This is a genomic window from Pseudomonas sp. GW822-FHT06B12 (assembly GCF_058799675.1).
In genome coordinates this window covers 1-51,690 of sequence record NZ_JBXALR010000020.1, presented here as the reverse complement: position 1 = coordinate 51,690, position 51,690 = coordinate 1, and the positions used below count along the sequence as shown (strand labels likewise).

48 protein-coding genes and 1 pseudogene are annotated in these 51,690 nt (G+C 58.9%); 33 read left to right on the top strand and 16 right to left on the bottom strand.

The window, feature by feature from the left end; genetic code table 11:
* From AC1RKH_RS27895 to AC1RKH_RS27885, 3 genes are all read left to right on the top strand, one after another.
* A partial coding sequence (locus tag AC1RKH_RS27895; protein WP_493184056.1) for a DUF6124 family protein occupies positions 1-165 on the top strand: 165 nt, incomplete at its 5' end.
* Positions 166-370: 205 nt separating this feature from the next.
* Positions 371-1,843, top strand: coding sequence for a nucleobase:cation symporter-2 family protein (locus tag AC1RKH_RS27890; protein WP_493064546.1), 1,473 nt, complete (start codon positions 371-373; stop codon positions 1,841-1,843).
* Between the two features lie 58 nt (positions 1,844-1,901).
* Positions 1,902-2,375, top strand: a complete 474-nt coding sequence (locus AC1RKH_RS27885) for an LEA/WHy family protein (protein WP_493064547.1) — start codon at positions 1,902-1,904, stop codon at positions 2,373-2,375.
* A 22-nt stretch (positions 2,376-2,397) separates the two neighbouring features.
* On the opposite strand, the gene AC1RKH_RS27880 is transcribed toward AC1RKH_RS27885, so the two are convergent.
* Positions 2,398-3,318 (bottom strand): carbon-nitrogen hydrolase family protein, encoded by a 921-nt coding sequence (locus AC1RKH_RS27880; RefSeq protein WP_493064548.1) that lies wholly within the window; start codon positions 3,316-3,318, stop codon positions 2,398-2,400.
* Positions 3,319-3,403: 85 nt separating this feature from the next.
* Between AC1RKH_RS27880 and AC1RKH_RS27875 the strand changes: the two genes are divergently transcribed.
* Positions 3,404-4,333 (top strand): LysR family transcriptional regulator, encoded by a 930-nt coding sequence (locus AC1RKH_RS27875; RefSeq protein WP_493064549.1) that lies wholly within the window; start codon positions 3,404-3,406, stop codon positions 4,331-4,333.
* 54 nt (positions 4,334-4,387) lie between these two features.
* Here AC1RKH_RS27875 and AC1RKH_RS27870 read toward each other — a convergent pair whose 3' ends face one another.
* Entirely contained in the window at positions 4,388-4,639 is a 252-nt protein-coding gene (locus tag AC1RKH_RS27870) for a hypothetical protein (protein WP_019690567.1), read from the bottom strand.
* 166 nt (positions 4,640-4,805) lie between these two features.
* Between AC1RKH_RS27870 and AC1RKH_RS27865 the strand changes: the two genes are divergently transcribed.
* Positions 4,806-5,123 carry an ElaB/YgaM/YqjD family protein gene (locus tag AC1RKH_RS27865; RefSeq protein WP_493064550.1) on the top strand — a complete coding sequence of 106 codons (318 nt, stop codon included), beginning with the start codon at positions 4,806-4,808 and terminating at the stop codon, positions 5,121-5,123.
* Positions 5,124-5,340: 217 nt separating this feature from the next.
* Here the strand turns inward: AC1RKH_RS27865 and AC1RKH_RS27860 are convergent, their stop codons facing one another.
* On the bottom strand, positions 5,341-6,381 hold the full coding sequence (locus AC1RKH_RS27860; protein ID WP_493064551.1) for an Ldh family oxidoreductase: 1,041 nt from the start codon (positions 6,379-6,381) through the stop codon (positions 5,341-5,343).
* Between the two features lie 223 nt (positions 6,382-6,604).
* Here AC1RKH_RS27860 and AC1RKH_RS27855 point away from each other — a divergent pair, with 223 nt between their 5' ends.
* Both AC1RKH_RS27855 and AC1RKH_RS27850 read left to right on the top strand, forming a co-directional pair.
* Positions 6,605-11,470, top strand: coding sequence for a dermonecrotic toxin domain-containing protein (locus AC1RKH_RS27855; RefSeq protein ID WP_493064552.1), 4,866 nt, complete (start codon positions 6,605-6,607; stop codon positions 11,468-11,470).
* 230 nt (positions 11,471-11,700) lie between these two features.
* The gene (locus AC1RKH_RS27850; RefSeq protein WP_493064553.1) at positions 11,701-12,078 is read left to right on the top strand and encodes a fe2+ zn2+ uptake regulation protein; all 378 of its coding nucleotides are present in this window, start codon (positions 11,701-11,703) and stop codon (positions 12,076-12,078) included.
* A 16-nt stretch (positions 12,079-12,094) separates the two neighbouring features.
* Here AC1RKH_RS27850 and AC1RKH_RS27845 read toward each other — a convergent pair whose 3' ends face one another.
* Positions 12,095-12,283 (bottom strand): hypothetical protein, encoded by a 189-nt coding sequence (locus AC1RKH_RS27845; protein ID WP_123424768.1) that lies wholly within the window; start codon positions 12,281-12,283, stop codon positions 12,095-12,097.
* A 157-nt stretch (positions 12,284-12,440) separates the two neighbouring features.
* Here AC1RKH_RS27845 and AC1RKH_RS27840 point away from each other — a divergent pair, with 157 nt between their 5' ends.
* The 6 genes from AC1RKH_RS27840 (at position 12,441) to AC1RKH_RS27815 (ending at position 19,999) form a co-directional block, all read left to right on the top strand.
* The gene (locus tag AC1RKH_RS27840) at positions 12,441-12,569 is read left to right on the top strand and encodes a hypothetical protein (RefSeq protein ID WP_493064554.1); all 129 of its coding nucleotides are present in this window, start codon (positions 12,441-12,443) and stop codon (positions 12,567-12,569) included.
* A 308-nt stretch (positions 12,570-12,877) separates the two neighbouring features.
* Positions 12,878-14,119: an MFS transporter gene (locus AC1RKH_RS27835; RefSeq protein ID WP_493064555.1), complete on the top strand. Its 1,242-nt coding sequence runs from the start codon at positions 12,878-12,880 to the stop codon at positions 14,117-14,119.
* A gap of 26 nt (positions 14,120-14,145) precedes the next feature.
* On the top strand, positions 14,146-15,273 hold the full coding sequence (locus AC1RKH_RS27830) for a LuxE/PaaK family acyltransferase (RefSeq protein ID WP_493064556.1): 1,128 nt from the start codon (positions 14,146-14,148) through the stop codon (positions 15,271-15,273).
* 1 nt (position 15,274) lies between these two features.
* Positions 15,275-17,695: an acyl-CoA reductase gene (locus AC1RKH_RS27825; RefSeq protein ID WP_493064557.1), complete on the top strand. Its 2,421-nt coding sequence runs from the start codon at positions 15,275-15,277 to the stop codon at positions 17,693-17,695.
* A gap of 46 nt (positions 17,696-17,741) precedes the next feature.
* On the top strand, positions 17,742-19,034 hold the full coding sequence (locus AC1RKH_RS27820) for an AMP-binding protein (RefSeq protein ID WP_493064558.1): 1,293 nt from the start codon (positions 17,742-17,744) through the stop codon (positions 19,032-19,034).
* Positions 19,031-19,999, top strand: a complete 969-nt coding sequence (locus AC1RKH_RS27815) for a GNAT family N-acetyltransferase (protein ID WP_493064559.1) — start codon at positions 19,031-19,033, stop codon at positions 19,997-19,999. The genes AC1RKH_RS27820 and AC1RKH_RS27815 overlap by 4 nt, the downstream gene beginning before the upstream one ends.
* Here the strand turns inward: AC1RKH_RS27815 and AC1RKH_RS27810 are convergent.
* Complete coding sequence (locus AC1RKH_RS27810) at positions 19,988-20,914, bottom strand: LysR family transcriptional regulator (RefSeq protein WP_493064560.1); 927 nt, start codon at positions 20,912-20,914, stop codon at positions 19,988-19,990. The genes AC1RKH_RS27815 and AC1RKH_RS27810 overlap by 12 nt on opposite strands.
* A gap of 117 nt (positions 20,915-21,031) precedes the next feature.
* Here AC1RKH_RS27810 and AC1RKH_RS27805 point away from each other — a divergent pair, with 117 nt between their 5' ends.
* Positions 21,032-22,027 (top strand): aldo/keto reductase, encoded by a 996-nt coding sequence (locus tag AC1RKH_RS27805; protein ID WP_493064561.1) that lies wholly within the window; start codon positions 21,032-21,034, stop codon positions 22,025-22,027.
* Between the two features lie 57 nt (positions 22,028-22,084).
* On the opposite strand, the gene AC1RKH_RS27800 is transcribed toward AC1RKH_RS27805, so the two are convergent.
* Positions 22,085-22,621 (bottom strand): hypothetical protein, encoded by a 537-nt coding sequence (locus AC1RKH_RS27800; RefSeq protein WP_493064562.1) that lies wholly within the window; start codon positions 22,619-22,621, stop codon positions 22,085-22,087.
* A gap of 414 nt (positions 22,622-23,035) precedes the next feature.
* Here AC1RKH_RS27800 and AC1RKH_RS27795 point away from each other — a divergent pair, with 414 nt between their 5' ends.
* Positions 23,036-25,030 carry a methyl-accepting chemotaxis protein gene (locus tag AC1RKH_RS27795; protein WP_493064563.1) on the top strand — a complete coding sequence of 665 codons (1,995 nt, stop codon included), beginning with the start codon at positions 23,036-23,038 and terminating at the stop codon, positions 25,028-25,030.
* Between the two features lie 68 nt (positions 25,031-25,098).
* Here the strand turns inward: AC1RKH_RS27795 and AC1RKH_RS27790 are convergent, their stop codons facing one another.
* On the bottom strand, positions 25,099-25,788 hold the full coding sequence (locus tag AC1RKH_RS27790) for a flavodoxin family protein (protein ID WP_493064564.1): 690 nt from the start codon (positions 25,786-25,788) through the stop codon (positions 25,099-25,101).
* Between the two features lie 197 nt (positions 25,789-25,985).
* Between AC1RKH_RS27790 and AC1RKH_RS27785 the strand changes: the two are divergent.
* From AC1RKH_RS27785 to AC1RKH_RS27765, 5 genes and pseudogenes are all read left to right on the top strand, one after another.
* A pseudogene (locus AC1RKH_RS27785) lies at positions 25,986-26,057 on the top strand (recombinase family protein); the annotation flags it as partial.
* A gap of 112 nt (positions 26,058-26,169) precedes the next feature.
* Positions 26,170-26,613 (top strand): DUF411 domain-containing protein, encoded by a 444-nt coding sequence (locus AC1RKH_RS27780; RefSeq protein ID WP_123424779.1) that lies wholly within the window; start codon positions 26,170-26,172, stop codon positions 26,611-26,613.
* The gene (locus AC1RKH_RS27775) at positions 26,613-27,047 is read left to right on the top strand and encodes a YqaA family protein (RefSeq protein WP_493064565.1); all 435 of its coding nucleotides are present in this window, start codon (positions 26,613-26,615) and stop codon (positions 27,045-27,047) included. The genes AC1RKH_RS27780 and AC1RKH_RS27775 overlap by 1 nt, the downstream gene beginning before the upstream one ends.
* A gap of 78 nt (positions 27,048-27,125) precedes the next feature.
* Positions 27,126-28,151 (top strand): alpha/beta fold hydrolase, encoded by a 1,026-nt coding sequence (locus tag AC1RKH_RS27770; RefSeq protein ID WP_493064566.1) that lies wholly within the window; start codon positions 27,126-27,128, stop codon positions 28,149-28,151.
* A 14-nt stretch (positions 28,152-28,165) separates the two neighbouring features.
* Positions 28,166-29,119: a D-2-hydroxyacid dehydrogenase family protein gene (locus AC1RKH_RS27765; protein ID WP_493064567.1), complete on the top strand. Its 954-nt coding sequence runs from the start codon at positions 28,166-28,168 to the stop codon at positions 29,117-29,119.
* 7 nt (positions 29,120-29,126) lie between these two features.
* Here AC1RKH_RS27765 and bkdR read toward each other — a convergent pair whose 3' ends face one another.
* A complete protein-coding gene (gene bkdR / locus AC1RKH_RS27760; protein ID WP_071555481.1) occupies positions 29,127-29,615 on the bottom strand; it encodes a Bkd operon transcriptional regulator BkdR in 489 nt (162 codons plus the stop codon).
* A 185-nt stretch (positions 29,616-29,800) separates the two neighbouring features.
* Here bkdR and AC1RKH_RS27755 point away from each other — a divergent pair, with 185 nt between their 5' ends.
* The 5 genes from AC1RKH_RS27755 (at position 29,801) to AC1RKH_RS27735 (ending at position 35,977) form a co-directional block, all read left to right on the top strand.
* Positions 29,801-31,036, top strand: coding sequence for a 3-methyl-2-oxobutanoate dehydrogenase (2-methylpropanoyl-transferring) subunit alpha (locus AC1RKH_RS27755; protein ID WP_123424782.1), 1,236 nt, complete (start codon positions 29,801-29,803; stop codon positions 31,034-31,036).
* Between the two features lies 1 nt (position 31,037).
* A complete protein-coding gene (locus AC1RKH_RS27750) occupies positions 31,038-32,096 on the top strand; it encodes an alpha-ketoacid dehydrogenase subunit beta (RefSeq protein ID WP_123424783.1) in 1,059 nt (352 codons plus the stop codon).
* Entirely contained in the window at positions 32,097-33,374 is a 1,278-nt protein-coding gene (locus AC1RKH_RS27745; protein WP_493064568.1) for a dihydrolipoamide acetyltransferase family protein, read from the top strand.
* A gap of 18 nt (positions 33,375-33,392) precedes the next feature.
* Positions 33,393-34,778, top strand: a complete 1,386-nt coding sequence (lpdA, locus tag AC1RKH_RS27740) for a dihydrolipoyl dehydrogenase (RefSeq protein WP_493064569.1) — start codon at positions 33,393-33,395, stop codon at positions 34,776-34,778.
* Positions 34,779-34,957: 179 nt separating this feature from the next.
* Positions 34,958-35,977: a branched-chain amino acid aminotransferase gene (locus AC1RKH_RS27735; protein ID WP_123424786.1), complete on the top strand. Its 1,020-nt coding sequence runs from the start codon at positions 34,958-34,960 to the stop codon at positions 35,975-35,977.
* 168 nt (positions 35,978-36,145) lie between these two features.
* On the opposite strand, the gene AC1RKH_RS27730 is transcribed toward AC1RKH_RS27735, so the two are convergent.
* Complete coding sequence (locus tag AC1RKH_RS27730; protein ID WP_493064570.1) at positions 36,146-37,060, bottom strand: LysR substrate-binding domain-containing protein; 915 nt, start codon at positions 37,058-37,060, stop codon at positions 36,146-36,148.
* Positions 37,061-37,165: 105 nt separating this feature from the next.
* On the opposite strand from AC1RKH_RS27730, the gene AC1RKH_RS27725 reads away from it, so the two are divergent.
* Positions 37,166-37,774: a LysE family translocator gene (locus AC1RKH_RS27725; RefSeq protein WP_123424788.1), complete on the top strand. Its 609-nt coding sequence runs from the start codon at positions 37,166-37,168 to the stop codon at positions 37,772-37,774.
* Here the strand turns inward: AC1RKH_RS27725 and AC1RKH_RS27720 are convergent.
* Positions 37,771-38,541 (bottom strand): ArsR/SmtB family transcription factor, encoded by a 771-nt coding sequence (locus AC1RKH_RS27720; RefSeq protein ID WP_493064571.1) that lies wholly within the window; start codon positions 38,539-38,541, stop codon positions 37,771-37,773. The genes AC1RKH_RS27725 and AC1RKH_RS27720 overlap by 4 nt on opposite strands.
* A gap of 81 nt (positions 38,542-38,622) precedes the next feature.
* Between AC1RKH_RS27720 and AC1RKH_RS27715 the strand changes: the two genes are divergently transcribed.
* Positions 38,623-39,756, top strand: coding sequence for a cytochrome P450 (locus AC1RKH_RS27715; RefSeq protein ID WP_493064572.1), 1,134 nt, complete (start codon positions 38,623-38,625; stop codon positions 39,754-39,756).
* A 14-nt stretch (positions 39,757-39,770) separates the two neighbouring features.
* Here AC1RKH_RS27715 and dmeF read toward each other — a convergent pair whose 3' ends face one another.
* Both dmeF and AC1RKH_RS27705 read right to left on the bottom strand, forming a co-directional pair.
* Positions 39,771-40,697 (bottom strand): CDF family Co(II)/Ni(II) efflux transporter DmeF, encoded by a 927-nt coding sequence (dmeF, locus tag AC1RKH_RS27710; protein ID WP_493064573.1) that lies wholly within the window; start codon positions 40,695-40,697, stop codon positions 39,771-39,773.
* A gap of 14 nt (positions 40,698-40,711) precedes the next feature.
* Positions 40,712-40,987: a metal/formaldehyde-sensitive transcriptional repressor gene (locus tag AC1RKH_RS27705; RefSeq protein WP_493064574.1), complete on the bottom strand. Its 276-nt coding sequence runs from the start codon at positions 40,985-40,987 to the stop codon at positions 40,712-40,714.
* Positions 40,988-41,155: 168 nt separating this feature from the next.
* Here AC1RKH_RS27705 and AC1RKH_RS27700 point away from each other — a divergent pair, with 168 nt between their 5' ends.
* Positions 41,156-42,496, top strand: a complete 1,341-nt coding sequence (locus AC1RKH_RS27700; protein WP_493064575.1) for an MFS transporter — start codon at positions 41,156-41,158, stop codon at positions 42,494-42,496.
* A 49-nt stretch (positions 42,497-42,545) separates the two neighbouring features.
* Here the strand turns inward: AC1RKH_RS27700 and AC1RKH_RS27695 are convergent, their stop codons facing one another.
* Positions 42,546-43,769, bottom strand: coding sequence for an SGNH/GDSL hydrolase family protein (locus tag AC1RKH_RS27695; protein ID WP_493064576.1), 1,224 nt, complete (start codon positions 43,767-43,769; stop codon positions 42,546-42,548).
* A gap of 105 nt (positions 43,770-43,874) precedes the next feature.
* Between AC1RKH_RS27695 and AC1RKH_RS27690 the strand changes: the two genes are divergently transcribed.
* Positions 43,875-44,780, top strand: coding sequence for a LysR family transcriptional regulator (locus AC1RKH_RS27690; protein ID WP_493064577.1), 906 nt, complete (start codon positions 43,875-43,877; stop codon positions 44,778-44,780).
* Positions 44,781-44,786: 6 nt separating this feature from the next.
* On the opposite strand, the gene AC1RKH_RS27685 is transcribed toward AC1RKH_RS27690, so the two are convergent.
* Positions 44,787-45,125, bottom strand: a complete 339-nt coding sequence (locus AC1RKH_RS27685) for an FKBP-type peptidyl-prolyl cis-trans isomerase (protein ID WP_493064578.1) — start codon at positions 45,123-45,125, stop codon at positions 44,787-44,789.
* 100 nt (positions 45,126-45,225) lie between these two features.
* Positions 45,226-45,534 carry an RcnB family protein gene (locus AC1RKH_RS27680; RefSeq protein ID WP_123424794.1) on the bottom strand — a complete coding sequence of 103 codons (309 nt, stop codon included), beginning with the start codon at positions 45,532-45,534 and terminating at the stop codon, positions 45,226-45,228.
* A gap of 188 nt (positions 45,535-45,722) precedes the next feature.
* Between AC1RKH_RS27680 and AC1RKH_RS27675 the strand changes: the two genes are divergently transcribed.
* The 3 genes from AC1RKH_RS27675 to AC1RKH_RS27665 all read left to right on the top strand — a co-directional run bounded on the left by AC1RKH_RS27675 (position 45,723) and on the right by AC1RKH_RS27665 (position 48,640).
* On the top strand, positions 45,723-46,340 hold the full coding sequence (locus AC1RKH_RS27675; protein ID WP_123424795.1) for a DJ-1/PfpI family protein: 618 nt from the start codon (positions 45,723-45,725) through the stop codon (positions 46,338-46,340).
* A 193-nt stretch (positions 46,341-46,533) separates the two neighbouring features.
* Positions 46,534-47,838 (top strand): MFS transporter, encoded by a 1,305-nt coding sequence (locus AC1RKH_RS27670; protein ID WP_493064579.1) that lies wholly within the window; start codon positions 46,534-46,536, stop codon positions 47,836-47,838.
* A 25-nt stretch (positions 47,839-47,863) separates the two neighbouring features.
* Positions 47,864-48,640 carry a substrate-binding domain-containing protein gene (locus tag AC1RKH_RS27665; protein WP_493064580.1) on the top strand — a complete coding sequence of 259 codons (777 nt, stop codon included), beginning with the start codon at positions 47,864-47,866 and terminating at the stop codon, positions 48,638-48,640.
* A 23-nt stretch (positions 48,641-48,663) separates the two neighbouring features.
* Here AC1RKH_RS27665 and AC1RKH_RS27660 read toward each other — a convergent pair whose 3' ends face one another.
* Entirely contained in the window at positions 48,664-49,584 is a 921-nt protein-coding gene (locus tag AC1RKH_RS27660; protein ID WP_493064581.1) for a LysR family transcriptional regulator, read from the bottom strand.
* A gap of 201 nt (positions 49,585-49,785) precedes the next feature.
* Between AC1RKH_RS27660 and AC1RKH_RS27655 the strand changes: the two genes are divergently transcribed.
* Positions 49,786-51,594 carry a monovalent cation:proton antiporter-2 (CPA2) family protein gene (locus tag AC1RKH_RS27655; protein WP_493064582.1) on the top strand — a complete coding sequence of 603 codons (1,809 nt, stop codon included), beginning with the start codon at positions 49,786-49,788 and terminating at the stop codon, positions 51,592-51,594.
* Positions 51,595-51,690: the final 96 nt, after the last annotated feature.

Sequence of the window (51,690 nt, the reverse complement as noted above, 5' to 3'; positions counted from 1 at the left end):
TGCGAAACCCTCGCCTCGGCCAATGTCATGGCCAGCGATCTGGCGTTCGACCTCGAAGGCCCCAAACGCAATACCGCGCTGGGGATTCAGCAGATGATCTCGCTGGCCGAACTCGCCGTGAATCGCGCCCTCGACCACCTCGACCCACCGGATTCACCGGAGTAACGGACCAGAGCGCTGATCGTTCCCACGCTCCGCGTGGTAATGCCTCTAGGGACGCTCCGCGTCCAGTGACGCGGAGCGTCACGGGCTGCATTCCCACGCAGAGCGTGGGAACGATCAATTTTGAAAAACCTCGCGTTGCCCTCGATGCCCGTCACTGGCATCCTGCGCCTCCATTTTCTGACCTGGCCTTATTGGCACCCTCCCCGTGACCTCATCTGACCACTCGAAAACTGCGCTTCGTTCCGACCTGATCTACGGCCTCTATGACCGGCCGCACTTCACTGCAACTGTCTTCGCCGCGCTGCAACATGTGCTGGCGAGCTTCGTCGGGATCATCACGCCCACCCTGATTATGGGCAGCGCCCTGGGCCTGCAAAGCGAAATCCCCTACCTGATCAGCATGGCGCTGTTCGTTTCCGGCTTGGGCACCTTCGTTCAGGCACGACGTTTTGGCCCGATCGGCTCTGGCCTGCTGTGCCTGCAAGGCACCAGTTTCTCGTTTATCAGCGTGATTCTCAGCGCCGGGTTCATGGTCAAGGCGCGTGGTGGCGGCACCGATGAAATCCTCTCGACGATTTTCGGCGTGTGCTTTTTCGCCGCGTTCATCGAAGTGGTGCTGAGCCAGTTCATTGGCAAGTTGCGGATGCTGATCACCCCGGTGGTGACCGGCACCATCATCACCCTGATGGGCTTGTCGTTGGTCAAGGTCGCCATGACCGACATCGCCGGCGGTTTTGGCGCTGCGGATCTGGGCGCAGCAAGTCACTTGGCCCTGGCTGCACTGGTGCTGGGTACCATCGTGGTGCTCAACCGGGTCGACGTACCCTTCTTGCGCCTCGGCGCCATCGTCATTGGCCTGACCCTCGGTTACGTGGTCGCGTGGCTGATGGGTGACGTCGATTTCGCCAACATGGCCGCCGTGCCGCTGATGAGCGTGCCGGTGCCGTTCAAGTACGGCTTCAACTTCGACTGGGTGGCGTTCGTTCCGGTGGCGGTGATTTTCCTGGTCTCGCCGCTCGAAGCGGCCGGTGACCTGACCGCCAACTCGATGATTTCCCAGCAACCGGTCAAAGGCCCGATTTACCTTCGGCGGATCAAGTCCGGTTTGCTCGCCGACGGCCTCAACTCGGCGATGGCGGCGGTGTTCAACAGCATGCCGATGGTCACCTTCGCGCAGAACAACGGGGTGATCCAGCTGACCGGAGTGGCCAGCCGCTACGTCGCGTTCTTCATCGCCGGGTTGCTGGTAGTGCTCGGGCTGTTCCCGATGATTGGCGCTGTGCTGCAACTGATGCCCAAACCGGTGCTGGGTGGCGCTGAGCTGGTGATGTTCGGCACCGTGGCAGTGGCCGGGATCAAGATCCTCGCCGAGGCCGGTCTGCATCGGCGCAACATGCTGATTGTGGCGATTTCGCTGGGCATGGGGCTGGGCGTCGCCGCCGTACCGGAAGTGCTACGCGAATTGCCCAAGGCATTGCACAACATCTTCGAGTCGCCGATCACCGTCGGCGCGTTGTGCGCTATCGTGCTGAATATCTTCCTGCCCGAAGAGTTCATCGAGCTGGAAGAGGACGATTTCGATCCGGAAGCTTCGATCCTCACGGTCATGGAGAACCCGGATGTCACGCCACACGGCGAACCACTCAAGCCTTCCGTGGTCGCACAGGTGAACCGCTAACGCTGCTCGAGGGTCGAGCCGCCAGCGCTTCGACCCTTATTTTATCGAGAGCTCGTTCATGCGCAGATTCCTCGCTTTAAGCCTTTCCCTGCTGTTGCTCAGCTTGAGCGCCTGCGCCCTGTTTCCCAATCGCGATCCGCTGAACGTCAACGTGGTCGGCATCGAACCGCTGCAAAACCAGGACCTGGAAGTGCGCTTTGCGGTGAAACTGCGCCTGCAAAACCCCAACGAAACGCCCATCGACTACAACGGCGTGGCCCTGAGTCTGGAGGTCAATGGCCAACCCCTGGCCTCTGGCGTGAGCAATCAAACGGGGTCGATCCCGCGTTACTCCGAAGCGATTATCACTGTACCGATGAGTATTTCTGCGTTCTCCGTTCTGCGCCAAACCCTTGGCCTGAGCCAGACTCAATCCCTCAACAACCTGCCTTACGTGTTACGCGGCAAGCTGTCTGGCGGCGCGTTAGGCACCCTGCGCTTTGTCGATAAAGGCACACTCAACCTCCCGGGCTCGACAGCAGGCATCTGGTAAATCAGCCGAAGAGCACGGCGCCTCAGATAAACCGCACTCCGGGTTTGGCCCGTTCATCCACGGTCAGCTCGAACACATCCGGGCGCGCGTAGTGCCCGACCACGTCGTAGTCATAGCGCGCACGCACCAGTTCGTCGGTGTCGATCTCGGCCGTCAGCAACCCCGCGCCGCCCAACAGCGGACCGGCCAATACATCACCCATCGGGCCGATGATCACACTGCCTCCGGCAATCAATGGGCGCTCGGCCGGCCAGTTGGCAATCGCAAGACCCAAGGCTTGCGGTGATGGCTGGACCTGACAGGCGCTGACCACGAAGCAACGTCCTTCGTGGGCTATGTGGCGCATGCTGACCTGCCACATTTCGCGCTCGTCGACCGTTGGCGCGCACCAGACTTCCACGCCCTTGGCGTACATCGCCGTGCGCAGCAACGGCATCATGTTTTCCCAGCACACGGCGGCACCAATGCGCCCGACCTGGCTGTCGATCACGGGCAGCGTCGAGCCGTCGCCCTTGCCCCAGATCAACCGTTCGGTGCCGGTGGGCATCAGTTTGCGGTGCTTGGCCACCAAGCCGGTTTGCGGTTCGAAGTACAACGCGGTGCAGTACAAGGTGCTGCCTGAACGCTCGATCACACCCAGCACCAGATTCGCCCCGGTTCGCGCAGATAACCCGGCCAAAGCTTCGGTTTCGACGCCCGGCACCTCGATGGCATTGGCAAAATAGCGTGCAAACGCCTCACGACCTTCCGGCAATCGGTAGCCCAACTGCGTGCCGAAACCTTCGCCTTTGGGGTAACCGCCGAGCAACGCCTCGGGCATGACCACCAGCCCGGCACCGGACTCGATGATCGCCTGTTCATAAGAAAGTATCTGTTCCAAGGTCTCGCCCTTACCGCCTGGCAGCGAACCGATTTGCAGTGCAGCAACGATGGACTTGGGCATCGCGGTAACTCCCTGAGCATTGAGGTATTGCTCATTCTCCGGCCACCGCCGATCATGAATAAAGCCCCATTCACTGCTGAAAGATATGAGCCAAATGAATATCGCCGACATTGACCTCAACTTGCTCAAAGTCTTCGAAGCGCTGCACGACGAGTCCAGCGCCAGCCGCGCCGCGCTGCGTTTGGGCGTCACGCAGTCTGCGGTGAGTGCAGCATTGCGCCGATTACGCGATGTGTACGCCGATCAGCTGTTCGTGCGCACCGGCCGTGGTTTGGCGCCGACATTGCGCGCTAATCAATTGAAACCGGTAGTCAGCGACGCGCTGAACAAATGCCGACAAAGCCTGGCGATGGTCGATCCGGCAGCCAACCAGTACGAAGGGCGTTCAGTGATTGTCGGTTTATCGGATGATTTCGAGATTGCCTATGGCCGGCGATTGATCGAGGAAATCGCCCGACGTGCGCCGAAGCTGCGGCTGATCTTTCGTCAGACCCACAGCCAGATTGTGGCTCAGGCCTTGATGGAGCGCAGCATTGACCTGGCGATCACCGCCGGCGGTTTTGCCGAGCGCTTGCTCAGCCGTCAGGTGTTGGGTGAAGGCGGCTATCAGTGCCTGGTCGACCCCGACAGCCTGGCTGACGGGCAACAGGAAATAGGCCTCGACGAGTTTGTCGCTCGCGAGCACATCCTGGTGTCGTCTGGAGGGTTTATCGGCATTACCGACGAGGGTTTGGCGGGGCTGGGATTGAGTCGGCGAGTGTGCGCGTCAACCACGCACTTTGCCGCGCTGCCGTTCTTGCTCAAGGGCAGCCAGGCCGTGGCAACCATCCCGGCCCATGCGGCGCAGAGCATCGCCGCACTCAGCGGGCTGACAGTGCTGCCCTGCCCGTTGGCGTTGCCACGTTACCCGATCGAGTTGGGTTGGCGCACCAACAACCAACTTGATCCGCTGCTGTTGAAGGTCCGTGAAGCGATTGTGGCGAGCTTTTTACAAGCATCGCCCGCGATCTTTTGATCTTGATTTTGTCGATGCCTCATCCGCCACAAAGATCGCAGGCTGCGCCAGCTCCTACTTGGCAGCCATCAAGCGATTGACTTCGCTGCGGACCATGTTGGCGTATTCTGGCGGTGACATGGCGTCCAGCTCGGAACGCACCCATTCGGCCCATTTGCCTTTGCGCTTGGAGCGCTCGCCGAACAAGCGTGCCGCTTCGCCTTTGGATTTGCCCAGGTTGCTCTGCCAGAGGTCGAACAGACGGGACTTTTCATCTTCAAGCGCAGCGCGCTCGGCAAGGGGCTTGTCGGCCAGATTGAAGCTCATGGGAGTTACCTGCTGCATAAAATAGGCGCCATCTTACACTGTAGGCAGAAATTTCCGGGGGCGGATTTTCCATTTGCGTTGAGTTTCAGGGCAAAAAAACTGCAACTTTTCCGCCGCGCCTACACTCCATTGATCACTGTCCCTTTTACCCGCAAGGAGTCACCTGATGGCCCGAAAAACCCCGGTGCAAGCAAACGACGAGCAAATCAAGGATCAGGTCTTCAGCGAGCTGCACGCGCTGATCGAAGAGTCGGAGAAACTGCTCAAAAGCAGTGCCTCACTGGTCGGTGAGGAAGCTGAAAACCTGCGCGAACAAGTCGCGCTGAAACTGCGGCAGGCACGCGATTCTGTCTCCAGTGTGCGTGAGCGGACCCAACCCGTGATCGAGGCGACCGAAACCTACATCGGTGGTCATCCTTGGCAAACCGTAGCGATCTCGGCCGGTTTTGGCCTGGTGGTGGGGTTGCTGCTGGGGCGTCGTTGAAGAATCAAAAGCGAGCCCATGGGCTTAACGTTCTGTATAGCGAAGCAAGTCCAGTGTGGGAGCGAGCTTGCTCGCGATGACGGTTTTACATTCGACATCAATGTTTATTGTCACATCGCAATCGCGAGCAAGCTCGCTCCCACATTCGATCGTTGCTGTTTCGGAGCTTGTATTCGCTTAACTAAACCGGCATTACGTCATGGCTCGCCTTTTTACATCAATTACCCGCCAGTTCGCGCAATTGCGCCAGGGTCTGCGCATCGAGCGTAATACCCCCGGCCAACGATTTGGCCCGCTCGCGATGACGTCGGTCACCCGGCAAACGCCGCAGCCCCACAGCATGCATCTGCCTGACCAGTTCCTGACTGCGTTCGGCGAAACTCTGCCCGGCGGCTTTGCTCGGATCGATCACGATCAGTAACTGGCCGGTCCACGGGGTTTTCGCTCCGGGATGATTGGACCAGTCGAACTCGAACGAAAAGTTGCCACCGGTCAATGCCGCCGCCAGCAGTTCGACCATCATCGACAACGCCGACCCCTTGTGCCCGCCGAATGGCAGCAATGCACCGCCCTCGAGAATCGCTTTCGGGTCCTGCGTAGGCTGGCCCAGGCTGTCCACGCCCATACCGGGCGGCAGACGCTCACCCTTGCGCGCAGCGATCTGCACGTCGCCATGGGCGATGGCGCTGGTGGCCAAGTCAAACACTATCGGGTCGGCCCCCGCGCATGGCGCCGCGAACGCGATCGGGTTCGTGCCAAACAACGGGCGATCGGCGCCGTGTGGCACCACGCAGGTCATGCTGTTGACCATACTCAGCGCCACCAGGCCCTCGTAGGCGAAAGGCTCGACGTCCGGCCAAAGTGCAGCAAAATGGTGGGAATTACGGATCGCCATGACCGCGATCCCGGCGCTGCGGGCTTTCTCGACCAACAATGCGCGACCTGCGGCCAACGCCGGCTGGGCGAAGCCGTTGTCGGCGTCCACCCGGAGAAAACCCGAGGCCACGTCCTCGACCACCGGAACCGCCTTGCCATTGACCCAGCCGCTGTTCAGCGTCGAGACATAGCCCGGGATCCGGAACACCCCGTGACTATGGGCACCATCGCGCTCGGCGCCGGCACAGTTTTCGGCCAGTACCCGGGCGACTTCCGTACGGGTGCCATGCCTCAGAAATATCGATTCCAGAAGGCCAACCAATTCTTCGTACGACAAATGTTGCGAGTCTGCATTGACGGCATGATCGTGTGGCACAGGCATCTGAAGCTCCACTTTTATTATTGAATACGGGCAACAGCGTGAAATCGGGTTGCACAGCAACCGAAAAAACTTGCCGATTAAGTGCTGTTTTGCAGGTGATCTGTCAAGACTCAGGAGCGCACAAACACCTCAAGCGATATGTACCGCACCTCAACACTTCGCCGACCGTAATGTTTTTCCTCACCCAATTACCCTGCCGATTGCAGCAGGGCGAGGAATCACTATGACTGCCCCCACTCTTCCGTACTTTTTTGACGAAGCCGATATCGCCTCCTTTACGAGGGAGCCCGGCGCTCGGGAAAAAACGCTGGGATTTACCACCGCAGACCTGAAATGGTTGAAACGGGTGTATCTGCCCACCCACGCAACCCGTATCGACGATGCCCATCCCATGCAAGTCGACCGGTTGACCCTGACGCCCCCAGGCAAGATGGCAATCCCCTTGGCCGGGGCCTTCATGATGAGCAAACCTGCGGGTGGAGAAGTAACGCTCTACACGCCCTATAACGGTCTTACCAAACATGCGGATCTGGAGGACCTCAACAGTAAACTCACGCAATGGTTGGGCAACGCCTTCAGTAAGGACGAACTGCTGCGCTATCTCTCCATCGAACAACGTCATGTTTTACAGGAGCGCAGCGAACCGATCATTTCGACAGAGCTCGTCGAAGGATCAGTGTTTCAGGACCAGGAAACCATCATTGCGCTGAATCAATCACGCAACATCAGAACGATGTTGGCCGAGCTCATCAAGACGCCGACGCTACAGTCTATGCTCGATGAGACACTGACTATCGCCCTGAACAAACGCTTCCCGGCACTGAACCAGCGTCACACCCGGATGGACAGCCTCGTCAGCACTGCCGTGCCTGTCACCGTGGACGGTAGCGGCGTCAATCGGCGCACGATGTCTTCCCTGTCGCTCAGTGACGCGGTCCTGCATTTTTACCTGACCAACGCCTGGCCGGAAGGTGAGTTCCGGAGCTTTTCCAATCCTGCACATGGTGTCAGCAGCAATGACGACAATCAGGCTTGGGAAACCACCTTGAAGGAGGTCGCACAAAGCCTGACGCCGCGTCTGCAAAGCTTGCTCGATACCTTCTGGAACAGCCCGATGAGCACCGGAGATTCACGCGCGGATTTTTTCGCCCAAAGCCTGCGTGATTCGTACTGCGTGGACCTCTTGCTCAAGCATCAACAGCGGATATTTACCACTGAAGAACACCAGCAGTTGATGGCTGTTTGCCGCGTCGACACTACCGTTCCATTGGCGGCGAGCCCTTCTATTCGGGTCGAAAAATTACGCGTCACTGCCCCCTACAAACATTACGTGACGCTTGCCTCCACCCTGATGATCAGCGTCCCCGACGTGCCACAGAGAAATGCCTTCCTGTACAGCCCGTCTCGAGGTATTGAGACCAGCACCGACCTGTCGCAGATCCAGAACGTCGTGTTGACGATGATGAAAACCGAAGGGCATGAAGACAATCTGCTCAACTTCCTGGCGTTGGAAGAGCGCGCTACCTTCCTCTCACTGGACCCAAAAGAACGAAAGATTGTCGGCGTACCGATATCAGGCCCGGTGTTTCAGGACTTGATGACCGAGATCCTTGCCAAGCAGGCGCAAAATCTGCAGTTCGCCTTGAGCCGCTACCGTGAAGCGCAAGGCACCGTTGCTCTGGATGCCCTGCTGGATAACGCTCTGGATGTACGGACGTTGATCGACCAGCGTCTTTTGCGCGCCAACGCCGACGGCCGTTGGAGTACGCGTGCAGATCAGCGATGGAATAGCCAACCGGCCACCGTGCGAGCAGAGTCGGCGAAACAATTGTTGGCGCAACTCTCCAGCATCGACGCATCGCTTGATCTTGAGTTCGAAAAAAACTTCGTCCTGCCACAAAAACCAACACGCTTCGAGGACGTGCAAACCGTCGTCGCGCCGTTTCTGAGCCTATTGACACCGAAACTGGCTCATACCCTGTCTGTCGCCTTGCGCAGCGAAGTCAAGTTGCGGACCTTGAGCCGCACGCTGTCGGCTGTGGACCAGGCCATTATCACCACCGTACTCGACAGCCCTGTGCGCTTGCAGCGCGGGGCACTGAACGGTTTTCTGCCCGATGTCTTTTCACTGGCAGTCAAGGCCGGCGCCGCCTCGACCTTACTGCACCTGGCCAATTGTTTCATGCTCACGGAGCGCGGCGGTCTGGACCCACATCATTCAGGACGAGCCATTTTGTGGACCCCGGCCTTTGGGTTTGAAGCATTCGGCTCATTGGCACCGCTGAAGGCTGAACTCCAGCGACGCCTGCTCGATCCGGATGAACGCAGAGGACTTCTGGAAAACCTCGGACGTTACGATCAAACGACTGACCAGGCGTTCACACTGGCGCCCTTACAGCTGATTCACGAAAACTTCCTCGACCACCTGCAAAAACCCTATGCCCAATTGGACCGCGCATCGATCGAGCGGGCGCTTGCTTCAAAGCTCCCCGAAAACACCCAGAAAAATCTGCTGCGATTGATTGCACCGGGCGTACCGATCACCGGACTGAGTCGAGGGATGAGCATTGCCCAGTCCTTGATCACCCAGCAAAAAATACCGGCATGGTTGGCGAAAGCATCCATCGGCGATCAAGTACTGCATGCCGAACTGCTTCAGCAGTATCTGGCCAATGCCAATGACGACAAGGACTACCTGTGCGGCCTGACCTCTCTGACGCGCACTGCTCACGCTGAACTCCAGAAGCAACTCAAGACAGCCTTCAAACAGCATGACGTTGATCCAGACAACGTCGAGTTGCAGTTCAACTCGCGCCTGACCGCCGCCGGTCTGACCCAGACGCTGACAACGTTTGCGCTGACTCATTTTGATGAGCTGGATGCCTTCCCGATCAAGAAAATCACCTCACTCACCGAAGCCGCACTGCCCCCGGGGATGAACGCAGACTATGTGAGAAAACTGGTCCGCAATCTCAAACTTGGAGAGCTCCAGCAATCGATCCTTGAAACGGCGTTCGCATCGAGCAATGCCAGCGCCGTGTCGTACCGTACCCTGTTCGCCAAACAGTTGCCCTGGCAACTGCTGCATTACGCTCATTCGGAGAAACTCCAGGAGCGCCTCAGCGAGACCGGGTTCAACCTGGTTGCGCAGGTTATGAACATGCCGGACGCCATCGCCCGCGCGGCGCTCACAGGCGCGAATGCAGTGATCCGCCCGCTTGAGCTGGTCGCCACACACGGCGCGCAAGTGGCCAAGGCGCTCGGGGTTTACCTGATCGGACCTGGCCCGGGAAAAGACGGTCCGCATGTTCTCCTGGCGCCCTACAGCACCACCCACGCTATCAAGGAGTACGAAAGTGAAAGCAGCCTGTTGGCCGAACTCAATACCACAGGGGCGCTGCAGGACTGGGTGCTCAAGTGCCTGTCGACGCCCGTCCGTGCGACCTATAAGAACCTCTGGGCCTCAACGCTCAACGCGTCCAGCGATATCAAGCTGGCGTCCAATCCGATCACCGGAAATCTGCTCGGCCAGTTGTTTGACGACAATACGAACGTCCTGGCGCGATTGCTCGGCACTCAGTCAGACAGCGATGCCAAGAGTGAATGGCAAACCATAAAACGCGTCTTCGGCGAAGGCCTGGAACAGGCATTCACCTTCCTCAGCGGGAAGCTCGCCTACCTGATCACCGTCTGGAATAGCTATCGCGCTATCAAAACGTCTGCCGAGGACCTTCAAGAACACAAATGGGGTAGCGCCCTCAAGGCGTTCATCAGTGGCATCGCGCAACTGGCGATGTTGCGCCAATCGATGGAAGCACCACCGACTACGGCAGTGGCCGAACCCGAACCTTCGCTGGAAATACCCACCACGAAACGTCAGTGGCAGGACATCGATATAACAGCTCCCGAACGAACCCGCCTGCAGCGTCATGAAAGTATCGACATCAATCTGCAGTCACTCACGCCGGCCTCGGCGTCAGGGCTCTACCTTCACCCAACCACCAAAAAGTACTACGCGCCGGTCGAAGGCAAAGTGTATCGCGTTGAAAAGCGTGGTACTCCCTGGCGCATTGTCAGTGATCGCGGCGAGGGGCCCCAGCTGCTGCAGAACAGCTCAAAACAGTGGGTTCTCGACCCATCGGCACACGCCCCGCGCTACGGAATGCTCAACCGACTCGAGACACGTACCGCCCGTCAGGCGGGCATGAACGTAGAAGCCACCGGCATGCGCGCCATTCGCGAGCTTTATCCGGTCAGGGCCCGGTTGATTGATGAGGCACTTGATCTGGCGACCACTTATGCCTGGAACAGCCAGCGCAATCTCCAACTGATAAAGACCAGCGCGGTCCAGACGACACGCGTGCATCAACTGATCAAGGACTTTCTGGGTGTGCCGGCGGTACTGCCCGACCATGTGGCGAAGCTTGAAAAAGTCGTCGGCGAGGTTTTTGGCGCTTTATTGGACCCGGACCTCAGAAAGGTCGATTCCAAACGTTTTGTTGCGGGCACAAGCCGTGAAGACCCCGAAAGTGTATTCGCCTTTACCATCCCGAACGATGCAGGGAGAAAACTCTACCTGTTGGAGAAATTCTTTCTCCCCAGGCTCGATCACTATCGCAACTACATGGCGGATCCTTCGTTTGCCATCAGCGCCCATGCCCGTGCGGTAACGCTGATCCATGAGCTCTCGCATCTCGTCAGTAACACCGAAGATATTGCGTACATGGACGCCTGCAAGCCCTTCGTCGACCTGCTGGGGACGTTCAGTCCACGTGCGCAGCTACTCAAGCGCACACTGGGAGAACTCCAGCAAGAAGCGCTTTCGAGCCGATCGCCCTTGGCGCAGCTCTTCACGATTTTTAATTCCAGCAGCGGCGTTTGGGAAGATTTGGGCAGCACGACCTACGAGAATACTGCCGATGCGCTGAAACAGGTGTTGGCGCTGACCGGGCAACAGACCCTCCAGGCAGCCCGCACAACATTCATGAACGATGCAAATGTGAGGCTGGCGGTACAACTGGGCAATGCCGACTCTGTAGCCTTGTTTATCAGCCACCTGGGGCGCCAACTGGATACCAGCACGCCTTGACACCGAGTGAACAACGCCATCCTGCGGTTGATGGGAATGTGCCTTGCCAAGGTAACGATCCAGTATGAAAAAAATTTAATGGTGCAGACCCTGACATCTCACCTTGCGCTGACGTGGTTCCGACAAATTTTCTACATACGAGCCTTCATGATTTGCTCAGCTCATTCGTCATTAATCAATGAGAGCACCCATCACTTTTTCCTGATCAGGCTCTGAAAAGGAGTTTTTGCATGTACAACTCGCAACTGCCAACGGATGGCACCCCAGCACCAAACGGTTCGCTGAACCTGGACTCTGGTGCGTTCGCCAAAAACACCGAGCGCCACAACAATGAGCGCATCCGGCAACTGCTCAAAAGCTTCGGCCTGCGCACCAGCCTGATTCGCCTGAAAGTGATCGACGCGCTACTGACCGCCGCCGAGAACGATCGCCCGCTGGGAGTGCGCGGCGTGCACAGCCACTTGCTGGACCTGGGCATTCCCCTGTCCTTTCTCAGCGTTCGCGAAGTGTTGAAGCGACTGTGCAGTGAAGGCCTGATTGTCTTGAACGAGGACAAGAGCTACAGCCTGCACCCGCAAGCGGCTGCCGTGCTCTACGGCAATCAATAAAGCGCTGGCGCGTGGCTTAAGGTTTGACCTTGCGACGCATCACGCCATTGATCACCACCACGATCACCGCAACGCCAATGGCGATGTACTGGAACAGCTTCTCGCTGATCATTCCGGCGTTCTGCATGTATGACAGACCAACCATGATCCCCAGCACGACAAGGGAGATCAGAATCGAATATTTCAAACGTTGCGACTGGGTCATTGCGGGTTCCTGAACCTGAAAATGTGTATCCGGTTTGTATCCTGATGCATGCCAAACTCATACGCTTCTTCGGGGATGAGCGGCAGCAAGCGGGGTCTCATGTTACAGCCCATGAAGCATTTTGGCTTCATGCGGTTCAAACGATGAGGATTGAGAAATGTTCCGTCGAATCACACTGCTGATTCCCCTGCTGATTGTCCTGACCATGAGCGGTTGCGTATGTTTCCCACGCGGAGGTGGCTGGCATGGCGACCACCGCTACTACCATGATGGTTACTACCGTTGACCTTTATTCAGGGGCGCCCACATCATTAAGTGCTCCCACATCCTCACTATTTGACCACTACTTATAACGTCAAGATAAAAGCCCGCCACTGAGTGCGGGCTTTTTCGTACATGGGCTTTACACTTGGATCTGTAAGTTAACGCCCTCAACACACGCCGCCACTATTACCCGACACACGACCTCGAAATAACGCGACAACTATTATCCCTCACAAACCAATAATTTGACTTGGCTTATCGGCATTCAGGACTATTCTCAACTTCAATACGGAACATCCCTATACGTCAACACGCAAACTTTGGAACTTTATGCTCAAACCCATCATAAAAATCGAAACTTTCCAGGCGCTGGGCTTTTGCCTTGCGATTACACTTTTTGAACTACTGACCTATATGGCCAGCGATATGATAATGCCCGCCATGTTGACGGTGACCGAAGACCTGAATGCCAGTACGAAGCATATTCCGTCAGCCTTCAATCTGTACTTGCTGGGCGGTGTTCTTTTGCAGTGGCTGATTGGCCCGCTCGCGGATTGTTTCGGACGCCGAAAAGTACTCTTGATTGGCTGCGCGGCCTTCGCCGTGACCTGCGTCATGACCGTCTGGGTGCAGAGCATTTTTGCATTCAACCTGTTGCGGCTGCTTCAGGGCATGGGATTGGGGTTTGTCATCGCCGTCAGTTACCCGGCGCTTCAGGAAGTGTTTTGTGAAGCCGATGCGGTTCGGATCATGGCCGTGCTGGGTAATGTCGCCCTGCTCTCTCCGCTCCTCGGCCCTCTGGTGGGGAGCCTGATGCTGAAATGGATGTCCTGGCGTGAGCTTTTTCTCATGCTTGGCGTCTGCGGCTCCGCGGTGTGGCTCGTGCTTTATTGGGTCATGCCGGAAACCATCGGCGCCCTGCGTCAGGACGGTACGCGGCTAACCCCCACGCCATTCAGGCTGCATACGTTAGCCCTTCGGTACATCGCCCTGCTCAAGAACCGTCGATTCATCTGCGCCAGTGTCGCGCTGGGGCTGATGAGTTTGCCATTGATCGCCTGGATCGGTCTGTCACCCCTTCTGTTGATTCAGGGGCAAGGGTTGTCCGTTCTTGAGTACGGGCTGTGGCAGATCCCGGTCTTCAGCGCCGTCATCATCGGCAATCTACTGCTGAACCTGATGATTTCCAGAACCACTCTGGAAGGCTTGATCCAATGTGCGCTCTGGCCATTCTGTGCGGGCCTGGTGCTACTCATCATCGCCAGTCGGTTTTCCCTTTCGATCCCGGTTCTGGTCAGTGGCCTGATGCTTTACGGCATAGGTCTGGGGATGAGCAATGCCGCACTGTACCGCGCGGCGCTGTTCACCAGTGACGATAGCAAAGGATTGGTCTCGGCCATGGTGGGGATGATTTCCATCGCGCTAATGGCCGGCGCAGGCTCAGTGATCGCAGCACTGGGCGCTGGCGAGGACCTGGGTTACTTCGCTCTGACAATCGGTATCTCAGGACTTCTGGCACTGGTGCCATTGCGCTGGTTTTTGCCTGCGACCAGGCCCGCGCTCTCTCTATAAATAACTCAATCAAAAAAGGACTTTTGATGATTCATCTACCCTACACCGATGCCTTGTGTGCATTGCCACGGCCCTATTGCCTGGACTCTGTTCCGCCAGGGTTGTTCGACAACTCGATGCGCGAAATCAGCCTCTTTCATTGCCATCACACGCCAGGTTATGAACATTGGCTGGGCGCCAATGGCTTGAGTGCTCAAGCGCTGGGAGAGCTGGACGACTGGGCGCGATTGCCGCCGCTGTACGCCAACTACTTCAAGCAACGTCTGCTGCTGAGCCCCACCGGGCAAGATGCCCTGGAGCTGACTTCTTCAGGTACCAGCGGCCAGAAAAGCCGCATGCGTTATGACGTACGAAGCCTGACGGCAGCGCAGAACATGGTGAGCAGGATCTTCGAGCATTACCACTGGATCAGCCACACCCCGTGCAACTATCTGTTGCTGAGTTACGAACCTGTGGGCGCAATCAGCCTGGGAACGTCCTATACCGACCAGTTCCTGTGCCAATACGCGCCAATCAAGCGGATTGTCTACGCGCTGCGCGCCACCGGCAGCAGCCACGAATTCGATGTGTTCGGCGTGATCGAAGCCCTGCGCCAGTTTGCCGATGAGGGATTGCCCGTGCGCATTTTTGGCTTTCCGGCGTTTCTCTGGCAGGCCTTGCAAAGAATGAAAGACCTTGAGGCACCAGCGCTTGAGCTGCATCCCGATTCGCTGGTGTTCCTTGGCGGTGGCTGGAAAACCCGGGCGAGCGAGGAAGTCTCCAGGCAACAGCTTTACTCCAGCATTTCGCAGCAGTTGGGGATAGACGTCAGTCGTTGTCGCGACGGGTTCGGCGCTGTCGAGCATGCCGTGCCCTATATCGAATGCGCCAACCACCACTTTCATGTCCCGGTTTATTCGAAGGTGTTTATACGTAACCCGACCGATTTCGCCGTTCAACCTTACGGCAGCAGCGGTCTGTTGCAGTTGGTCTCCCCCTACATTTCATCAAGCCCGGCGCACTCCGTGGTCATGAGTGACCTGGCAACCCTGCACCCCGCTGCAACCTGCGGCTGTGGTCTGGCCACCGACTGGTTCGAGCTGCACGGCCGCGCCGGAACCAGCGCCAGTCGCAGTTGTGCGATGGCCGCCTCCGAACTGATAGGGAGAGCTTGATATGTACCTGATCAACGGCCAACTGCACGACACCCTCACACCCAAAGCCGCCCTCGACAGGCTGCTGCCAGGTTTGGCGCAACAACTGGAGCAACCACCGACCAGCGAAAGGGTCCTTGAATGCGCGGAGCTTTTCGCGCAGAAACTGCTGACCCGTCAGCACAACCTTGAACTCGATGAGGGACAACGCCAGGAACTCATCGCGTTCTGCCAACGGAGCACACTGAGCACCAAACTGGAACGAGAGTTGGGAGTACAACCGCAATCGCTGCGGCGTATTGCCTACGACCAACAACCTTTTGAAAACTGGCACCCGTTAGGGCTCGTGGTGCATATCACGCCTGCCAACGCTCCATTGCTGGGGTTCTGCGCGGTACTGGAAAGCCTGCTGGTGGGCAACGTCAACTGGCTGCGCCCAAGCTCCAGTGACAACGACCTGAGCGCGCAATTACTGGCGGCATTGCTCGACTGCGACCCTGGTGGGTTGCTGGCCAACTGCATTGCCGTACTACCGGTAGACATCGCTGATATTGGTCTTCTATGTGCTCACGCCGATGGCGTCAGCGCATGGGGTGGCGAAGCCGCGCTCAGCGCCATTCGCCAGCAGATTCCCAGCGGTTGTCGCTGGATCGACTGGGGACACAAGATCAGTTTTGCCTACGTGTCCCCTGAAGCGCTGTCGCCTGAAGCGCTGGATATCCTGGTCGATGAGGTTTGCCGACTGGACCAACAAGCCTGCTCCAGTCCGCAGTGGCTGCTGGTAGACAGTGATGACCCGCAAACGCTGTATGCAATCGGTGAACAACTCGCCAACGCCTTTGAACGCCGCGCAAAGCGCTGGCCAGCGTTAGCTCCCACACCTCAGGAAGCTTCGGAGATCACCACCCGAGTGGCCTTCGCACAACTCGATCAGAGCTTTGCCGATCAAACGGGACACGTCTGGTCCGGTGAGGGATGGCGGGTCATTTGGGAGCACCATCGCAAACTTGCGCCATCACCGTTGTTTCGTACGCTGTTGTTACGGCCAATGCCACACGCTTTGGTTGCCGAATCGTTGCTGCCGTGGCGGGCGTTTCTGCAAAGCTGCGCGCTGATCAGCACACCCGCACAAACGCCAGATTTGGTCAGGAAATTGCTGAGTGCCGGGGTCAATCGAATCGCACCGCCCGAGCTGATTCATGAGGGCTATGCGGGCGAACCCCATGACGGCGTTTACGCCCTGTCACGCATGACCCGCAGGACCTCGGTAACCTTGCCAACGCAGTTATTGGCCAACCGCGCGACACTGGACCAGCGCCCTTGCGCGCCTGCAGGCTTGAACACCTGTGCGGTGATGAGCAAGGCGGATTTCATCGCGCAACCTTTAGCGCCCGAGGCCCAACTGTTTTTCCGCTCAGGTGGCAGCAGCGGGCTTCCAGCCTTGGCCGGCTTCAGCTATCGAGACTTTAACCGGCAGATGCGCGCGGCGGCTGATGGCATGTTCGCCATGGGGCTGACCCCAGGCCAGGATCGCGTGATGAACCTGTTCTACGGCGGCAGCCTTTATGGCGGGCTGTTCAGTTTCTCCAGCATCCTCGAACAGATGGGTGTCACGCACTTCCCCATGGGCAGCCCCAACGACGACGATTTCAGTGAAATAGCCCAACTGATCGTGAGCCAGCGCATCAACACTCTGATTGGCATGCCAAGCACGTTGCAGCGCCTGTTTTTCAATGAGCAGGATCGCCTCAAGGCCTACGGAGGGGTCAATAAAGTCTTCATGGGCGGTGAACATCCTGGCGATGCCAGCCGACGGCTGATGGAAAGTTGTGGGGTCTCGACGATTCGCTCCGCGATCTACGGCTCTGTCGACGCCGGCCCTCTCGGTCATGCGTGTCCTGCGACCGTAGATGGCGTATTTCACCTGATGAGCGACATCCAATGGCTTGAAATCGTCAATGTCGAGCACGACATTCCGGTCGAACCCGGCGAGGTCGGTCGTTTGCTCTTTACCTCGCGGGCACGCGAAGGTCAGACGATCAACCGTTACGAGGTTGGTGACTGTGGGCGTTGGGTGCCGGGGGCCTGCCCGTGCGGCCTCGACACGCCTCGATTTGAACTGCATGGAAGACACGGCCAACTGCTGCGGGTCGCCTCGGATTTTGTCTCGACCCGCGATCTGGAAGAAAAAGCCGCCACTCAACTACAGCTGGTCCTTGATCACGACTCGAACGGAAACGAACGCTTGCTGGTGCGCGCAGAACACGATCCGCACACCCTTCGCCAACGTTTGCTGGAGATCCCCGTTATTTCAATGGCGGTGAATAATTGCCTGTTGGAACTTGATGTTCAGCGGTGCTCTCCACACCGGTTCGAACGCAACAGGCACAGCGGCAAAATCCCCTTGATCATTGATCTGCGGAAGAACTTCCCGACTCACTAATAGCACAACAAAAATCACATTCATAAATAATAAAGAGTACAGACCAATGAACATTAGCTATTCATTTGACGCGTTGCTGTCGTATTCAATAAAGCACTCGCGCTATTACAAAACACACTTCAAGCACCTGCCGGAACATCCCTGCACGCTCGACAACTTACCGTTGACTATTGCCTCGGAGTATTGGAATGGCAGCAATAACTTGAATACCTGGTCAGTACTGACCGGTAAAACCGAAAACGCCCTGATCTATAAAACCGGCGGTTCAACTGGCCAGGAAAAACTGGTCGCGTACACCCGCGCTGAATGGCAGAGCATGGTGACGCACTTCGGTCACTCCCTCTCGGGGCAGCTTTGCGACGGTGACCGGGTGGCCAATCTGTTCTTTGCCGGAGACCTTTATGCCAGTTTTTTGTTCATCCATGACTCATTGGCCCATGCGACCCCTGCCATCTGTGAGTTTCCGTTTGCCGGCGCAGTCGATGGCGCAACGCTTGCCGCAGCCATTACCGAGCACCGGATCAATGTCCTCGCTGGCGTGCCGGCACAACTACTGCGCTTTGCCGCCTACCTGATCGAGCAACAATGCGTCCTGCCACAGGTAACGACCGTGCTCTACGGCGGCGAAAGTCTGTTTGCCGCACAATTGCCGTTGCTGGCGCAGGTCTTTCCCAATGCACGCACTGCGTCCATTGGCTACGCCTGTGTCGACGCAGGACTGGTAGGCGCCAGCACCCGGGATTGTGAGATGGGAGAACATCGAGTATTCGATGAACAGACGGTGGTGGAAATTGTCGATGAACACACTCATGAAGTCATCGACACGTGTAACCGTCCAGGTCAATTGATCATCACTAACCTGACCCGAAAATTGATGCCGCTGCTGCGTTATCCGGTCGGTGATCGTGCCTGTTGGCGCGAGCCGAGCGGTACCCCAAAACGCAAGTTCGCCTTGCTCGGACGTAGCGAGCAAAGCAACCGTATCCGCGTCGGCGTTGCGTCATTGTTTCAGGAAGAAATGGCCGAGATCCTTCAACGTCTGGCCGACTGCTGGCAATGGCAGTTAGTGCTCGAAAGTGTCGGGGTCAAGGATCGAATAAGCCTGATGTGGGTACCTGCGCAAGGCGCTAGCTCAATAGAAACTGCGACCCTGGCCATTCACGCAGCGCTGCTAGCTCAGTACCCGGAAATCAACCAGATGATCGGCAATGCTCAGCTTGAATGTGTGGTCAGACCCTGCACGGCAAGCGCACTGCTGCTGCATCCGCGCTCGGGAAAACAGCGCCGGATCGTTGACCTGCGTGTGTATGGCGCCCCTCAGCGGGAGCCCACTCCATGAGCACAGTAAGACTTCGCCGCTTCAAACAAGCGGACTCTGCTGCGGTCAGTGCGTTGTTTCGTCAGGTGTACGGGGAAAATTATGTACAGCCCGATGTCTATCTGCCGTCGATGATTGGCCAGCACAACGCCGACCACCGATGGTACTCAATGCTGGCCGTGATCAATGATCGGATTGTTGGCCACGCTGCACTCTGCCGAGACCCACAGGGTCGGGATCACGCAGAGTTTGCCTTGAGCCTTGTGCACCCGGCAGCCCAGGGAAAAGGCATCGCCAGCCGATTGGGGCGTGAACTGCTGCGCCGTGCGAGTCGACTCGGACTCAAGAGCGTTTCGATCAAACAGGTCACCCATCATCCCTACACTCAGCGGATGGCGCAAAGACTCGGTTTCAAAAGCATCGGACTGCTTCCCGACTATGTCCCCTCACCCTTTGGCGAGCGCTACAAGGAAAGCGTTGTCATTGGCTATCAAATGGTCAAAGGGCATGCGCGTCCGTTACCGCAACTGGAATGGCCGCAAGCCTGTGCCCCCTTCATGGGACAACTGTCTGCAGCATTCGGCAGCCAACGTGACTCGCCATCGCAACGGTCCTGTCCCATTCAGATAAGCCAGCATCACGAGCGTGTGGAGGTCGTCCTTTGCCAGTTGAACAAAAGCACACTGCTGCAACTGGGACAGCTACCCAGGCACTGGATGGTCTCGATCAAGCTTGATCTGTCGCGGCACTTTCCACGAAACCTGCAAACGCTCTGTGCCATCGACTTCGTATTTACCGGCCTGATGCCCGCCCCCGCAGCGTCTGGCTGGTATGCGTTGTTTCATCGTGGCGCAAGACCGCGGCCAGTCAGTTTTTACTGCCCGCACATGCAACAACTGCATAACGCTTTATTCCTCAAGCGGCCAAACGCTCCTCGCACTCGGTTAGCCGATACCGAGTCGGCGACAACACACTCAGTTGCCTGAACCTCTGCGCACCAGTCCGTTACCCGGCTGAGCGCAGAGCTGCACCAGCCAGTCGACAAACACCCGCACCCGCAGAGACAACTGGCGGTGCGGGGGATAGAGCGCCGTCAGGGGCAACCCTGGCGGCGGAAGATGCTCTAACACTTCGCACAAGCGGCCCTCACGCAACTGCCGAGCGACGTGGTAATACGGCGTCTGAACCAGGCCATAACCCGCTTCACAGGCGGCCAGGTAACCATCGGCGCTGTTGACCGCCACCTGTTTGGGCAAGTCCACCAGACGCACGTGCCCATCGATTTCAAACTCCAGACCGAAACGCTTGCCGGTGGCGCTGGAGAAATACTCGACCATCTGGTGCCCCGCAAGATCTTCCAGGCAACGCGGCGTGCCCTGACGTTGCAGGTATTCGGGACTGGCGCAGGTGACCTGATCAAGCATCGCCAGAGGTCGTGCCACCAGCGAATCATCCAGAAACGAACCACCGCGCAGTACACAATCAACGCCCTCGCGAATCAGGTCGACCGGACGATCGTTCAAGCCAATTTCCAATTCGATCAGCGGGTAACGGCGGGTAAATTCCGGCAAAGCCGGGATCACCAGCAAACGACCGATGCCGGCAGGCATATCGATGCGCAATAGACCGCGCGGGTTTTGCCGGGAGCTGGAAAACGCCGCCTCTGCCTCATCCAGATCAGCCAGAAGGCGCACGCAACGTTGGTAATACGCCGCGCCATCGGCGGTTGGACTGACGTGCCGCGTGGTGCGCTGCAACAGCTGGACACCCAGATGCGCCTCAAGCTGCTTGATCAGGATCGTCACCGAGGCACGGGGCATTTGCAGGCTGTCAGCGGCCCTGGCAAACCCTTCCAGCTCGACAATGCGCGTGAACACCCGCATGGCATTAAAACGGTCCATTGCTCTTGGCTACCCGATGATTATTTAGAAATTACAAACAGTGATAGCGCTTTTAGCCGGTTTATCTTGTTTTTGTCGAGCGTAACAATGGGCCCACATCGAAAAAGGAGCGACACCATGCACACTCGTCAATTGGGCAAAAACGGCCCTCAGGTTTCTGCGATCGGTCTGGGCTGCATGGGCATGACCGACTTCTACACCACCGGCGGCGATACCTCTGAGGCACTGGCGACATTGCATCGTGCAATGGAACTGGGCATCAATTTTCTCGATACCGCCGATATATACGGCCCCCACACCAACGAAGAGCTGATCGGCAAAGCCATTGTCGGCAAGCGCGATCAGGTGTTTCTGGCCAGTAAATTCGGCATTGTGCGTGACCCGCTCAACCCGACCGCGCGCGGGGTCAACGGCCGACCGGACTACATCCGTGCCGCCATCGATGGCACGCTGAAACGCCTGGGCATAGAAAGCCTGGATTTGTATTACCAGCATCGCGTCGATCCGGACGTGGCCATCGAAGAAACCGTAGGTGCCATGGCCGAACTGGTCCAGGCCGGTAAGGTGCGCTACCTCGGCTTGAGCGAGGCATCAGCGAAAACCCTTGAGCGAGCGCACAAGGTTCACCCGATCAGCGCGCTGCAAAGTGAATACTCGCTGTGGAGTCGCGATCAGGAGCACAACGATTGCCTGGCCACCTGCCAGCGCCTGGGAATTGCCTTTGTGCCGTACAGCCCGCTCGGTCGAGGCTTTCTGACCGGCGCCCTGAAAAGTCCCGATGACTTTGCAGCGGACGATTACCGACGCTTCAGCCCGCGTTTTCAGGGTGAAAACTTCAACAGGAATTTACAGTTGGTCCAGCAAGTGCAAACGCTGGCGGCGGATAAAGGCGTGAGCGCAGGACAGCTGGCGCTGGCCTGGGTATTGGCGCAAGGCGATTACCTGATCCCGATTCCGGGCACCAAGCAACGCAAGTATCTGGAGGAGAATGTCGCGGCGCTGAACGTTGTATTAAGTCCGGACGAGCTGTCGGCGCTGGAGGCGATTTTTCCGGATGACGCGGTGCTCGGGGGGCGTTATCCGCAAGCCGTCATGCAGATGCTCGATCGATAACATTGAGAGTCGCAGGCCCGTTCATGCTGTGTATGACGGGCCTGTTGCGCTTGAAGATCAGGCTTTGCCGTTGACACCCTTGGTGTTCGGAACGGCGGGGCCATTGCCCATGCCATAAGTCTTCAGGTTCTGCAGTACGTAAATCGCCTTCTTGTACTCGGGAATCAGATGATTGGCGTACTTGTTGCCTTTGAGGTTGTTGTTCTGAATGGTATCCAGCTGCGTCGCGAAGTACTCCAGCGCATTAAATTTTTCGTCCAGGTTTTTCGGCACCCCAAAACGATCGAACTTGTCGCCAGCGTTGAGCAGCGTCAGGGCCGTCACATCGCTGATCAAACCCCGATCGCGCAAAAAGGCGCTGATGTTGCCGAGCTGTTTGACCGTGACCGTCTCGGGGTCGAAACCCTTGAAATTCTTGTAGAGCTTCTGCTCGTTCATTTTCGCGGTGTTCAGCGCCAATGGGTCGTTGCCCACCAGTGCGAGCATCTGCTTGACCTTGACGCTCTGCGGTACGGGTTTACTGCCACCCGTTCCGCCCTCGCGAATCAGTAATCCGGCCTTGCTGGTCCAGCCACCGACATAACCGATCGTCATGACAGTGCCCCTGTGTGCAGACATCCTTGTAAGGCGAGCATAAAAACTCCTTATTCAACCGATGGAATTGCGCGCAAGTATCAATGTGCCAGCCCCCCTCCACCTACAAATATTTCAGCTTTTTACAATTTCTGTACAATTCGGATACAAACCACCAAACCCTTGATTTCATTGATCTGTAACCATTGTTTAACAATCGGACCATTACTGAATCCGGTTTAAAAACGCCCCAACAAAACCACGTTGCCGCCCGGAACGGAGGCGCAAATGTCTCGCGCCCGTGACTAACCGGTCGTCCGTAAAAAGCCTGTTTTGGGACCATAGTACTAATGTTTGTCTGCCGCAGGCCGATAGCTGCTAAACGCCGCAATAAATCAACAAGAGCGGTTAGCACGCCACAGAAGGACAGGTTCAATGCCCGCATTCCGTACCATTCAAGCCCGTTACACGCTGTTTCTGGTGCTGTTCATCCTGTTGTTATTCGCCTTGACGGTGGCGGGCATCAGCCAGTTGGTCGCGCCGAAACTTCGGCACACGGAAGAACAGGTGGCCCTGAACCGTATTGCCGAAGTGGCCGATCAGATCCAGGGCGAACTGAACAAGGTTCAAGCGCAACAACGCAGCATCACCCAAACCATCCCCCTGCTCGACAGCGCGGCCATCGACACCGTGCTGCCGGGCCTGGTGGATCAGTACGGTGAGCTGAAGGTGTTTGGTGGCGGGATCTGGCCGTTGCCTGGCCAGCGCGAAGCCGGACGCAACAAATTCAGTACCTTCTGGCACCGGGATGCGTCGGGCAAACTGGCCGTCAACACGTTCTGGAACAGCGACGCTGCGCCCAACTATTACGACCAGTCCTGGTACAAGGGCGGCATGCAGACGCCGCGTGGTCACTGCGCCTGGGCCACCGCCTACAAGGACGATGCCAGTGCCGAGCCGCGTACCAACTGCGCCATGGCGATTGCGCGCAACGGCGTACCGTACGGGGTCGCGACCATTGACGTCACGCTGGGCTTCTTCAATGACCTGGTAGCGCGCAAGGAAAAAGACCTGGGCGCCGAAATGCTGATCGTCGAGGCCGACGGCAAGATCATCAGCAACAGCTCGCGCATCAATGGCCCGATTGTCCTGAAAAACATCAGTGCACTGGCAGGCAACTCGCCTTTTGCCGCGCAGATCAAAACCGCGCTTGAGCGCCGTGACGCTTCGCTGCAACGCGTCGAGTTCGACAATCAAGGCGTAGCCAACACCTTCTTCATGCGGCCGATCGAAGGCACGCCGTGGTTCCTCGCCACCGCCCTGCCGACCAAACTGATTACCGCTCAACGCGACGATGTGCTGAGCACCTTGAGCCTGTTGCAGATCCCGATGGTTCTGCTGCTGGTGCTGCTGCAAATCTATGCGATCCGCCAACTGATCCAGCGCATGAAAGCCTTGAAGGCCAACATTGACGCGCTGTCTACCGGCGACGCCGACCTGACCCGACGCATCACCATTCGCGCCGAGGATGAACTGGGCGCGATCGGCCATTCGGTCAACACCTTCATCGCCTACCTGCAAAACATGATTGGTGAAGTCACCCAGGCCACAGGCGCCATGGCCTCAAGCCTGGAGAAACTGCAACAGACCTCGGCACACACCAACCAGATCCTGCAGCGTCATGCCTCGGAGACCGACCAGACCGTCACCGCCATCACCGAGATGAGTTCAACCGCCGACAGCGTCGCCGAGAACGCTGCACAAACCGCCGCGTTTACCCAGCGCGCCAATGAACACGCCGACCGTTCGCGGGTGGTGGTGGGCGAAGCCTCAAGCAGCGTGAGCGCATTGATCGGCGAAGTGGCCAGCGCCACCCATAAAGTCGAAAGCATGCAGCAGGACGCCCAGCGCATCACCGAAATCCTTGGAGTGATCGGCGCCATTGCCGGACAAACCAACCTGCTGGCACTCAACGCAGCGATTGAAGCAGCACGGGCCGGTGAACAAGGTCGAGGCTTTGCAGTGGTCGCCGATGAAGTGCGCGCCCTCGCCGCCCGTACCCAGGCCAGCACCTCGGAAATCAACGAGATGCTCAGCCGCCTGACCCAGGGCGTCAGTTCTTCGGTGGCGGCGATGGAAAATACCCAGGCCAGCTGTCAGTCCGCCGCCGATGCGACGGCGCGAGTCAACGCCGGGCTGGACGAAATGGCCGGTTCGGTCAGCCACATCAACAGCCTCAGCACCCAGATCGCCACTGCCGCCGAACAACAGAGCGCGGTGACCGAGGAGATCAACCGCAGCATGGTGCAGATCCGCCACATGGTCGAAGAGCTGGTGCAAAGCGGTCACGCCACCGAGCTCAACACGCGCCAGTTGCTGGACGCCAATAGCCGGGTCAGTTCGATCATGGGACGCTTCAAGGTCAAGTGAACCAGCAAATGCTGCCCGCGTGTTTCGCGCGGGCATCAACTTGGGGAGCCCACCCGTTGAGGATGAGGTCAGTCGTCAAATTGGCGCCATTCGTCGATCCCAGCGAGATTCCGCCGCCGGTTCTCTTGTGCGTCGATCCGCAGGGGAGGAAACCGTTCCGCACCGACAGTCCAACGTGCCGTCGCTCGCGCCACCCTACGTCCAAAGCGCTCCGCGCTATGCCTGTCGCCTAAGTGCGGAGCATTCTCCGCCGTGCCATCATTCAAGCTTTGAGTCATCAGGCCTAGCCATGATCCGTTGACGTTCACGTCGGTGAAACCGCCATCGGTATAGTTGCCACCAGGCAAATCCCCGGCGCTTACCCACATCATTCCCATTTGCGCCGCGAAGATCGACATCTGCTGCAGCGTTACGAGCTTGTCGCCGGAGCGCGCTCCAGAGTTTGTGAACCCGGCAGCGATCTTGTCCTTCCACTCCTGGCTACGCCAAGGCACGATGCCAGCCTCGAGGAACAGCTTGAACAATCCATGGGCGGATCCCATATAGGTGGGCGCACCGAAGACTATGGCGTCAGCCGCCGCTAGCCGGTTCATCACATCGTCGTCACGCCACCTGCCATCACTATCAATCTGAGCGGGCACGATCTCGATGAGTTCGGCACATGTTCCCGCAACCATTTCTGCGCCTCGCCTGACATGCTCCGCAACAGTCCGGGTGTGACCTCGTCCGGATGAATACACAATTGCGACAATAGTCATTGATTTCTCCTGATTAGTACTGCTGGCAGATGCGGGTTGTGCTTCGACTCGTTGCTTTTTGATTGTTTCCGACAGGAAATTCGGGGCGCCTTACGCACGGTAGACCACCCATTGGGTACAGCTACTGAACTCCGTCAGACTGACGTATACCCTGACTTGATGTCAGGCTACCAGACATCAAGTCAGGTTAGCGTTTGAAAAGCCGCGTGTGTATCGAGTTTCTGGAAGAAGGCTTGGTGTTCACTGGTGAAGACTCACCCATGGCCAACCAAGACCAGCCTTCAAGGGATGTCCATGTATAACTTTGAAACATAAGTGTCCTTCTTCATCGGAAAAAATGATCAAAATGCGCTGCGTGAAATGATCAACGAGAGATAACCGATGAAAACCACACTGCGTCTGACAGCCCTTTCTGCCTTGCTCATCACATCGCTGGCCCAGGCCGCCGAGCTGATTCCGATCGATGTACACCGCGATGCCAATTGCGGTTGCTGCAAAAAGTGGATCGCGCACCTGGAGGCCAACGGCTTCAAGGTCAATGACCACGTCGAAACCAACATGAGCGAAGTCAAGCAGCGCCTCGGTGTCCCGCCGCGGCTGGCTTCATGTCACACCGCTGTGATCAACGGCAAATTCGTCGAAGGTCATGTCCCCGCTGAACAGGTACTGGCCTTGAGTAAATCCGACCTGCTCGGCGTGGCGGCTCCAGGCATGCCCATGGGCTCGCCAGGCATGGAAACGGATGGCATGGCCGATGCTTACCAGGTCATGGGCCTGACCAAGAACGGTACCGATAAAGTGATCGCCGACTACCCGGCCCAGTAATGTTTATCGGTTACCTCGGGCTGTTCTTCGCGGCGTTCGGTGCCGCGACGCTGTTGCCGTTGCAGTCCGAGGCGGTGCTGGTGGGGTTGTTGCTCAACGGCCAATATTGGCTGTGGCTGCTGCTCGGCGTTGCCACGGTCGGCAATGTGCTGGGTTCGCTGGTGAACTGGTGGCTGGGGCGCGGCATCGAGCGCTTCAGGGAACGTCGCTGGTTTCCGGTCAGTCCTGATCATCTGGAAAGAGCCCGCGTGCACTATCAGCGCTACGGTCACTGGTCATTGCTGCTGAGTTGGGTGCCGATCATTGGCGATCCGCTGACCCTGGTGGCCGGCGTGATGCGCGAACCAGTGGGGCGTTTTCTGCTGATTGTGACCTTCGCCAAAGGTGCACGTTATGGTGTGCTGGTGCTGGCGACATCGGACTGGATGCTCTGAACCTTTGTTGCGGTCAATTGTTAATGTCGCGCTAATCGCGGTGTTCCAGCATCGGCCGATTCGCAACGGAGTTCACCTATGCCCAACTCGCGTCCTCTCTGGTTGTCCGGCCTGCTCCTGACACTTGCCCTGCCCGCCCTGGCCCACGCCGAAGGCCCCGCCTATGGGCCGGAGCTTCAAGGCTTCGACTATCCCTACACCGTCAAGCACTTTGCCTTCGAGTCCCAGGGTAAAACCCTGCAAATGGGTTACATGGATGTCGCCGCCAGCGGCAAGGCCAACGGCCGCAGCGTGGTGCTGATGCATGGCAAGAATTTCTGCGGCGCAACCTGGGACAGTTCGATCAAGGCCCTGAGCGACGCAGGTTATCGGGTGATCGCCCCGGATCAGATCGGTTTCTGCACCTCCAGCAAACCGGACAATTATCAGTACAGCTTCCAGCAACTGGCGAGCAACACCCACGCATTGCTGACCAAACTCGGCATTCAAAAAGCCAGCCTGCTAGGCCACTCCACCGGCGGCATGCTCGCCACCCGTTATGCGCTGCAATACCCCGAGCAAGTCGAACAACTGGCGCTGGTCAACCCCATCGGACTCGAAGACTGGAAAGCCCTCGGCGTGCCTTATCTCACGGTGGATCAATGGTACGCACGCGAACTCAAGGTCTCCGCCGAGGGCATTCGCAACTATGAGCGAAGCACTTACTACGTCGGACGCTGGAAACCCGAATTCGAGCGCTGGGTGGACATGCTCGCCGGCCTGAACAAAGGGCCGGGGCACACTCAGGTCGCGTGGAACTCGGCACTGATCTACGACATGATCTTCACCCAGCCGGTGTATTACGAATTCAAGGACCTGAAAATGCCCACCCTGCTGTTGATCGGCACCGACGACACCACGGCCATTGGCAAAGACATTGCGTCGCCGGCGGTCAAGGCCAGACTGGGTGACTACAAGGTCCTGGGCAAACAGGTCGCACAACTGATTCCACAGTCGACGCTGATCGAATTCCCCGGCCTGGGTCACGCACCACAAATAGAACAACCCGCGCAATTTCATCAGGCGCTACTTGGCTGGCTGACCAAGACCGCGCCAACCCTTTAAAAGAGGTAATGCTCATGGCTGTGCAGATTGCGGTGATTGATGACTGGCAGGGCGTGGCCCGTGATGTGGTGGATTGGGCGACGCTGGAGGGTATCGGCGAAGTCAGTTTTTTGCATGACTATCCCGCCGACCACGCCACTCTAAGTGAACGCCTGCGACCCTTCGAGGTGATTTGCGTGATGCGCGAGCGCACGCTGTTCGATGAAGCACTTCTGTGCAGCTTGCCCAAACTCAAGTTGCTGGTGACCGGTGGCATGCGCAACGCGGCCATCGACCTCAAGGCTGCTGCCGAGCTGGGGATTCAGGTCTGCGGCACCGACAGTTACAAACACGCGGCGCCTGAGTTGACCTGGACGCTGATCATGGCCCTGACCCGCAATCTGCTCGCAGAAGCCAACGCCCTGCGTGCCGGTCACTGGCAGCAAGGCCTGGGCGGCGACTTGCACGGCAAGACCCTGGGTATTCTGGGCCTGGGCAGCATTGGTAAACGGATCGCCCAGTTCGGCCAGGTGTTCGGTATGCGCGTAATCGCCTGGAGCGAGAACCTCACCGCCGAACGCGCGGCTGAAGTCGGCGTGAGTTATGTCAGCAAGCGTGAACTGTTCGAGCAGGCCGATGTGCTGTCGATCCATCTGGTGCTCAGTGAGCGCAGCCGCAGCCTGGTCGATGAAGAGGCACTGGGCTGGATGAAGCCTGGCGCAGTGCTGATCAATACTGCCCGCGGCCCCATTGTCGATGAAGCCGCATTGATCCGGGCCCTTGAGCAAAACCGTCTGAAGGGCGCAGCGCTGGATGTCTTCGAGCACGAACCATTGGCCACCGACCATCCGTTTCGGACATTACCCAACGTGCTAGCCACTCCGCATATCGGCTATGTCAGCGAACAGAACTACCATTTGTTCTTTTCACAGATGATTGAGGATATCCAGGCCTGGGCAACCGGCCATTCGATCCGCGTACTGAACTAGATCGGGATTAGTTGGCCAGGGTCAACCCATTGGCTGGCAACGGCAACGCGGTTTTGTAGCGTACCTGCTTGAGCGCAAAGCTTGAGCGGATGTTGGCGACGCCCGGGACTTTGGTCAGAAAGTCCATCATGAAGCGCTCCAGCGACTGAATGGTCGGCACCAATACGCGGATCAGATAATCCGGGTCGCCGGCCATCAGGTAGCACTCCATCACCTCCGGACGGTTGGCGATTGCCGCCTCGAACTGCGCCAGCGCCTCCTCCACCTGCTTCTCCAGGCTGACGTGAATAAACACGTTGACGTGCAGCCCCAGCAGCTCGGCATCCAGCAGCGTGACCTGCTCGCGAATCAGCCCCAATTCTTCCATGGCCTTGACCCGATTGAAGCACGGTGTCGGAGACAGATTCACCGAGCGTGCGAGGTCGGCGTTGGTGATGCGGGCATTCTCCTGAAGGCTGTTGAGAATGCCGATATCCGTACGGTCCAATTTGCGCATGAGACAAAACCACCTGCTTTTTATGTTTATGCAGATTTTTTATCCTCAAATGACCTTAAGCGCAACGAAACAGAGATAAATATTCTTCTTGGCCCGGCCTATGATTGTTGTAGGACAAGATTTCTTTTATCGAAGAATGACGGTCAGCTCACTACAAGAAATTCACAAGATCGAGCGTAGAAGCCATGAACCAAGCGTACGAACCGCTGCGCCTGCACGTTCCCGAACCTTCGGGCCGTCCCGGCTGCAAAACCGACTTCTCCTACCTGCATCTGACCGATGCCGGCACGGTGCGCAAACCCCCAATCGACGTAGAACCTGCCGACACCGCTGATCTGGCCAAGGGCCTGATTCGCGTACTCGACGATCAGGGCAATGCCCTGGGTCCTTGGGCGGAAGGCGTACCGGCGGAGATTCTGCGTAAAGGCATGCGCGCCATGCTCAAGACGCGGATTTTCGACAACCGCATGGTGGTCGCCCAACGTCAGAAAAAGATGTCGTTCTACATGCAAAGCCTTGGCGAAGAAGCCATCGGCAGCGCCCAGGCCCTGGCCCTGAACATCGACGACATGTGCTTCCCCACTTACCGTCAGCAAAGCATTCTGATGGCCCGCGAAGTGCCGCTGGTGGACCTGATCTGCCAACTGCTGTCCAACGAGCGCGATCCGCTCAAGGGCCGTCAGTTGCCGATCATGTACTCGGTACGCGATCACGGTTTCTTCACCATTTCCGGCAACCTCGCCACCCAGTTCGTGCAAGGCGTGGGCTGGGGCATGGCTTCGGCGATCAAGGGCGATACCAAGATCGCCTCGGCCTGGATCGGTGACGGCGCCACCGCTGAATCGGACTTCCACACCGCCCTCACTTTCGCTCACGTTTACCGTGCGCCGGTGATCCTCAACGTGGTCAACAACCAATGGGCAATCTCCACCTTCCAGGCGATTGCTGGCGGTGAAGCCACCACGTTCGCCGGTCGTGGCGTCGGCTGCGGCATCGCCTCCCTACGAGTCGATGGCAACGATTTCATCGCGGTCTACGCGGCCTCTGCCTGGGCCGCCGAACGCGCCCGCCGCAACCTCGGCCCGACCATGATCGAATGGGTCACCTACCGCGCCGGCCCGCACTCGACGTCCGACGACCCGTCCAAGTACCGCCCCGCCGACGACTGGAGCCACTTCCCGTTGGGCGACCCGATTGCGCGCCTCAAGCAGCATCTGGTGAAAATCGGTCAGTGGTCCGAAGAGGAACACGTGGCCCTCAGCGCCGAACTCGAAGCCGAAGTGATTGCCGCGCAAAAAGAAGCCGAGCAGTACGGCACCCTCGCCGGTGGCCAGATTCCGAGCGCCGCGACGATGTTCGAAGACGTCTATAAAGAGATGCCGGAGCACTTGAAGCGCCAGCGTCAAGAGTTGGGGATCTGACATGAACGATCACAACAATAATATTCAGTTGGAAACCGCCATGACCACAACCACCATGACCATGATCCAGGCCCTGCGCTCGGCCATGGATGTGATGCTTGAGCGTGACGACAACGTCGTGGTGTTCGGCCAGGACGTCGGTTACTTCGGCGGCGTGTTCCGTTGCACCGAAGGCCTGCAAAGCAAATACGGCACCTCTCGGGTGTTCGATGCGCCGATCTCCGAAAGCGGCATCGTCGGCGTCGCCGTCGGCATGGGCGCTTACGGTTTGCGGCCAGTGGCCGAGATCCAGTTCGCCGATTACGTCTACCCGGCGTCGGACCAGATCATTTCCGAAGCCGCACGCCTGCGCTATCGCTCGGCCGGCGAGTTCACCGCCCCGATGACCCTGCGCATGCCTTGCGGCGGCGGCATCTACGGTGGCCAGACCCACAGCCAGAGCATCGAGGCGATGTTCACCCAGGTCTGCGGTTTGCGCACGGTCATGCCGTCCAACCCTTACGACGCCAAAGGCCTGCTGATCGCCTCCATCGAGAACGATGACCCGGTGATCTTCCTTGAGCCAAAACGCCTGTACAACGGCCCGTTCGACGGCCATCACGATCGCCCGGTAACCCCGTGGTCGAAACACCCGGCCGCGCAGGTTCCGGACGGTTACTACACCGTGCCGCTGGACGTCGCCGCCATTACCCGTCCGGGCAAGGACGTGACCATCCTGACTTACGGCACCACGGTGTATGTCTCGCAAGTCGCCGCTGAAGAAACCGGCATCGACGCCGAAGTCATCGACTTGCGCAGCCTGTGGCCGCTGGATCTGGAAACCATCGTCAAGTCGGTGAAGAAAACCGGGCGCTGCGTGATCGTTCACGAAGCCACCCGCACCTGCGGTTTCGGCGCCGAACTGGTGTCGCTGGTTCAGGAACATTGCTTCCATCACCTGGAAGCGCCGATCGAGCGTGTGACCGGTTGGGACACTCCCTACCCGCATGCGCAGGAATGGGCGTATTTCCCTGGTCCGTCCCGTGTGGGCGCGGCTTTGAAACGGGTCATGGAGGTCTGAATGGGCACGCACGTTATTAAGATGCCGGACATTGGCGAAGGCATTGCAGAAGTTGAACTGTCGGTGTGGCACGTCAAGGTCGGCGACATGGTCGTCGAAGATCAGGTACTGGCCGATGTGATGACCGACAAGGCGATGGTCGACATCCCGTCCCCGGTGCATGGCAAGGTCATCTCCCTCGGCGGTGTGCCAGGTGAAGTCATGGCCGTCGGCAGCATTTTGATCAGCATCGAAGTCGAAGGCGCAGGCAACGTCAAAGAGTCGTCTCAGCCTGCGGCGGTCGCAGAAGCACCGAAGCCTTCGCCAGTTGCCGCAGCGAAAGTCGAAGCCGTGGTTGAAAGCAAACCCGCCGCACCGGTTCGCCCTGTCGTGCCGCAAGGCCCGCTGGTCGCTCGCGACGCTGATGAACGCCCACTGGCCTCCCCGGCCGTGCGCAAACACGCGCTGGATGCCGGCATTCAATTGCGCCTGGTGCGCGGCACCGGCCCTGCCGGGCGGATTCTTCACGAAGACCTCGACGCCTATCTGGCACAAGGTCAGTCGAACGCATCGACCGCTGTAGCCGCTTATGCCGAACGCAACGACGAACAGCAGATCCCGGTGATCGGCATGCGTCGCAAGATCGCCCAGCGGATGCAGGACGCGACTCAGCGTGCGGCACACTTCAGCTACGTCGAAGAGATCGACGTGACTGCGGTGGAAGAACTGCGTGCGCATCTGAATGAAAAGCATGGCGCCACTCGCGGCAAGCTGACCTTGCTGCCATTCCTGGTCCGCGCCATGGTCGTCGCCCTGCGCGACTTCCCGCAGATCAACGCCCGTTACGACGACGAAGCCCAGGTCATCACCCGCCTCGGCGCCGTGCATGTCGGCGTTGCGACCCAAAGCGACATTGGTTTGATGGTGCCGGTGGTACGTCACGCCGAAGCTCGCAGCCTGTGGGACAGCGCCGCGGAAATCTCCCGTCTGGCCACTGCTGCGCGCAATGGCAAGGCCAGCCGCGATGAGCTGTCCGGCTCGACCATCACCCTGACCAGCCTCGGCGCCTTGGGCGGCATCGTCAGCACCCCGGTGCTAAACCTGCCGGAAGTGGCCATCGTCGGCGTGAACAAGATCGTCGAACGGCCGATGGTGATCAAAGGCCAGATCGTGATTCGCAAGATGATGAACCTCTCCAGCTCTTTCGATCACCGGGTGGTCGATGGCATGGACGCGGCGCAATTCATCCAGGCCATCCGTGGCTTGCTCGAACAACCCGCCACGCTGTTTGTGGAATAAGCATTTGTGGAGCAAGGCATGCAACAGACTCTGAACACCACGCTGCTAATCATTGGCGGCGGCCCTGGCGGCTATGTGGCGGCGATCCGTGCCGGCCAACTGGGCATCAGCACTATTCTGGTCGAAGGCCAGGCGCTCGGCGGCACCTGCCTGAACATCGGCTGCATTCCGTCGAAAGCGTTGATCCATGTTGCCGAGCAGTTCCATCAGACTCAGCACCACAGCCAGCACTCGGCCCTCGGGATCAACGTCTCGGCGCCGACCCTGGACATCGGCAAAAGCGTCGAGTGGAAGGACGGCATCGTTGATCGCCTGACCACCGGCGTCGCGGCGCTGCTGAAAAAGCACAAGGTCCAGGTCATTCAAGGCTGGGCCAAGGTCATCGATGGCAAAACCGTCGAAGTTGGCGACACCCGGATCCAATGCGAGCACCTGCTGCTGGCCACTGGCTCGAAAAGCGTCAACCTGCCGATGCTGCCGATTGGCGGACCGATCATCTCCTCCACCGAAGCCCTGACGCCGAAGAGCGTGCCAAAACGGCTGATCGTGGTCGGTGGTGGCTACATCGGGCTTGAGCTGGGCATTGCCTACCGCAAGCTCGGCGCCGAGGTCAGCGTGGTCGAGGCACAGGATCGCATTCTGCCAGCCTACGACGCCGAACTGACTCAACCGGTGAACGAAGCCCTCAAGCAACTCGGCGTAAAGCTTTACTTGAAGCACAGCGTCGAAGGCTTTGATTCACAAGCTAATACCCTACAAGTGCGCGACCCGAATGGTGAAATCCTGAACCTGGTCACCGATCAAGTACTGGTGGCCGTCGGACGCAAACCCAACACCCAGGGCTGGAACCTCGAAGCCTTGAACCTGGACATGAACGGTTCGGCGATCAAGATCGACAACCGCTGTGCGACCAGCATGCGTAACGTCTGGGCCATCGGTGACCTGAGCGGCGAGCCGATGCTCGCCCACCGCGCCATGGCACAGGGTGAAATGGTCGCCGAGCTGATCTCGGGCAAACACCGCGAGTTCAACCCGACTGCCATCGCCGCCGTGTGCTTTACCGACCCGGAATTGGTGGTGGTCGGCAAGACTCCGGACGAAGCCCAGGCCGCTGGCCTGGATTGCATCGTGTCGAGCTTCCCGTTCGCCGCCAATGGCCGGGCGATGACCCTGGAGTCGAAAAGCGGTTTCGTACGGGTGGTCGCTCGGCGTGACAATCATCTGATTGTCGGCTGGCAAGCGGTCGGTGTCGGCGTGTCCGAGTTGTCGACAGCATTCGGCCAGTCCCTGGAAATGGGCGCACGCCTGGAAGATATCGCCGGCACTATCCACGCCCACCCGACGTTGGGTGAAGCGGTGCAGGAAGCGGCGTTGCGCGCATTGGGGCACGCGTTGCACCTGTAAAGATCAAAAGATCGCAGCCTGCGGGGGGTTCGTCGAACCTGTAGGAGCTGCCGCAGGCTGCGATCTTTTAGGTTTTTGACACTGCGATTTAGCGTTGGAATGAAGTATTGTTGTCCCCATCCAGAAAAACGTCAGAAGCCTTGAACCGTTCAGGCGATTGTTAAGTGATAGAGGGTGTCATGGGTAACGAAAGCATCAATTGGGACAAGCTGGGTTTTGACTACATCAAGACAGACAAGCGTTATCTGTCGTACTGGCGCAACGGTTCCTGGGACAAAGGCACCTTGACCTCCGACAATGTGCTGCACATCAGCGAAGGCTCGACCGCCCTGCACTACGGCCAGCAATGCTTCGAAGGCATGAAGGCCTATCGTTGCAAGGACGGCTCGATCAACCTGTTCCGCCCCGACCAGAACGCCCTGCGCATGCAGCGCAGCTGCGCTCGACTGCTGATGCCACCAGTGGCAACCGAAGATTTCATCGAAGCCTGCAAGGCCGTGGTCCGTGCCAACGAGCGTTTCATTCCGCCGTACGGCACTGGCGGCGCGCTGTACCTGCGTCCGTTCGTGATTGGCGTGGGTGACAACATCGGCGTGCGTACCGCTCCCGAGTTCCTCTTCTCGATCTTCTGCATCCCGGTCGGCGCCTACTTCAAGGGTGGCCTGACCCCGCACAACTTCCTGATCTCCAGCTACGACCGCGCGGCGCCACAAGGCACCGGCGCTGCCAAGGTCGGTGGCAACTACGCTGCCAGCCTGATGCCCGGCTCCGAGGCCAAGAAGGCGCACTTCGCCGACTGCATCTACCTGGACCCGATGACCCATACGAAGATCGAAGAAGTCGGCTCGGCCAACTTCTTTGGTATCACCCACGACAACACCTTCGTTACGCCGAAATCCCCTTCGGTGTTGCCAGGCATCACCCGCCTGTCGTTGATCGAGCTGGCAAAATCGCGTTTGGGTATGGAAGTCATTGAAGGCGACGTGTTCATCGACAAGATCGGCGACTTCAAGGAAGCCGGCGCCTGCGGTACTGCTGCGGTAATCACGCCGATCGGCGGCATCGAGTACAACGGCAAACTGCACGTGTTCCACAGCGAAACCGAAGTCGGCCCGATCACCCAGAAGCTCTACAAAGAGCTGACCGGTGTCCAGACCGGCGACATCGAAGCGCCAGAGGGCTGGATCGTCAAGGTCTGATCCAGCGCTTGCGGCACTAAAAAGCCCACCCATCGCTAACGCGGTGGGTGGGCTTTTGATTTTCAGCGCCAGTGAAAGCGTCAAGATCGCAGCCTTCGGCAGCTCCTACGGGCGTACACCACCTCGGGTGTTGGAGCTGCCGGAGGCTGCGATCTTTTGATCTTAAAATCACCCTGCGATCAATCGCCCTACCTGACCGGCATCTACGTCGATCCAGGCAAACAACCACTCCAGAAACACCTGAGTCTGCGCCGTCACGTCCGGCGCAACACCGTAGTAATAACGCGGCAACGGCATCCGCAGTTCGGGCAACGGGCAGATCAGACGGCCGCTCGACAGGTCACTGCCCAGCAAGGAGGCCGGACACAAGGCAATGCCCTGTCCCTCCACGGCGGCCTCAAGCACCGGATGCATATGATCGAACTGCAGCGTCGTCTGAGTCGCTGACTGTGTTTCGCCAAACAGCAAGGCCCAGTTGTGCCAGTCCTCGCGACGTGTCTTGGCGGTCAGCAAGGTATGTCGGCTGAGGGCGTTCAAGTCGTCGAGCGGTAGGCGCTTGATCAGCGATGGCGCCGCGACCAGCAGCAGTTCGTCTTCAAACAGTACCTGAGCGTGAATGTCGGGCGCCCAGCCGTCGCGGCCACGTCGGATGACAATGTCGAACCCGTCTCGTGCGTGATCGGGCGCCAGAGTGGAAGTGACCACCACAGGTTTTATGTCTGGATGCAGCGCGATGAAATCCGCCAGCCTGGGCGTCAGCCAACGCTGGGCAAACGTCGGGCGGACATTGATCTTCACTGTGCGCAGTGAAGCCTGTTGTTTGAGCACCGCTGCGGCGTTGGCAATCTGTGACAGCCCGGCGCTGACCTGCTCAAAGAAACTCTGTCCTGCCGGAGTCAGCACCGATTGCCGGATACGCCGCTCGAACAGCAGCACGCCCAGGTGTTCCTCAAGCAATTTGATATGCCGACTGACAGCACTGTGGCTGACATGCAGCTCCTCGGCCGCGAGGCTGAAGCTCTGATGACGAGCGGCGGCCGCGAAAGCGCGAACAGCATTCAAGGGGGGGAGTTGATTAATCATGCGTCTAATTTAGTCACATATGCGGCGCAATTAAAGCGTTTGTCACACTCTCCTCGTCAGGCCAATCTGCGGGCACGCAGCCAGTGCCACCTGTTGGAGTGAAAGATGAATAGCTACGGATTATTTTTACTGTTTGCCACCTTGACCATTCTGAGCCCCGGGCCAGGTGTGCTGCTGACGCTGACCAACGCGCTGCGCTATGGTTGGACGGGCGCACTGCCAGGGATTCTGGGGATCGCATCAGGGGCGTTTGTCGTCGCCGCCATCAGCGCCACCAGCGTTGGCCTGATTCTAGCCACGTCCGCAAACGCCTTTATCGCGTTGAAATACGCCGGGGCCGCCTACTTGTTGTACCTGGGCTACAAAAGCTGGCATTCGGATCGTTTCAGTACGCTACTTGAAACACGCCCCACCAGCCCTGGATATCGCTTCATAGAAGCAGCTTCAATCCAGTTTTTGAACCCCAAGGCGGTGTTCTTCTTTCTGGCGGTATTTCCACAGTTCATCGACCCCTCGGCGCACTTCTACGCCCAATTCTTCAAACTGGTCAGCTCCTACGGCGTGGTGGTGATCGTGGTCCATAGCAGCTATGCCTTGCTCGCCAATGCCGCCAAAGGCTGGTTGTCGAGTCCGAAGGGTGCCTGGCTGGCAGCGAAAATCTCAGGCGTGACCTTCACCGGATTCGGCCTGCTCATGGCCTCGGCCAGCCGCTAAGGCGAAGAGCTGACGATCGCCCGGCGCCTTGTCTCGATAGAACCGGGTTGTACTGTCACGACCCGAACCGGCAGTTCAACCGCAAATCGGCTGCTGAGCTCTTTGCGCCCGGTCGCCGTCAACGCCAGCGCCCGGCTGTCCAGATCCTGTGTCAGCCATTTGCGCTTGATTGCCGTTTGCAGCAACGCCGCGCCCAATGAGCCGCCGAGGTGCGGGCGGCGCATGCTCCAGTCGAGGCAGGAACAGGCAAAACGTCGACGCAGACTGCTCAAGGATTTCACGTCGATGCCCAGCCCTTCGAAAAACCGTTCACCGGTTTCACTCAGCGCGTACTGCTGATCACCCGACTCCGACATTGCCAACCAACCCGTTTCCAGCATCCGGTCGTGCAGCAACACCGCCAACGTGCCGGCCATGTGGTCGTAGCAGGTGCGGGCGAATTGCAGGCGATCCGGGGTGCGCGGACTGAACGTCGGCGCGGCGTTCTGGCCGATCACCATCAGCGCTTCAAGGGCCTGGGCGACCCGTTGATCCGCCAGACTGTAATAACGATGACGACCCTGAACATGCAGCCGCACCAAGGCGAGTTCCTTGAGTTTCGCCAGATGGGCGCTGGCGGTGGAGGCGCTGACGTCGGCGATCACTGCCAGTTCGGTACTGGTGCGCGCGTGGCCGTCCATCAGCGAGCAGAGGATTTTCGTCCGGGCCGGCTCGGCAATCGCCGCCGCCACTTGCGATACGCCGATGTCGTGTTGTTCAACGTTCATATTTCGCTCCCGGACGAATCGTCGCCCTGTCCGACTGGAGATAGTAGCAACACTTTCCACCGACGAATAAGGCAGCGCCTCATGGACCCGATCATCGCCGCGACCCATACCGATCCCAACCCTTATTACGCCAACCTGCGGGCCGATGGTGGCCTTTCATTTCATCAGGGACTGGGGTTTTGGGTAGCCAGCAGCGCCCAGGCCGTCGAAGCCGTGTTGGCTCATCCCGACTGCAAGGTCCGGCCGACCCACGAACCGGTGCCCAACGCCATTGCACAGGGTTACGCCGGCAAGGTGTTTGGCCGGTTAATGCGGATGAACGACGGCGAGCGCCAGCGTTGCCCGAGATCAGCCATACAGCCGGGACTGGAAATGATCGATACCGATGAGGTCAACGCACTGGTCCGCGCCCGGTTGATCAGCCTGTCCGCCGATGGGCTGCACAAGGCAATGTTCATGGGTCCGGTTTGCGTGGTCGCCTCGCTGCTCGGATTTACTCCAGCAGAAGGTCGAACCCTAAGCGAACTGACGGCTGATTTCGTCGCGTGCCTGTCGCCCTTGAGCAGCCCGGCCCAACTGGACACAGCCCATGCAGCGGCGGAACACCTGAACGGTTACTTCGTAGAACGCCTCAGCGCGCAGGACCACCAAAGCCCTCTACTTGAAGGGATTCGCCAACGCCTGACAGACCACGAAACCCTACTCGCCAACCTGATAGGCCTGCTCTCCCAGACCTACGAAGCCACCGCCGGGTTGATCGGCAACGCCGTGCTGGCGTTGATCCGCAACCCGCACCTCAAGGGTAAAATGCAGCGCGACCCGACGCGGATCAGTGACCTGCTGGCGGAAGTCCAACGCTATGATCCTTCGGTCCAGAACACCCGTCGCTTCGTCGCCGCGCCTTGTGAAATCCACGGCGTGAGTCTCAAGCCCGGCGATGTCATTCTGGTGCTGCTGGCCTCGGCCAACCGCGACCCACAACTCAACGACAATCCAGACGCCTTGATCCTCGACCGCCCGACCCGCCGCAGCTTCACCTTCGGCGCCGGCCGCCACCAGTGCCCCGGCCAGACACTGGCCCTGAGCATCGCCAGCGCCACACTCAGCGAAATCATGACGCACAACGGCGCGCTGGATCAGCTTGCCTGGGATTACCGTCCGTCACTGAACGGGCGTATTCCGGTGTTTCGCGAGCGGTTGGAGGTTTGGCGATGATCGCCAGCGACTGCTCAAGCGTTGCGATATTCAACAGTCAGGTGTGACAGCTCATGGACCGGTGCCAGCCGTTCGCGGATGGCATCGGCCGTGACGGCTGCCGTGGTCACGACGCTGACAATCGCTGCCCGGGCCTGTGGGCCTACGCGCCAGACATGCAGGTCGGTGATGCTGACATCGCCTGTCGACTCAAGCAGTTCACGCACCTCGGCGGCGACGTGTTCATCGGTCGTATCCAGCAGCACTGCCGCGCTGTCTCGCATCAAACCATAAGCCCAATTGGCGATCACGACTGCGCCGACGATACCCATCACCGGGTCCAGCCAGACCCAGCCCAGATAGCGACCGGCCAACAACGCAGCGATTGCCAGCACGGAAGTCATCGCATCGGCCAGCACATGGACATAGGCCGAACGCAGATTGTTGTCGTGATGATGCTCATGGCCGTGACCGTGACCGTGACCGTGGTCATGATGCGCAGAGTTGCCGGCCAGTAAAAGCGCACTGACGATGTTCACGGCCAAACCTACCACTGCGATCAGTGTCGCTTCAGTGAAGGCCACGGTGGTCGGTTGAAACAACCGCATGATCGACTCTGCGGCAATGACGATCGAGACCAACCCCAACACCATGGCCGAGGCGAAACCCGCCAGATCCCCCACCTTGCCCGTACCAAAACTGTAGCGCGCATTACCGGCGTTGCGTCTGGCAAACCCGTAAGCGATCGCGGTAATGCCGAGCGCACCGACGTGGGTGGCCATATGAAACCCATCCGCCAACAACGCCATGGAACCGGTGATGTAACCGGCGGCAATCTCGCCAATCATCATGACGAACGTCAGCGCAACGACCCACAGTGTGCGTCTGGCATTGTCATCGTGGGTGGCGCCCAGAAACATGTGATCGTGGGAGTAACGTGAAACCTGAGGTGAACTGCTCATCGGTTGCATGACCTTCAATTTGAATAACGACGAATGGCTTGCAGCAACTCTTCCAGGCCCTCGGCACGCTCTTGATCGTTGAGCTCGGGGCTGGCCACGTGCTCACGGGCGTGGGCCTCGATGAACTGATCCATCAGGCCGTTGACCGCACCACGAATCGCCGCGACCAAATGCAGGGTTTTGGCGCAGTCAGCCTCCGACTCCAATGCGCGCTCGACGGCTTGAACCTGGCCGGCGATACGACGAACCCGCTTGAGCAGATCGTCTTTGTGCTCGTGAATGTGCGACATACCTATACCCCCTATACCTATCTGCGGAAAGGATAGTCGCCGATCACCTCAACATTGGCAACCCTGCATTCACCCAATGGTTATGGGATACGCCGCGGAACAGCGCTAGAACAAGGCGCTCGGATCAACCGCCTCGCCGCGTCGACCTGTACTCTTGAGCGCACCTGCTTGCGCAGTCGCCCTATCCGGATCAAAGGAATGTCAATGAGTGCAAATTTTTCGGGCATTACGTGGGGCTTTCCCGGCATCGACCGGCGTCTGTTGAAAGTGCAATTCAGCTTTTTACTGATGGTTCTGGGGGGACGGTGCAATCAACTGGCGGTGGCCTGGTGGACCTTGCAGGAAACAGGCTCTGCACTCTATTTCGCCAACATGATTGCCTGTTCCATCGCGGCGGAAGTGTTAGCCAAACCTCTGCTGGGATGGCTGGGGGACACGTACAACAAAATCCTGATCATCAAGCTGGCCTCATGGATCAGCCTGCTGACAGCGCTGTTGATGGTGGTGCTGTCCGCCACGGGGTCGTTCAACCCCTGGACGGTGGGCGCGCTGATGATGATCAGCAGTGCGATCGTCGGCGTACGCGACCCTCTCCAGGCGTCGATCATTCCTTTGTTTGCAGACGACGATAAAGTCTCCCTGGCCTTTCGGACCAAAAGCGTGATGTCGTCCTTTTCCATTCTGCTGGGGCCGGTACTGGCCAGCGGGTTGATTTACGGGTTCGGTATCACGTTCGCCTTTGCCGCTGATTTTTTTGCGATTCTCATCGCCGGGGCGTTGATCGCGACCATCCCGAGCCACATCGGTGCCACTGGCCGAGGCGAAAAAGCCCCGGGTGCCAGCGGCTTCAGCATGATCTATTCCGGCTTCAAAGTGGTTTACGGAGTGAAAGTCGAATTTTACCTGGCCATCATTGCGATGCTGATCAACTTTGCCTTGTTTCCGTTCTTCACCATCCTGATCCCACTGTACGTAAAGGACGTCATCCAGTACCCGGTCACTTACATCGGTCTTCTGGATTCGTGCTTCGGGCTGGGCATTCTGGCGGGCAGTTACAAGATCATCGGCTGGTTATCCGACCGGGTCCCCCGTGACATGTGTGTGTCTGCAGGTTTTGCATTACTGGGGTGCAACCTGGTGATGGCCGGCACCGTTTCATCGTCGCTCATCGTACCCGCGGCCTTTTTCTGCGGCGGTGTCGGCCTGATGTTGATCAACATCCCCACCTCCGCTGTGAGGTTGCTGGCGACGCCCAAGCTCCATCGCAACCGGATTTTTGCCACGGTTTCATTTCTGTCTGCGGCGGCCAGCCCCTTGGGTAGTTTCGCGATGAATACCCTGATCGCCTATCTGGGGGTCGCACTGACAATCACGCTGCTGGGCGTCATGGTGCTGCTGTTGTCTCTGCTGGTCTTTCTGGTACCCGACTTCAAAACTTTCATGCGCTCCCAGGATACGCAGCTCAATGATGCCTATCTGGACAAATACCCTGAAGCGTTTGCGCACTGACGTGCCTCGCCGTACCCCAGTTTCTTACAAACGGAGTTCGCAAAAAACTCTAAAACAAGACCTCGAGATCAACTGCCTCTGCCATCGCCTGATTTCCGAAATCCCCCGGATGCAGGTGATCACCCGAGTCGTACGCCGGCAGAAACCGTGTCGGATGCTGTGGGTCGCGCATGATTCGGTCGAAATCAATCACCGCCTCGAACGCCCCGCTGCTGCGAATCCACCGGTTGAGTGCCTGACGCAGTTGGTCTTTCTCGGCGCTGTAGTAGTGTTCGATCGGCGTGCCCTGGAGCGCATCTTCAAACGGCATCAGGGTCGCGCCGATGATCCGCACTTTATGCTGCCGCGCCTGGGCGATCAGGCGCTGATAACCGGCGATCAGCGTCTCCAGTGTCGGTATCGGCGTATTCGGCGCGAAGGTGCTGCCCGGCCAGCTGATGTCGTTGATCCCCAGCATCAGCACCACACTGCTGACGCCAGGCTGGCGCAACACGTCGCGCTCGAAGCGCTTGGCCGCACTCTCGCCCATGCCGTCGTCGAGTAGCCGCGCGCCGGAGATCCCGGCGTTGAGCACGGCGACAGGCTGGGTGCTCAAGCGTTGTGCAAGAAAGTCGGTCCAGCGCCGGTTGCCGTTCAACGTCGAGCCACGACCGTCGGTGATCGAATCCCCGAGCACCACCACGCCACGGGTTTCAGGCGCCGCGTCGACCAGTACTTCGCTGAGGAACAGCCGCGCTTCGACCTCACTATTGCCCTTCAGCTGTATGGCCTGGGTCTGATTACCTGGGCTGATAACGGCTGTTTGCTTGCCGTCCCAATGGAAGGTGGTCAGCGGCGTGCGTTGCGGCAAGTACAACGAGACCAGCAGTTCCGCGAGGGCCGGGACATGGAGGTCAATCGGGTCGCTGGTGCGTTTTTCGCCGGGGGCGATGCGCAATTGCGTCTGGCCATTGAAGGTCAGCGGCTGCCCGGCATTGCTCTCCTCAACCCGCTTCAGCCGTACAGCGCCGATCACCAGTGGCTGCTGACCATACTCGTTGGAAATCACCACGCGCACCCGGTCCCCCGCGCTGCTGATCCGCAACTGCTGATGCACGGTGCTGTCGGTGAGGGTTTCGGGAATGCGCGTGGGCAGTGGCAGTTCATGGCCCCAGATCGGTTGAGGGCTGGCGGTCCAGGTGCTGACCCAATGCTCCTGGGCGTTGACTGGCGCCATGGCGAACAAGGCGCTCAACGACAGAATCACTGGCAATGCACTGTGAAGGCTTTTCATGCTGAATCTCCTTGAGGAAGCGTTTCGAGGAGGTCAGCGTGTTCCATTCAAAAAAGACGTGGTAGAAGGTTAATTCGAATACAGCCCATTCCAGAATTGAATGCCATGAATGATCTGAAAGCCATGCAGTGCTTTGTCCGTGCGCTCGAGCTCGGCAGTCTGTCCGCTGCCGCCCGTGAGCTGGAAACCACTCAACCCAGCGTCAGCAAGCTGATCGCCGCCCTGGAAAAACAACTGGGTGCGCGCCTGTTGACCCGTGGCAGCAGCGGATTGACGCCGACCGAGCCGGGCAAGCGTTTCTACGAACGCACGAAACGGATTCTTGAGGAATACGACGAAGCGCTCGCCGATGTCAGAGGCCTGACCGAACGCCCCCAAGGACTGCTGCGCATCAACGCGCCGGTCAGCCTTGGGGTGTTGCGCCTGAATACCTTGCTGCTGGAATTCATGGCGCAGTACCCGGAGATCGAGGTCGAGTTGATCCTCAATGATCGCTTTGTCGACCTGACCGAAGAAAACGTCGACCTGGCCCTGCGTCTGGGAGGTGCACTACCGCCGAACGTCATCGCCCGCCGCGTCGCAACCTCGCCACGGATGCTGGTGGCGGCGCCTGCGTACCTGCGCAAGCATCCGCCATTGACGCACCCGACGGATCTGGGCCAACACAACTTCCTGCGCTTCGCCTGGCTGACCACTGGCGATCAACTGGAATTGAGCGGCCCCGACGGTGAGCGCGCAACGGTCATCGCTCAAGGACGCTATCGAGCCAACAGCTCTTTGGCGATCCGCGATGGTCTGTTGCTGGGCGCTGGGCTGTGCATCACGCCGGCCTGGCTCGTCAGCGATCTGCTGGAAAGCGGTCAGTTAGTGCGCGTGCTACCGCTGTGGAGCGGCCCGGCCAACGAAGCGTTCCTGCTCTATCCGGAGCGCCGCTACCGAGCGTTGCGCGCACGGTTGCTCACAGAGTTTCTCAGCGAGCGAATCGGCCAGTTACCGGGGTTCCAGGCGTAACAGCCGTCAATCGTCGCGCGTCAGCACTTCGAGCAATTCGATCTCGAAAATCAGGTTGGAGTTGGGCGTGATGGCGCCCATCGAGCGCTCGCCATAGGCCAGATGCGCCGGCACCAGCAATTTGCGCTTACCGCCGACCTTCATCCCCATCAGGCCTTGATCCCAGCCCTTGATCACTCGGCCAGTGCCGATCACGCATTGAAAGGGTTTACCGCGATCCCAGGAAGAATCGAACTGTGTGCCGTCCTCCAGAAAGCCGCGGTACTGGGTGGTAATCAAGGCGCCTTTGACGGCCGCTTTGCCATCGCCCACTTCAAGGTCGATGACCTGCAATTCTTCGTTCATTACTGCTCTCTCATTAGCGATGACCCCAAACACGGACCGCGTTTTCTCAGATTTCGCCTCGCAGGGCAATGCTGTTGAAGACGCTGGTGCGGGCAGCGGCTCAACGCTCGATCGGCATGACCGCCAGAATCTGCCCGTTGGTGGTCTGCACCAGCATGTACTTGTCGTTGACTTGCACCCATTGGCTCTGGCTTGGCGGGGTTTTCAAGCCGTGACTCTTCCAGTTGACCAGGGCTTTTTCATAGCGTCTGTAGATCTCCGGCGCATGATCGCCGACTTGCAGGTTACGTGCATTGATCGGCGAAGCCTGGACGCTGGCTTGCACGGGATCATCGGCCAGGACCATCGGGCAGACGACGACAAAACTCGCAAACACCACCATGGCAGCCAGGTTTTCTTTATGCAGCATCGGTATTCCTCCAGTGAATTCGTGGCACCCGCTCTGGGACCGCGATTGCGTCCAGTCATTCAAAACGCTCACATCTCACTGTAGCGATGATTCTGCGCTTGACTGTACCGACGCGGTCACCAAAGACCAGAGTAGTCTGCTGACAACACTATCGCGCCTGCCTGAGCGGGCCCTGCCGGATGATTGCCATGCACATCGCCATTCTGACGTTTGAAGGGTTCAACGAACTGGACTCCTTGATTGCCTTCGGCATGTTGAGCCGGATTTCCTTGCTGGGAGATAAAGACTGGCGCGTGAGCATTGCCTCGCCAACTCCGCGAGTGACGTCCATGAACGGATTGACCATCGACGCCCACATCGACCTTGCACAAGCCTGTCAGGCCGATGCGGTACTAGTGGGCAGCGGGATGAGAACCCGCGAGGTGGCCAACGACCCGGCGATCATGGACCAACTACGACTGGACCCGACCCGCCAACTGCTGGCGGCGCAATGCTCCGGCACGTTTCTGTTGGCCAGGCTTGGATTGCTGGGCCACGCACCGGCCTGCACCGATACCACCAGCAAACCGTGGGTGGTGGCCGCCGGAATCAACATCATCAATCAGGCGTTCTACAGCGACAGCAATATCGCCACGGCGGGCGGCTGTCTGTCGGCTCAGTACCTCTCGGCCTGGCTGATCGCCCGCCTGAAGAGCCACGAAGCCGCCCGCGAGGTGCTGCACTATTTCGCCCCGGTGGGCGAAAAGGACGAGTACGTGACGCGAGCGCTGTCGCATATCCACTCCGCGATGCAGGCGGCTGTCTGACTGCACCTGGATAAAACACCACGCGGCAACGTGTGCAGTGAGTCATTGGGAAGCTTCGCCCCAGTGATAATCTGCACGCATCAATAGATGTTAAATATGCACTTATCATATCGATCGACCTGCTCCAGTATCCCGCCCTAATAAGATCCATGCGCCACGTTGCGCATGTCATAAAAAGCGCGGGAGACAAAACATGCAGGCTACAACCCATCCGCCAGCGACATCCGTTCGCAGCAAGGCCAGTGCGATTTTCCGGGTCACCTCGGGCAACTTCCTGGAACAGTTCGACTTCTTCCTCTTCGGTTTCTACGCCACGTATATTGCCGCGGCGTTCTTCCCTGCCAGCAGCGAATTCGCCTCGCTGATGATGACCTTCGCGGTGTTTGGCGCGGGCTTCTTGATGCGGCCGTTGGGCGCGGTGATTCTCGGTGCATACATCGATGACGTCGGTCGTCGCAAAGGTTTGATCGTCACCCTGTCGATCATGGCCAGCGGCACGATTCTGATTGTGCTGGTGCCCGGCTACGAGACCATCGGCCTGTTTGCCCCGGCACTGGTGTTGATCGGCCGCCTGCTTCAGGGGTTTTCCGCAGGCGCGGAACTGGGCGGCGTGTCGGTGTACCTGGCGGAAATCGCCACACCGGGCCGCAAGGGTTTCTTCACCAGTTGGCAGTCGGCCAGTCAGCAAGTGGCAATCGTCATTGCCGCCGCGCTGGGCTATGCGCTGAATCAATGGATGCCGGCGACAGTGATTGCCGACTGGGGCTGGCGCATTCCGTTTTTCGTCGGCTGCATGATCGTGCCGTTCATCTTCCTGCTGCGGCGCAATCTCGAAGAAACCGCAGAGTTCACTGCCCGTCGCCACCGCCCAAGTATGCGTCAGGTGTTCGGCACGCTGCTGCAGAACTGGCAGATCGTAATCGCCGGGATGCTGATGGTGGCGCTGACCACCACCGCGTTTTACCTGATCACCGTGTACGCACCGACCTTCGGCAAAACCGTGCTGCACCTGAGCACCGCCGATGCGTTGCTGGTGACCTTGCTGGTCGGTGTGTCGAACTTCTGCTGGCTGCCACTGGGCGGCGCACTGTCGGACCGCATCGGTCGGCGTCCGGTGTTACTGGCCATGACTCTGTTGACCTTGGCCACGGCCTATCCGGCGTTGTCATACCTGGTCCAGGCACCGAGTTTCATCAACATGCTGTTGGTGCTGCTGTGGTTGTCGTTCATTTACGGTTTGTACAACGGCGCAATGGTTGCAGCGCTGACTGAAATCATGCCGGTGGAAGTTCGCGTGGCCGGTTTCTCTCTGGCCTACAGCCTGGCGACAGCGGTATTCGGCGGCTTCACCCCGGCGATTTCGACCTTCTTGATTCAATACTCAGGCGATAAGGCCGCCCCCGGTTACTGGATGAGTTTCGCCGCGCTGTGTGCGTTGTGCGCAACGCTTTACTTGTACCGGCGCTCGACCGGCCGTTTGCAAGCCGCCGTGCAATAAGCCAATCCCTGACAGAGAGATGTCGATGAAGAAATTACTGAACCTCGCGGCGTTGACCCTGATCGGCGTCATGGGTTTGAGCACCGTGGCGCAGGCTGACGAACTTCGGGTGATGACCTCCGGTGGCTTCACTGCCGCCTATAAAGTGCTCGGTCCGAAGTTCGCCGCCGCCACCGGCAACACCCTCGACACGGCACTCGGCCCGTCGATGGGCAAGGCGCCTGAAGCGATCCCCAACCGGCTGGCCCGTGGCGAGCACGCCGATGTGGTGATCATGGTTGGCTATGCGCTGGATGAACTGATCAAGCAAGGCAAGGTCTTGCCCGGGTCGCGGGTTGAACTGGCCGATTCGAGGATTGGTCTGGTGGTGCGCGAGGGTGCAGCGAAGCCGGACATCGGCTCGGTCGAGGGGCTGAAGGCGACCTTGCTCAACGCCCGGTCCGTGGCCTACTCCGACAGCGCCAGCGGCGTGTACATCCAGGATCAGCTGTTCAAGCGCCTGGGTATCGAGCCGCAGCTCAAAGCCAAATCGACCATGGTGCCTAAAATCCCGGTGGGCTCTGTGGTTGCCAGCGGCGAGTACCAATTGGGCTTCCAGCAGGTCAGTGAATTGCTCCCGGTGCCCGGCGTGACCTTCGTCGGCAAGATTCCGGAATCCGTGCAGTCAGTGACGCGTTTCGCCGCTGGCATCCCCGTCGGCGCGCAACACCCGGTGCAAGCCAAGGCCTTGCTCGACTACCTCGCCTCCCCGGCCGCCCAGCCGGATGTCACGGCAACCGGACTCGACTCGGTCAGCCGCTAAGCCTGCCGCCGGCCTCAGCCGATCTACGCTGAGACCGGTTCTGGCGGTTGGCTGACCTTCATTTCAACGATCAACCGCTCCAGCTCCAACGCCGCCGGCGTCAACGTCCGCCCCCGGCGTTTGAGCAGGCCGACGCTACGCATAACCTGCGGGTCGGTCAGCGGTACATGAGTCAAAATCGGATGGTCACTGCCGGGCATCGCCATCAACGGCACCGCGGCAATACCCAGCCCGGCTTCGACCAGGCCGATCATCGTAGTGACATGACGGGTTTCGCAGATGCTCTGACGCGCCGGCACGATCCCGCTCAGCGCCTGATCCAGCAGAAAGCGATTGCCCGAGGTTTTGTCGAGGGAGATGTAATCCTGCTGGTACAGCTCGCTCCAGCTCACGCTTGCGCGACTGGCCAAGGCGTGATCGCGCCGGCAAGCGACCACATAACGCTCTTGCACCAGCGGTTCGAACTCGACCTCGGCCTCCAGCGTGCCCATGAAACTCAAGCCGAAATCCGCCTCGCCATTGACCACCGCACTCAACACGTCATGGGCGCTGGAGTCGAGGACCTTGACCTTGATTCGCGGAAAGCGCTGATGGTATTGGGCAACCACTCGCGGCATGAAGTAGTAGGCCGCCGAAGGCACGCAAGCCACGGTGACGTAACCCAAACGGGTCGACGCCACGTCGCTGATCCCCAGCAACGCCACATCCAGGTCATCCAGTAAACGGTCGACACTGGGCGCAAACGCGCGCCCTGCCTGGGTCAGGCTAACGCGGCGAGTGGTGCGTTCGAACAGTTTGACCCCGAGTGCGTCTTCGAGCTTTTCAATCCGTCGACTTAGCGCTGGCTGGGAGATACGCACCGCGTCGGCGGCCTTGCGAAAGCTGCCCTGCTCGACCACCGCGCGAAATGCCTGCAAGTCATTCAGGTCGAAATTGATGGCCATGACGCACACTCACCGGCAAACGAATTGATCAGCTTATCCTATGAATGTAACAAATTGATGCAAATTGTAACGCGCTAATCCGCGATAGCCGGCACTCATGACTGACTGATGCCACCCCAGCCTTTATCCTGTCCGCCCTTGTGGCCCATGATTGTCCGCAATGTGTGTCGTTCTACGTCTTCGTATTCCCAGGAGTAAGCCATGCCCCATGAAGGCAACCTGTTGCAAGCCGCTGTCGTCTTTCTGTTCGCGGCGGTGCTCACCGTGCCTTTGGCCAAACGCCTGCAATTGGGTGCGGTGTTGGGCTATCTGCTGGCCGGGGTAATCATCGGGCCATCGGTGCTGGGATTGATCGGCAACCCGCAAAGCGTCAGCCATATTTCCGAGCTCGGCGTGGTCTTGCTGCTGTTCATCATTGGCCTTGAGCTGTCGCCGCGACGGCTGTGGGTGATGCGCAAAGCGGTGTTTGGCGTCGGTCTGGCGCAGGTGCTGCTGACCGGTTCGGTGATCGGCGTGCTGGCGTTCTACGTGTTCGGCCAGGCACTCAACAGTGCGATCGTGCTCGGTCTGGGGCTGGCGTTGTCGTCCACTGCATTCGGCTTGCAAAGCCTCGCCGAACGCAAGGAACTGACCAGCCCTCACGGGCGGCTGGCGTTTGCCATTCTGCTGTTTCAGGACATCGCGGCGATCCCGCTGATCGCCATGGTGCCGCTGCTCGCGGGCGGTGATCACACCACGACCGCCGCTGAAGATTTGAACCATGTCCTGCGCGTGCTGGGTAGCATCGCGGTGGTGGTAATCGGTGGCCGTTACCTGTTGCGACCGGTGTTTCGTATCGTCGCCAAAACCGGTCTGCCGGAAGTCTCGACCGCCACTGCGCTGCTGGTGGTGATCGGCACTGCGTGGCTGATGGACCTGGTCGGCGTGTCGATGGCGCTGGGGGCATTCCTCGCCGGCTTGCTGCTGGCGGACTCGGAGTACCGCCATGAACTGGAAGCGCAAATCGAACCGTTCAAGGGCCTGCTGCTGGGGCTGTTTTTCATCAGTGTCGGCATGGGCGCCAATATCAGCCTGTTGTTCAGCGCCCCGGCGACCGTGCTGGGCCTGACCCTGCTGTTGATCATGCTCAAGCTGCCGCTGCTGTTTGTCGTCGGGCGGCTGGCCGGAGGTCTGAGTCGGCTGAGTGCGCTGCGCCTGGGTATCGTGCTGGCGGCGGGCGGTGAGTTTGCGTTCGTGGTGTTCAAGATCGGCCGCGATCAAGGCCTGTTCGACCCACGGATGTACGACCTTCAGGTGCTGACCATCACCCTGTCCATGGCCGTGACACCGCTGTTGCTGCTGATGTGTGGCCGACTGGTGAAATCGAAAATCCAGCCCGTCGCCGTACCGCCGCACTTGCGTGAAATCGACACCGACGCACCCCGCGTGGTGATCGCTGGCATGGGCCGGATGGGACAGATCGTGGCGCGGATCCTGCGGGCGCAGAAAATCCAGTTCGTCGCCCTCGACACCTCGGTGGAAACCATCGAACTGTCGCGCAGTTTTGGCGGCGTACCGGTGTTCTACGGTGACCCGATGCGCCCGGAAATTCTCAGCGCGGCCAAGGTTGGGCAGGCGGAATTCTTTGTGATTGCCACCGATGACCCGGACACCAACATCAAGACTGCCGAGTTGGTGCGCAAGCTCTACCCGCACATGAAAATCATCGCCCGCGCGCGTAACCGTCAGCATGTGCACCGCTTGGTCGACCTCAGTGCCGAGGCGATCCGGGAAACCTATTATTCCAGCCTGGAAATGAGTCGCCGGACCCTGCTCGGTCTGGGCCTGAGCAAGACCCAGGCGGATGCCCGCATCGAGACGTTCAAGCATCACGACGAACAAGTGCTCGAAGCCCAGCACGCGATCTACGACGATGCCGCGAAAGTCATGCAGACCGCCCAGGAAGCCCGAACCGAACTGGCACGGCTGTTCGAGGCGGATCAGCTTGAGGAAGAGACGGGCAAACCTTGAAACCCGAAAAGATCGCGCTCCCCGTAGATACTCTGTTTCCGGTCAAGCTTTCGCGAAGTGCTTTTCGCTGAAAAGCTTGGCCGTATCAAAATCCTC

Excerpts from the sequence above, each read along its gene's own strand:
- AC1RKH_RS27885 (WP_493064547.1), top strand. The coding sequence starts at position 1,902 with ATGCGCAGATTCCTCGCTTTAAGCCTTTCCCTGCTGTTGCTCAGCTTG.
- AC1RKH_RS27880 (WP_493064548.1), bottom strand. The coding sequence starts at position 3,318 with ATGCCCAAGTCCATCGTTGCTGCACTGCAAATCGGTTCGCTGCCAGGC.
- AC1RKH_RS27875 (WP_493064549.1), top strand. The coding sequence starts at position 3,404 with ATGAGCCAAATGAATATCGCCGACATTGACCTCAACTTGCTCAAAGTC.
- AC1RKH_RS27870 (WP_019690567.1), bottom strand. The coding sequence starts at position 4,639 with ATGAGCTTCAATCTGGCCGACAAGCCCCTTGCCGAGCGCGCTGCGCTT.
- AC1RKH_RS27865 (WP_493064550.1), top strand. The coding sequence starts at position 4,806 with ATGGCCCGAAAAACCCCGGTGCAAGCAAACGACGAGCAAATCAAGGAT.
- AC1RKH_RS27860 (WP_493064551.1), bottom strand. The coding sequence starts at position 6,381 with ATGCCTGTGCCACACGATCATGCCGTCAATGCAGACTCGCAACATTTG.
- AC1RKH_RS27855 (WP_493064552.1), top strand. The coding sequence starts at position 6,605 with ATGACTGCCCCCACTCTTCCGTACTTTTTTGACGAAGCCGATATCGCC.
- AC1RKH_RS27850 (WP_493064553.1), top strand. The coding sequence starts at position 11,701 with ATGTACAACTCGCAACTGCCAACGGATGGCACCCCAGCACCAAACGGT.
- AC1RKH_RS27845 (WP_123424768.1), bottom strand. The coding sequence starts at position 12,283 with ATGACCCAGTCGCAACGTTTGAAATATTCGATTCTGATCTCCCTTGTC.
- AC1RKH_RS27840 (WP_493064554.1), top strand. The coding sequence starts at position 12,441 with ATGTTCCGTCGAATCACACTGCTGATTCCCCTGCTGATTGTCCTGACC.
- AC1RKH_RS27835 (WP_493064555.1), top strand. The coding sequence starts at position 12,878 with ATGCTCAAACCCATCATAAAAATCGAAACTTTCCAGGCGCTGGGCTTT.
- AC1RKH_RS27830 (WP_493064556.1), top strand. The coding sequence starts at position 14,146 with ATGATTCATCTACCCTACACCGATGCCTTGTGTGCATTGCCACGGCCC.
- AC1RKH_RS27825 (WP_493064557.1), top strand. The coding sequence starts at position 15,275 with ATGTACCTGATCAACGGCCAACTGCACGACACCCTCACACCCAAAGCC.
- AC1RKH_RS27820 (WP_493064558.1), top strand. The coding sequence starts at position 17,742 with ATGAACATTAGCTATTCATTTGACGCGTTGCTGTCGTATTCAATAAAG.
- AC1RKH_RS27815 (WP_493064559.1), top strand. The coding sequence starts at position 19,031 with ATGAGCACAGTAAGACTTCGCCGCTTCAAACAAGCGGACTCTGCTGCG.
- AC1RKH_RS27810 (WP_493064560.1), bottom strand. The coding sequence starts at position 20,914 with ATGGACCGTTTTAATGCCATGCGGGTGTTCACGCGCATTGTCGAGCTG.
- AC1RKH_RS27805 (WP_493064561.1), top strand. The coding sequence starts at position 21,032 with ATGCACACTCGTCAATTGGGCAAAAACGGCCCTCAGGTTTCTGCGATC.
- AC1RKH_RS27800 (WP_493064562.1), bottom strand. The coding sequence starts at position 22,621 with ATGACGATCGGTTATGTCGGTGGCTGGACCAGCAAGGCCGGATTACTG.
- AC1RKH_RS27795 (WP_493064563.1), top strand. The coding sequence starts at position 23,036 with ATGCCCGCATTCCGTACCATTCAAGCCCGTTACACGCTGTTTCTGGTG.
- AC1RKH_RS27790 (WP_493064564.1), bottom strand. The coding sequence starts at position 25,788 with ATGACTATTGTCGCAATTGTGTATTCATCCGGACGAGGTCACACCCGG.
- AC1RKH_RS27780 (WP_123424779.1), top strand. The coding sequence starts at position 26,170 with ATGAAAACCACACTGCGTCTGACAGCCCTTTCTGCCTTGCTCATCACA.
- AC1RKH_RS27775 (WP_493064565.1), top strand. The coding sequence starts at position 26,613 with ATGTTTATCGGTTACCTCGGGCTGTTCTTCGCGGCGTTCGGTGCCGCG.
- AC1RKH_RS27770 (WP_493064566.1), top strand. The coding sequence starts at position 27,126 with ATGCCCAACTCGCGTCCTCTCTGGTTGTCCGGCCTGCTCCTGACACTT.
- AC1RKH_RS27765 (WP_493064567.1), top strand. The coding sequence starts at position 28,166 with ATGGCTGTGCAGATTGCGGTGATTGATGACTGGCAGGGCGTGGCCCGT.
- bkdR (WP_071555481.1), bottom strand. The coding sequence starts at position 29,615 with ATGCGCAAATTGGACCGTACGGATATCGGCATTCTCAACAGCCTTCAG.
- AC1RKH_RS27755 (WP_123424782.1), top strand. The coding sequence starts at position 29,801 with ATGAACCAAGCGTACGAACCGCTGCGCCTGCACGTTCCCGAACCTTCG.
- AC1RKH_RS27750 (WP_123424783.1), top strand. The coding sequence starts at position 31,038 with ATGAACGATCACAACAATAATATTCAGTTGGAAACCGCCATGACCACA.
- AC1RKH_RS27745 (WP_493064568.1), top strand. The coding sequence starts at position 32,097 with ATGGGCACGCACGTTATTAAGATGCCGGACATTGGCGAAGGCATTGCA.
- lpdA (WP_493064569.1), top strand. The coding sequence starts at position 33,393 with ATGCAACAGACTCTGAACACCACGCTGCTAATCATTGGCGGCGGCCCT.
- AC1RKH_RS27735 (WP_123424786.1), top strand. The coding sequence starts at position 34,958 with ATGGGTAACGAAAGCATCAATTGGGACAAGCTGGGTTTTGACTACATC.
- AC1RKH_RS27730 (WP_493064570.1), bottom strand. The coding sequence starts at position 37,060 with ATGATTAATCAACTCCCCCCCTTGAATGCTGTTCGCGCTTTCGCGGCC.
- AC1RKH_RS27725 (WP_123424788.1), top strand. The coding sequence starts at position 37,166 with ATGAATAGCTACGGATTATTTTTACTGTTTGCCACCTTGACCATTCTG.
- AC1RKH_RS27720 (WP_493064571.1), bottom strand. The coding sequence starts at position 38,541 with ATGAACGTTGAACAACACGACATCGGCGTATCGCAAGTGGCGGCGGCG.
- AC1RKH_RS27715 (WP_493064572.1), top strand. The coding sequence starts at position 38,623 with ATGGACCCGATCATCGCCGCGACCCATACCGATCCCAACCCTTATTAC.
- dmeF (WP_493064573.1), bottom strand. The coding sequence starts at position 40,697 with ATGAGCAGTTCACCTCAGGTTTCACGTTACTCCCACGATCACATGTTT.
- AC1RKH_RS27705 (WP_493064574.1), bottom strand. The coding sequence starts at position 40,987 with ATGTCGCACATTCACGAGCACAAAGACGATCTGCTCAAGCGGGTTCGT.
- AC1RKH_RS27695 (WP_493064576.1), bottom strand. The coding sequence starts at position 43,769 with ATGAAAAGCCTTCACAGTGCATTGCCAGTGATTCTGTCGTTGAGCGCC.
- AC1RKH_RS27690 (WP_493064577.1), top strand. The coding sequence starts at position 43,875 with ATGAATGATCTGAAAGCCATGCAGTGCTTTGTCCGTGCGCTCGAGCTC.
- AC1RKH_RS27685 (WP_493064578.1), bottom strand. The coding sequence starts at position 45,125 with ATGAACGAAGAATTGCAGGTCATCGACCTTGAAGTGGGCGATGGCAAA.
- AC1RKH_RS27680 (WP_123424794.1), bottom strand. The coding sequence starts at position 45,534 with ATGCTGCATAAAGAAAACCTGGCTGCCATGGTGGTGTTTGCGAGTTTT.
- AC1RKH_RS27675 (WP_123424795.1), top strand. The coding sequence starts at position 45,723 with ATGCACATCGCCATTCTGACGTTTGAAGGGTTCAACGAACTGGACTCC.
- AC1RKH_RS27670 (WP_493064579.1), top strand. The coding sequence starts at position 46,534 with ATGCAGGCTACAACCCATCCGCCAGCGACATCCGTTCGCAGCAAGGCC.
- AC1RKH_RS27665 (WP_493064580.1), top strand. The coding sequence starts at position 47,864 with ATGAAGAAATTACTGAACCTCGCGGCGTTGACCCTGATCGGCGTCATG.
- AC1RKH_RS27660 (WP_493064581.1), bottom strand. The coding sequence starts at position 49,584 with ATGGCCATCAATTTCGACCTGAATGACTTGCAGGCATTTCGCGCGGTG.
- AC1RKH_RS27655 (WP_493064582.1), top strand. The coding sequence starts at position 49,786 with ATGCCCCATGAAGGCAACCTGTTGCAAGCCGCTGTCGTCTTTCTGTTC.